The sequence below is a fragment of the Kitasatospora sp. NPDC101801 genome (assembly GCF_044766665.1).
Lineage (GTDB): Bacteria > Actinomycetota > Actinomycetes > Streptomycetales > Streptomycetaceae > Kitasatospora.
In genome coordinates, this window is the sequence record NZ_JBIWML010000026.1 from 1 (window position 1) to 55,839 (window position 55,839).

A 55,839-nucleotide genomic window follows, 5' to 3' on the forward strand; every position below is an offset into this window, starting at 1 on the left:
GGAGTTTCGTTGCGTTCGTGACGGGCCAACCCCCACCCCTCGCACCGCTGTGGCCTGCAGACTCACATGATCACCGGGACTTTGGAACACCCCTGCTCATGGCCGGCACCCGACCAGCCGGAATGACGGAAGGATGGACCGACGTGGCCCGTGCGCTTCGGTGAGGCCCCGATCGGCTTCATCCGGCAGTACTCGGGAATCGAGCTCGCACACGGTTCGATGCAGGACGTCCGAGCCGTCGTCGGCCGGGCGCCCTGGCCGGCAGACGTGTGCGCTCAGTTCGACCGCCTGCTCGCCGAACGTCCACTGTCCATCGTGCAGTACAGCCGGGCCACCAACGTCGACTTCGCTACCGAGGATGACCTGTACGCATATCTGCACAGGGTCTATGACCATCTGTTCCGGGGTGCCGACGAGGTGCCGATTCCACCGGAGAGACGCAGTCGGGTCGCTCCGGGGTGGCTGCTGCCCCGCCGGTGCGGGAGACAATCCGATCCATGACTGCCGCACGTGATCCCCAGAGTGTCGTGGAACGCCAGCTCGACGCCTACAACGCCCACGATCTCGACGCCTTCCTCGCCACCTATGCCCCGGAGGTGGTGGTCCATCGCCGCGACGGCTCGGTGAGGGAGGGCGCGGAGGCGCTGGGTGACACGTACCGCGACCAGTTCGCCGCGGGCCGGTGCCGGGCGGAGATCAGCGGGCGGCTGGTCGAGGGCGAGTGGGTGGTCGACCACGAGACCGCGTACGGCATCACCGAGGAGCCGATCCGCCTGCTGGTGGCGTACCGGGTACGTGACGGTCTCATCGACCAGGTCCGCTTTCTGGCCTGAGCCAGTGGGGTCGGGCGGCGCGGGCAGGTACGGCGCCGGAGTGGATGTCTGGACCATTGACATGTCCGGGTGGGCGGTCGCATCCTGAGAGCGCTCTCAGAGTGCGGCGTCACCACCGCCGCCGGGCTGTCGCCCCCTCCTTCCGGTCCCCACACCGGTCGTCCCGGCAGTCCGGTGGTACCCCACCACCTGGAGGAACGACCCCCATGGGCACGAGACGAGCACCCGCACGCCGCACGATCGGCGCGGTCGCCATGGCCGCCGCCGTGACGGCGGCGGCCGGTATCACCCTGGCGCTCCCCGCGCAGCAGGCCGGCGCGGCGGTCCCCACCACCATCCCGCTCACCTTCACCAACAACTCGGGGCGCACCGAGCCGGTCTACATCTACAACCTCGGCACCCTGCTGACCACCGGTCAGCAGGGCTGGGCCGACGCCAACGGCACGTTCCACGCCTGGCCGGGCGGGGCCAACCCGCCGGTGCCCGCGCCGGACGCGTCGATCGCCGGGCCCGGCAGTGGTGGGACCACCACCATCCGGATGCCGAAGTTCTCCGGCCGGATCTACTTCTCGTACGGGCAGAAGCTGGTCTTCAAGCTCACCACCGGGGGCCTGGTCCAGCCCGCCGTGCAGAACCCGAGCGACCCGAATCGCACCATCCTCTTCAACTGGTCGGAGTACACGCTCAACGACTCCGGGCTGTGGATCAACAGCACCCAGGTCGACATGTTCTCGGTGCCGTACGCGGTCGGGGTGAAGGCGCCGAACGGCACCGTCACGAGCACCGGTCACCTGAAGCCCGGTGGCTACCAGGGCTTCTACAACGCGCTCAAGGGTCAGCCGGGCGGCTGGGCGAACCTGATCCAGACCCGGTCCGACGGCACCGTGCTGCGGGCGCTCTCACCGGGGCACGGGATCGAGTCCGGTGCGCTGCCGGCCACCGCGATGAGCGACTACGTGAACCGGGTGTGGAGCAAGTACGCCACCTCCACGCTGACCGTGACGCCGTTCGCCGACCAGCCGGGGACCAAGTACTTCGGGCGGGTCTCCGGCAACACGATGAACTTCACCAACAGCGCGGGCGCGGTCGTCACCAGCTTCCAGAAGCCCGACTCCGACAGCATCTTCGGCTGCTACAAGCTGCTGGACGCCCCCAACGACCTGGTCCGGGGCCCGATTTCGCGCACCCTGTGCGCGGGGTACAACCGCTCCACCCTGCTCACCAACCCGAACCAGCCCGACACGAGCGCGGCCGGGTTCTACCAGGACGCTGTCACCAACCACTACGCGCGCAAGATCCACGCGCAGATGGCCGACGGCAACGCGTACGCCTTCGCCTTCGACGACGTGGGCCACCACGAGTCGCTGGTCCACGACGGCAGCCCGCAGCAGGCGTACATGACGCTCGACCCGCTGAGCTGACCCACCGTCACCGGTCCCGTCCGTCAGGTCGGGGCCGGTGACGCGGCGCAACGTGTATGCCTGCGCCTCGACGGGCGAGACCGGCGTCGACGTGCTCGTGGTGCGTCAGCCAGGCCGCTCGGAGAACATCACTGTGTGCCGTCGCGACAGGCGCGGCCAGGTCCTCCTCGGCACCGTCACCGCAGCCGCGCTCGTCATCCGGCTCCGCACCTGACCACGTGCCGTGACCTCAACTCACCGAGGCATCCGGTGCCAGCACCAAGCCGGCTGTTGCGAGGAAGTCCTCAAGGCTGATGAGACCGTCGTCGGTGCGGTCGTCCCATTCGATCAGGAGCCCGGAGCGGCCCTCGTTCCAAGACTCCCGACTGTCATCGAAGTCAGGGCCGGGGTGCCACTCGACGCTGCCCTCACCATGCCGGTACCGGAGATACAGGTACTGGCCGTCGGCAGTCCAGGCATCCCACTGTGATGGGCTGGCGTAGCACGTCTGCACAACCCGTGTCAGGATCCGGCCCTCATCTGTACTCATCCGACGATGGTTGCGCAGCACCAGGCGCCTGGCAATCAACTTCGGGCTGTTGGCACATGCGCCTTCAGCACCAGGGTCCGGGGGAGTGCCAGACCGAAGTGCCGCTCCAGCACCCCCAGGCGGTCCGGTGCACCTCGCGGTCCGCTCGCTGCTCGTCCGGCGGGCCATTGCCAGTCGGCAACTCCGCTACCGGAGCGGCGACTTCGGGGTATCCCGCTGAGGCACCGTCAGGGTGCGGAGGGGGCAGGGCGTGGCCGGGGGATGCGTCAGCAGTTCGCGCAGGACGGCCGCGTGGCTGTGGTCGAGGTCCTTGGCGGCGGTCAGCAGGACTACCGGGCCGGCGGCCAACCGCGTGTGCAGGGAGGCGAGTTCGGCCTGGGCCTCGGGGGCGGCGAGCTCGGTGAGGTAGCGGGTGCGGAAGGTGGGGAAGTCGCCGCCGCCGTGGTGCCAGCGGCGCAGTTCGGTGGACGGGGTGAGCGGCTTCGGCCGGCCGTCCAGTGCGGCGCGCTCCTTGCTCAGGCCGCGCGGCCGGCGGCCGGCGACCAGGATCCGGGCGCCGTCCTCGGGTCGGTGGGGGTTGTGGACCCGGCCGAGGTGGATGGCGGGTATGAGGGGAGCGTAGGCGCCGGTCCGGTCGGAGGGGCGGTGCCGCTCCGACCGTCGGGGCGTCAGACGGCGGCGCGCTCGGCGGCGTTGCGCTCGACGCAGAACTCGTTGCCCTCAATGTCGGCGAGGGTGACCCAGCCGGAGCCGTCGGGGCGGCGACGGTCGGCGACCAGGGTGGCGCCGATGGCGAGCAGGCGCTCGACCTCCTCGTCGCGGGTCCGGTCGCTGGGCTGGATGTCGAAGTGGAGGCGGTTCTTGGCCGCCTTGCCCTCGGGGACGGCGACGAACAGCAGGTCGATCCGGTCGCCCACGATGAGGGCCTCGGGGTCACCGGGCTTGTCGTCGTCGGCGAGCTTGGCGTTGAGGACCTCGGCCCAGAAGGAACCGAGCCGGTAGGTGTCGGCGCAGTCGATGGTCACGTGATGGATGAGAGATGCCATGGCGGACACTATGACGGTTGGTCAGATGATCGTCCATGGGATAGACCGCTGGTGGTGGGGCGGGCCGCGCGCGAGACTTACAGGTTTCCTACCGCGCGGGCGGCTAGGGTCGGTGACCATGGGATTCGGTGGGGTGTGGCGTCGGTGGCGGCCCGGGCGCAGGCGGCTGATCGCGGGGGCGGCGGCCGGTGTGGTGCTGGTGGTCGGCGGGGCGGCGGTGGCCGTCGGCGGTGACGGACCGACGGCGGTCCGGCAACAGGAGCAGCGGCTCTCGATGCCCGAGACACCCGGTTCGGCGGAGCAGGTCAGTATCGACACCTCGTTCTTCACCACGGGTGGCACCCCGCGCCCGGCGGTCCTGCTCGCGCACGGTTTCGGCGGCAGCAAGGACGGCGAACGGGACCAGGCCGAGCGGCTGGCCCGGCAGGGGTACGCGGTGCTGACCTGGTCGGCCCGGGGCTTCGGCGCCTCGACCGGGAAGATCGGGCTGGACGCGCCGGACCGGGAGATCGCCGACGTGCAGCGGCTGGTGGACTGGCTGGCCCAGCGCCCCGAGGTGCAGCTCGACGCACCTGGCGACCCGAGGGTGGGCATCACCGGCGCCTCGTACGGCGGCGGGGCCGCGCTGCTCGGTGCCGCGTACGACTCCCGGATCGACGCGGTGTCGAGCCAGATCACCTGGTGGAATCTGAACGAGGCACTGTTCCCGCAGGGAAGCAGCGAGCAGGGCCCGCAGTCGGCGGGGGCGGGTGGCACCGACGGGGTGTTCAAGAAGCTGTGGGCCGGGATCTTCTTCACCACCGGCTCGGCCGGCGGTCTGAAGGGAGGTCAGCCGAAGCAGCAGGACGGTCCGGTCGGCTGCGGCCGGTTCTCGGACGAGCTGTGCGCGATGTACGACCGGGTGGCCACCACCGGGCGGGCGGACGCCGAGTCGGTGGCGCTGCTGGACCGGTCCAGCCCTTCCTCGGTGGCGGCGCGGATCAAGGTGCCGACGCTGGTGGTGCAGGGGCAGCAGGACTCGCTCTTCCCGCTCGACCAGGGGGACAGGATCGCCAAGGCGGTGGCGGCCAACGGGGCACCCGTCGCGGTGGACTGGTTCGCCGGCGGCCACGACGGCGGCACCGAGGGCAGCGAGCGGGTGGAGGGCCGGGTCGCCGCCTGGTTCGACCACTACCTGAAGAGGCAGGACAACGACACCGGCCCGGCCTTCCGGGTCACCCGGACCGGCGGACTGGACTCGACCGGCTTCGAGGCGGTGCTGCGCGGCGCGAGCGCCGACAGCTACCCGGGCCTGGGCGGGACGGGGACCCGGACGGTGCAGCTGACCGGCGGTGAGCAGACCATCGCCAACCCGCCCGGCGGCGCCCCGCCGAACATCTCCGCCGTGCCCGGCATCGGCGCGCTGAGCCAGCTCTCCTCGGTGGGGGCGGGCCTGGCGATCGACTTCCCGGGCCAGTTCGCGAGCTTCGACTCCGCGCCGCTCGACTCGACGCTGCACCTCACCGGTGCGCCCACCGTCCAGGTCCAGGTCCAGGCCGACCGGCCGGACGCGGTGCTGTTCGCCAAGCTGTACGACCTCGGGCCCGACGGCAAGCAGACCCTGCCGCAGCAGCTGGCCGCCCCGCTGCGGGTCACCGGCGCGGCGGCCGGGAGGTCGGTGACCGTCCAACTGTCCGCGGTGGACCACGAGTTCGCGGTCGGACACCGGCTTCGGCTGGTGCTGGCGAGCAGCGACCTCGGGTACGCCTCGCCGGTCGAGCCGGCCACCTACCGGATCTCGGCGGCCGGACCGCTGACCGTACCGACGGTGGACGGGCTGCGTACCGAGGCGGCGCCGCTGCCCGCCCGGGTCTGGGTGCTGCCGCTGCTCGCGCTGGCGGTGGCCGCCCTGCTGCTGGTCAGGTTCCGGCGCACCAAGGTGGCCAAGTACGACCCGGCCCTGGCCGAAGTGCCGCTCCTGATCAGTGGGTTGAGCAAGCGCTACCACGGCTCCGCCGACCGGTACGCGGTCCGGGAGCTGGGCTTCCGGGTGGAGCGCGGGCAGGTGCTCGGCCTGCTCGGGCCGAACGGCGCGGGCAAGACCACCACGCTGCGGATGCTGATGGGGCTGATCCAGCCGGACGAGGGCGAGATCCGGCTGTTCGGCCACGCGGTGCGCCCCGGCGCACCGGTGCTCTCCAGGGTGGGCGCCTTCGTGGAGGGCGCGGGCTTCCTGCCGCACCTGACCGGCCGGGCCAACCTGCGGCTGTACTGGCAGGCCACCGGCCGCCCGGTCGAGGACGCGCACTTCGACGAGGCGCTGGCGATCGCGGACCTGGGCGAGGCGCTGGACCGTGCGGTGCGCACCTACTCGCAGGGCATGCGGCAGCGGCTGGCGATCGCCCAGGCGATGCTGGGCATGCCGGAGTTGCTGATCCTGGACGAGCCGACCAACGGTCTCGACCCGCCGCAGATCCGGGAGATGCGCGAGGTGATGATCCGGTACGCGGCCGCCGGGCGCACCGTGATCGTCTCCAGCCACCTGCTCTCCGAGGTCGAGCAGAGCTGTACCCACCTGGTGGTGATGGACCGGGGCCGGCTGGTCAGTGCCGGGCCGGTGGCCGAGATCATCGGCGGCGGCGAACTGCTGCTGGTGGCCACCCCGGCCACCGAGGTGGCGGAGAAGGTGGCCGAACTGCCGGGCGTGGGTGCGGCGGAGGCGGTCGAGCAGGGTCTGCTGGTACGACTGGACGGGATGACGGCGAGTGAACTGGTGGCGGAGCTCGTGAGGTTGGGCGTACCGGTGGAGGGTGTCGGACCGCACCGCCGACTGGAGGACGCGTTCCTGTCGCTGATCGGGGGTGCGGCATGAGCGCCGTGGTGGAGCACGCTCCCGGCTACCGGGCCCGTCGCACGCTGCCGCTGTGGGTGGAGGCGGTGCGCCAACTGCGCCGCCGCCGCACGCTGGTGATGGGCGGGGTGCTGGCGGCGCTGCCGTTCATCGTGCTGGCCGCGTTCCAGCTCGGCGGCAACACGCCGGGCCGGGACGGCCGGACCAGCTTCATCGAGCTGGCCACCGCCTCGGGGGTGAACTTCTCGGTCACCCTGCTGTTCATGGGCACCGGCTTCCTGCTGGTGATCCCCGTCGCGGTGTTCTGCGGCGACACGGTGGCCTCCGAGGCGGGCTGGTCCTCGCTGCGCTACCTGCTGGCCGCACCCGTGCCCCGGTCCCGGCTGCTGGCCCGGAAGTTGACGGTCGGGCTGGCCTTCTCGGCGGGCGCGGTCCTGCTGCTGCCGCTGGTCGGGCTGGTGGTCGGCACGGCCGCGTACGGCTGGGGCGACCTGCGGCTGCCGACCGGGGCGACCCTCCCGGCGGCCGAGGCGCTGCCCCGGCTGGGGATCGCGGTGGCGTACGTCTTCCTGGCCGAACTGGTCATCGCCGCGCTGGCGTTCTGGCTCTCCACGGTGACCGACGCACCGCTGGGCGCGGTCGGCGGGGCGGTCTTCCTGTCCATCATCACCGGTGTGCTGGACGCCGTGACGGCGCTCGGCGACCTGCGGCAGTGGCTGCCCGCGCACTGGCAGTACGCCTGGGCGGACGCGCTGCAGCCCAAGCTGGAGTGGGGCGGCATGCTCCAGGGCGTGACGCTCTCGGTCAGCTACGCGGTGGTGCTGGTGGCCCTGGCGTTCCGGGGCTTCGCCCGCAAGGACGTGGTCTCCTGACGGTGGGTCGGCGGTCCTGCAAGGTCTTTGCAAGGACATGGCAGGAAGATCGCGTCAGCTCGCCGGGTGGCCGGTGAGCTGACGCCCGCCGCTGATCCGTGGCGGGCCGGATTCCGCGAGCCGAAAGGCCCCCCGTGTACCGTCCCCGCAAGAAGAGTCTCGCCGCAGTTTCACTGCTGACCGCCGCCCTCGCCTTCGCGGGCACCGGCCTGTCCGTCCCGGCGGCCACCGCGGCCGCCTCCTGCCAGAGCTACAAGATCAGCACCAGCGGTGGACAGGTCTCCTACACCGAGTGCAACCACCTGGAGAGCACGCCGAGTTACACCACCGTTCAGGGCTCCGTGAAGGACGTGGACGCGGACGGGCAGTGCGCCTACGCGTACACCACGCTCCGGGGCGGCGGCACCGTGGACGAGGCGAAGGCCTGTCCGAAGGGGACCACGAAGAACTTCAGCTGGACCTACCGCGGCTACGCGCCGGTGGAGGTGCAGGTCTACCTGCGGGAGGCGTGAGCAGCCGGGCCGGTCACCCCCGCTCGACGGGGGTGACCGGCCCGTTCGGTCAGCGGGGTGACCAGACCCGTTCGACCTGCTGGGTGCCGGTGCGGGTGCGGTAGCCGCGGGTCCACTTGCTGGTGGCGTCGCGGCGGGTGCGGTCGGAGAGGACGTAGTAGTCCATCTGGACCTGCTCGGGGGTGACGTCCAGGACGCCGTACCCGTGTGAGTCCAGGTCGACCCACTTGACGTGCCGGTTGGCGCCCTGGATCGCGGCGGCGGCCAGCAGCGAGACGGTCTGCGGGGCCACCTTGAGGATGTCGTCGATGTTGTCCGAGGTCACCGAGGTGACCACGAACTCGGTCGCCGCGCTGCCCGAGGCCGGGTAGGTGGCGGCCTCGTTGGGTACGTCGGCGGCCCAGGCGGAGTGGATGTCGCCGGTCAGGAAGACGGTGTTGCGGATGCCGTGCGAGCTCAGGTGGCCGAGCAGTTCGCGGCGGTCGTGGGTGTAGCCGTCCCACTGGTCCGGGTTCACCGCCAGGCCCTCGGCGGGCAGGCCGAGCAGCTGGGCGAGCGGCCGGAGCAGGTAGCCGGGCAGCGAGAGGAAGGCCACCGGCGAGATCATCACCGAGTTGCCGACCAGCCGCCAGTTGGTGTCCGAGGCGGACAACCCGGCCTTCAACCAGTCGAGTTGGGCCCGGCCGGTGATGGTGCGGTCGGCCGAGTCGACCTCGCCGGTGGCCGCCTTGGCCTGCGCGCTGCGGAACGAGCGCAGGTCGAGCAGCGAGAGGTCGGCCAACGTGCCGTAGCGCAGCCGCCGGTAGGTGGTCCCGGCGATCGACGGCCGGACCGGCATCCACTCGAAGTACGCCTGCTTGGCGGCGGCCACCCGGTCCGCCCAGCTGCCCTCGGTGCCCGGCGTGTGGTTCTCCGCGCCGCCCGACCAGGCGTCGTTGGCCACCTCGTGGTCGTCCCAGATCGCGATCGTCGGCACGGTCGCGTGCAGTGCCTGGAGGTCCGGGTCGGTCTTGTACCGGCCGTGCCGGGTGCGGTAGTCGGCCAGGTCCAGGATCTCGTGCGCGGGCGCGTGCGGCCGCACCACGGTGCCCCGGGCGGCGAACTGGCCGGTGCCGTACTCGTAGATGTAGTCACCGAGGAAGAGGAACGCGTCCAGGTCGCCCCGGGCCGCCAGGTGCCGGTACGCGGAGAAGTAGCCGGCCTCCCAGTTGGCGCAGGACGCCACGCCGAGCCGCAGCCGGCCGAGCGCCGCGTCGGTGGCCGGGGTGGTGGCGGTGCGGCCGACCGGGGAGCCGACTGCGCCGGCGGTGAAGCGGTACCAGTAGCTGGTGGCCGGGCGGAGGCCCCGGACGTCCACCTTGACGGTGTGGTCGGTGGCCGCGGTGGCGGTCACCGTGCCGGAGACCACCACGGTGGCGAAGTCGCGGTCGCTCGCCACCTGCCAGGTCAGCCGGGTGTCGGCGCCGTTGCCGGAGCCGGGAGTGGCGTCCGGTGCCGGGGTGATCCGGGTCCAGATCACCACCCCGTCGGGGAGCGGGTCGCCCGAGGCGACCCCGTGCAGGAACTCCGGCGCGGCAGCGGCGGTGGCCGGTGCGGCGGCGGCGAACGGAAGGGCGGCGGCACCGGCGGTGAGTGCGGCGGCCTGGAGGACCCGGCGGCGACGCGGCCGGGCGAGGGACAGGGCATCGGTGGGCTCAGTCACGTCCAGCAAGGCTACTGAACGGTAAGTAGTTGTCCAGAGCGCGGACTGACTGTTCGTCGGCTCTTCACCCCGGTGTCGCGGGCGCGGCCGGTCCGGACCGGGCGGCTCCGGTGGGTGATGATGGTCGGGTACCTCGAACAGCTGACTCCGAAGGAACCAGACGTGGCTCAGATCGTCCTCTTCCACTCCGCGTACGGCCTGCGCCCGGCGGTGCACCAGGCCGCCGACCGGCTGCGTGCCGCCGGCCACCAGGTGCACACCCCGGACCTCTACGACGGCCGGGTCTTCGACGATGTCGAGGCCGGGATGGCGTACAAGGAGGAGATCGGCAGCGAGGAGCTGCTGCGCCGTGCGGTGACCGAGGTGGCCCCGCTGCTCACCGCCGCCGACACCCGGCTGGTCTACGCCGGCTTCTCGCTCGGCGGCGCGCTGGCGCAGAACCTCGCGCTGGCCGACGAGAAGGCGCTCGGGCTGCTGCTCCTGCACGGCACCTCGGACATCCGGGAGGACGCCGCCACCGAGATCCCGGTCCAGCTGCACGTGGCCGACCCCGACCCGTTCGAGTCGGAGGACTGGCTGAACGCCTGGTACCTGAACCTCAGCAAGGCGGGCGCCGACGTCGAGGTGCACCGCTACCGGGGCGCGGGCCACCTTTACACCGATCCCGAACTGCCCGACCACGACGCCGAAGCGGCCGAGCGGACCTGGGCGGTCGCGCTGGCCTTCCTGGCCGAGATCGCCGCGGGCTGACGGCGGAACCGACGTTGTACGCCGGGCACAGCCCCCGTACGAACTGGCGTGAGCATGGTGGCTTATAGTCTGACCGGCATTCCCGTCCTGGGGCGTCGTCGGGCTCCGGCCCGGCCGTTTCGGCACGCGGAGTGGGATCTCACCGGAGCGGGGCCGGCGAGGTCCCGTCGGTGTGCGTCGCCGTCGCCTGTCCCGAACCCGCCGCGTGGTGCGTCGATCAGTCGGGAGAAGCGATTACATGAGCCAATTCACCAGTCGTAGTGGTCAGGTGGCGGGCGTCGCGGTGGTGGGCGCGTTGCTGCTGAGCGGCTGCGGCTCGGAAGGTCCGCAGGGCGACAAGGTCTCGCTGCACGACCGGCTGCCCAAGGCGGTCCGGACCGCCGGGGTGATCCGGGTGGGCGGGTCCTTCACCGCCGCCCCGGTCATCTTCAAGAACGCGCAGGGCCAGCCGGACGGTCTGGACGTCGACCTCGCGGCCGCGATGGAGAAGGAACTCGGGGTCCGGTTGGAGTTCGAGGACGCCGGTCCGTTCGCCAACGTGCTGCCCGGGCTGTTCGAGAAGAAGTACGACATCGGGATGTCCGGCATCACCGACACCCGCGAGCGCCAGCTGGGCGTCGACAAGAACGACCAGCCGATCAACGAGGGCGTCGACTTCGTGGACTACTTCATGGCCGGTATCGGCATGGTGGTCAGCAAGGGGAACCCCAAGAAGGTCGCGGCCATCGACGACCTGTGCGGCCGGAGCGTCGCGGTGAAGAAGGGCACCACCCACAACGACCTGGTGGCCAGGCAGCAGAAGGCGTGCGAGCACACCGGCAAGCTGCTCAAGATGCTCGAGACGAGCGCCGACGCGGAGGCGCTGGAGCTCGTGCGCACCGGGACGGCCGAGGTCTACGTGACCGACTACCCGAAGGCGCAGCACAACGCCACCACCATCGGGGAGGGGAAGACGTACGACCTGGCGGGACCGCAGATCCAGTCCCGTCCGTTCGGGATAGCGGTCCGCAAGAGCGACCGCGAACTGCGGGACGTGCTGATGAAGGCGATGAACGCGTTGATCAGGAACGGTACGTACGACGAGCTGCTGGCGAAGCGTCAGCTGGGTGCGGGTGCGATCCAGAACTCGGTGGTGAACGGCAGCCAGTGAGTGCGGACGCCCGGCCGGAGGCGGCGGCCGGGCGCGCTGGACAAGTACGACGGAGAAGAGGCCGGGCAGAGGTCCGGCCGGAACAGTGGGGCGGCACCCCTGACGTGGCGGGGTGCCGAGCGGGAGCGGACGGCGGGTCAGGAACGCTCTCCGGCAGGCGCAGCCCTTGGCAGGGCGCTCGGTTGCACTACCCAGGGGCTCGGGGAACTGCGACGAGGTCTGGCGCTGGGGGCACTGCGAAAGTGCCTGGCCATTGACGCGACGATCACCTGTTTCGAGCCGGCGTCGCAGTTCCCCGAGCCCCTGACCGTAGCTGCCGAGCCATCTGCCGAAAGGCAGGTCAGCCGAGGCCCGGGATGCGGTCGTTGCGGAAGAGGTCGACGAAGATCTGGTGGTCCCGGCGGGCGCGGTCGCCGTAGGTGAGGGCGAAGGAGACCAGCATGTCGGCGAAGTCGGCGGTGTCGTCGCCGATCGCGGCGTCGATCGCGTGCTCGGTGGAGAACGGCACCAGGCCGTGCCCGCTGGAGGACTCGTCGGCGGCGGCGTGCATGCCCGCGGTGGCCCGGCCGAGGTGGGTGACCACGTCGCGGAGGTCGGCCGGTTCGGTGAGGTCGGTCCAGTCCAGGTCGGCGGTGTAGGGGGAGACCTCGGCGACCAGCATGCCGTGGCCGCGCAGGGTGGCCCAGCCGAGCCAGGGGTCGCTGTGGGCCTGCAGGGCGCGCTGGGAGATCACCGTGCGGTGGCCCTCGTGGGTGAACCAGTCGCGGATCTCCGGGTCGGTGACGTGCCGGGAGACGGCCGGGGTCTGACCCTGCTTCAGGTAGATCACCACGTCGTTCTCCAAGGCGTCGGTGTGGCCCTCCAGGAGCACGTTGTAGGAGGGCAGGCCGGCGCTGCCGATGCCGATGCCCCGGCGGCCGACCACGTCCTTGACCCGGAGGGCGTCGGGGCGGGTGCGGGTGGCCGGGGGGAGGGTGGCCAGGTACTGCTCGAAGGCGGTCAGCACCTCGGCCCGGGTGGCGTCGTCCAGCGGGATCGCGCCACCGCCGGAGCGGAACCGGCGCTCGTACCCCTCGACCACGGTCTCCCGCTCCAGGAGTGCCACCCGGGTCTGCAGCCGGGCCTGCCGGAGGGTCTCCAGCAGCGGGCCCTCGGCGGTGTCCAGGGTGTACGCCTCGGCCGGTGCGCCGGCCGCGAGGGCGGCGATCCGGGACCGGTAGGCGGTGGCGAAGGCCCGGACCAGCTCGGCGATGGTGTGGTCGGAGAGCGCCTTGGCGTAGCCGAGCAGGGCCAGGCTGGCGGCCAGCCGCTGGACGTCCCAGGTGAAGGCGCCGACGTACGCCTCGTCGAAGTCGTTGACGTTGAAGACCAGTCGGCCCTCGGCGTTCAGGTAGGTGCCGAAGTTCTCCGCGTGCAGGTCGCCGTGGATCCAGACCCGGCTGGTCCGCTCGTCCAGGTACGGCGCGCCGAAGGACTCGAACGGGGCGGTGGTCAGGTCGGCGTAGTACAGCCCGGCGGTGCCCCGGTAGAAGGCGAACGCCGAGGCGGCCATCTTGCGGAACTTCACCTTGAACGCGGCCGGGTCCTCGGCCAGCAGTCGGCCGAAGGCGTGGTCGAAGACCCGCAGGATGGTCTCGGCCCGCTCGGGCTCGCGCTCGGCCGCGTTCTGCTGCTGCATGGTGATCGTCCTCTGTGCTGGTGCGTCGGTCCTGGAACGGATGACGCCACAGTATTCGGACGGGTTCCCGGGCCGGGGCTCAGGCGTGGGTGAGTGCGCTGCTGTGGGCCGCCAGCGCGTGCCGGAGCAGTTCGGTGCGCCCGGCCCGGTCGGTGGCGCCGAGCAGCGCGGCCAGCACCGCGATCCGGGACTGCCCGGCCCGCAGCGTGCCGGTCGGTACGGCGCCGGCGGCGACCAGGTCGACCGCGCCGCCGTGGGTGTAGATCTCGGTGACCGGACCGGACTGCACCCGGGTGGTCAGCGCGACCAGCACGCCCTGCGCGGTGGCGTCGGCGACCGCGTCGACGAACTCCGGGGTGGCGTTGCCCGCGCCGGTGGCGACCAGTACGACGCCCTGCGCCTCGGCGGCCACGGCGGCCCGGAACAGCACCGGGTCGGCGTCCGAGTGGTGCATCACCATGTCCACCCGGGGCGGCGCGGTGGTGACGGCGGGGAGTGCGAGCGGGGTCGGGCGCTCGGGCTGACGGATGATCAGGGCGCGGCCGAAGCCGACGTCGCCGAGCCGGTCGCCGGAGGGGTCGGTGAAGGCGTTCGGGGCCACGGTCTGGGTCTTCACGGTGCCCCGGGCGGCGTGCACCTCGCCGTCGAAGACGACCAGCACGCCCAGGCCGCGGGCGGTGGCGGCGGTCAGCAGGGCGTCGTGCAGGTTGCCGGGCCCGTCGCCGTCGGCGGCGTCCAGCGGGAGCTGCGCGCCGGTCAGCACCACCGGGCGCTGGTCGGTGTGGTGCAGGTCGAGCAGGAAGGCCGACTCCTCCAGGGTGTCGGTGCCGTGGGTCACCACGATGCCGTCCACCCCGGGGTCGCCGAGCACCCGGTGCACGGTGTGCAGCAGTTCCAGCTGGTGCAGGCTGGTCAGCCGGGGGCTGTTCACGCTGAACAGGTCGACCACCTCGACCGTGACGCCCGCCGGGACGGCGGCGGTCGCCATCACTTCGCTGCCGTCGGCGTCGGCGGCGAAGCCGGAGCCCTGCCACCGGCTGGCTATGGTCCCGCCGGTGCTGATCACGACGATGCGTGCCATGGGTGCCTCCAGAAGGGGAACAGCCCGACACCGACTGTTTGCCGGGGCCGGGCTGTCTGTTGGTCTCCGCGGGTGGCGGAACGCTCACCAGCAAGAATACCGGCACCGGTGCGCAATGCGATCGCGAATTCTTGCCAGCCCGATCGAAAGTGCGCAAGATGAGCGCGTGATGGATCAGATTGACAGGGATATCTTGCGCGAGCTCCAGCGCGACGGCCGACTGAGCAACCAGGAGCTGGCCCAGCGGGTCGGGCTGACGCCCTCGCCGTGCATGCGCCGGGTCCGCCAGCTGGAGCAGGACGGCGTGATCCGGGGCTACCGCGCGGTGATCGACCCGGCCGCCGTCGGCCGCAGCTTCGAGGTGCTGGTCTCGGTCGAGGTCCGCCGCGAGCGGGAGGCGGTGGAGGCGTTCGAGGCCGCGCTCCAGGAGATCCCGGACGTGATCGAGGCGTACCGGCTGTTCGGCAGCCCCGGCTGCCTGCTGCGGATCGCGGTCGAGGACCTGAAGGCGTACGAGCGGCTCTGGATCGAGCGGTTGACCACGCTGACCGGGGTCACCGAGGTCAACTCGCAGATCATCATGAAGCGGGTGAAGGAGCCGAGCGGCCTGCCGGTCGGCGGCTGACGGGGCGTCCGGTCAGCCGCGTACGTGCAGCCCGAAACCCGTCCGGCCGGCGGGCTCCAGGCCCTCCTTGAGGTGCAGCGAGGGGATCTCGTAGTCGCCGAAGTTCTGCCGCCGGAACGCGATCGGCTCGGTCGACTCCAGGGTGAGCAGGCGCTCCTGCCACGCCTTGGCGACGTCCGGGTAGTCCTCGGGGGTCAGCCGGTCGGCGCTGTACAGCAGGAACGGCGGCAGCACCTCGACGCCCGGGTGGTAGAGGACGCCGTGCTGGAACGGGAACAGCAGGTCGTCGATCGGGCCGTTGATCCCGCGCGCGGAGTAGTGCGACTCCGGGCCGCCGAGGGTCACCGAGAGCAGGGCCCGCCGGCCCGCGAGGGTGCCCTCGCCGAAGCGCTCGCCGTACTTGGTGGCGCTGTGCTCGCCGACGCCGTAGGCGAAGCGGTGGGTGAACACCCGGTCCACCCAGCCCTTGAGGATCGCGGGCATGGTGTACCACCAGAGCGGGAACTGGAAGACGATCGTGTCGGCCCAGAGCAGCTTCTCCTGCTCGGCGCGGACGTCCGGACTGAGCGTGCCGGCCTCGAAGGCCCGGCCGGAGTCCAGGGCGACCCGCAGCGGGCTGGAGGCGTCGGGGCCGTAGTCGGCGGCGTCCACGGTCGCCTTCCAGTCCATCGCGTACAGGTCGCTCACCCGGACCTCGTGCCCGGCGGCCGTCAGGGTGGAGACCGCCAGGTCCTTCAGCGAGCTGTTGAGCGACTTCGGGTCCGGGTGGGCGTGGACGATGAGGGTCTTCACGGGGTGCTCCTTCGGATCGGGTGCTCTCGATCCTGGGCGCTGCGGCGGCCGGTGTTCAGGGGCGCCGCTTCCGTCGGACCGGGGTTCCTGGTACTGGCAGGGCCACCCTCGGGGAGCGCCGGCGGGGCCATACTCGACGCATGGACGATCTTGCGGGCTTCCTGCGGACCCGGCGTTCCCGGGTCGACCCGGCCGCCGTCGGCATCCCCACCGACAGCCGCCGCCGGGTGGCGGGGCTGCGCCGTGAGGAGGTCGCCCACCTCTCCGGGGTCAGCGTCGACTACTACGTCCGCCTGGAGCAGGGCCGCGCGACCCAGCCCTCCGGGCAGGTCCTCGACGCGCTCGCCCGGGTGCTCGGCCTCGACGGGACCGAACGCGACCACCTCTGCCGGCTCGCCGGGAAGCGCCGCCGCCGGGCGAAGGTCCCGGGCGGCCGGGTCCGGCCGGAGCTGCTGCGGGTGCTCGGCCTGGTCGCCGACGCACCCGCGCTGATCATGGACCACCGGCTGGACGTGCTCGCCGGCAACCGTCTCGCCGGGCTGCTCTACGGCCGGTCGACACCGGGCCTGAACATCGCCCGGAACCTCTTCCTGGAGGAGACCGAGCACGGCCTCTACGCGGACTGGGAGCACTGCACCCTCGACGTGGTCGGCCACCTGCGGCTGGCCGCGGGCAAGTACCCCGAGGACCCCCGACTCACCTCCCTCATCGGCGAGTTGGCGATGGGCAGCGAACGCTTCCGCCGCCTCTGGGCCCGCGCCGACGTGCGCACCCGCACCCACGGGCGGAAGGCCTACCGGCACCCCCTGGTCGGCCCGCTGGAACTCCACCAGGAGAACTTCGCCCTGCCGGACGAGTCGGGCATGGAACTGATCGTCCTGTCCGCCGCCCCCGGCACCCCCACCGAGGACGGCCTCCGCCTGCTCGCCACCCTGGGCCCGGACACCGCCGAGCTCCGTCCCCCCGCCGACGCCCGGGTCGGCGAGTAGCCAGGACGGATCAGGCGTTGCTCCAGGCGGACGGGCCCAGCAGGGTCTTGACCTCGGAGGCGAAGGCGCCGTTGTCGGGGCTGACCAGGAAGCCGAGTTCGTAGAGGACGTTCTTGTCGCGGCCGGTGGTGAGCAGGCGGACCGGGACGTCGCCGGGGTGGGAGCGCAGGGTGGTCTTGAACTCGGCGATCATCTCGGGGTTGACCCGGCCGGTCGGGACGGTGATCAGGATCGGGGGCTTGCCGCCGTGTTCGGCGGAGGAGATGTCCAGGCTGGTGATCTCCTGGCCGAAGATGCTGAGCGAGCCGTCGCGTTCGTTCAGCCGGCCGCGGACCGAGATCACGTTGTCCTCGACCATCTGGTCGGACATCAGGTTGTAGGAGGCCGGGAAGAACAGCACCTCGACCGAGCCGTCCCGGTCGGCCAGGGTGATGATCGCCCAGGCGTTGCCCGCCTTGTTGATCCGGCGGTCGACCGCGGTGACCAGGCCGGCCAGCCGGACCTCGCCCTCGGTGCGGCCGGAGCCGAGCAGTTCGGCGATCGAGACGTCGCGGTTGCGGGAGAGGATGTGCTCGGCGCCGTCCAGCGGGTGGCTGGAGACGTACAGGCCGAGCATCTCCCGCTCCAGGCTGAGGAGTTGCTTGCGCGGCCACTCGCGGTCGGAGAGCTCGAAGTCCAGCCCGATGGTCGGCACGTCCTCGCCGTTGTCCATCGCGCCGAACAGGTCGTCCTGGCCGATCGCCTGCTGCTTCTTGACGCCGGTGACGGCGTCGATCGCGTTCTCGTGCACGGTGGTGAGCGAGAGCCGGGTGTGGCCGAGCGAGTCGAAGGCGCCGGCCTTGATCAGCGAGTCGACGGTGCGCTTGTTGCAGACCACCAGCTCGACCTTGTCCAGGAAGTCGGCGAAGGAGGCGTACTTCCCCTTCTCCTTCTGGGTCTTGACCAGCGAGTCGATCACGTTGGTGCCGACGTTGCGGACGGCCTTGAGGCCGAACCGGACGTCGGTGCCGACGGCGGTGAAGTCCTCCACCGACTCGTTGACGTCGGGGGAGAGGATCTTGATGCCCATCGACCGGCACTCGGCCAGGTAGACGGCCATCTTGTCCTTGTCGTCCGCGACCGAGGTCAGCAGGGCGGCCATGTACTCGGCGGGGTAGTTCGCCTTCAGGTAGGCGGTCTGGTAGGAGACCAGGCCGTACGCGGCCGAGTGCGATTTGTTGAACGCGTAGCCGGCGAACGGCACCAGCACGTCCCAGACGGCCTGGATCGCCTCGTCCGAGTAGCCGCGCTCCTTGCAGCCCGCGTGGAAGGGGACGAACTCCTTCTCCAGGACCTCCTTCTTCTTCTTGCCCATCGCGCGGCGGAGCAGGTCGGCCTGTCCGAGGCTGTAGCCGGCCAGCACCTGGGCGGCTCGCTGCACCTGCTCCTGATAGACGATCAGGCCGTAGGTGGGGCCGAGCACCTCGGCGAGCGGGGCCTCCAGCTCGGGGTGGATCGGGATGATCTCCTGCTGGGCGTTCTTCCGCAGCGCGTAGTTGGTGTGCGAGTTCATGCCCATCGGGCCCGGCCGGTACAGCGCCGAGACGGCGGAGATGTCGGCGAACTCGGTCGGCTTCATCAGCTTCAGCAGCGCCCGCATGGGCCCGCCGTCGAGCTGGAACACGCCCAGGGTGTCGCCCCGGGCCAGCAGTTGGTAGGTGGTCGGGTCGTCCAGCGGGATCTTCTCGATGTCGACGTCGATGCCGCGGTTGGACTTCACGATCTTGATGCAGTGGTCGATGATGCCCAGGTTGCGCAGACCCAGGAAGTCCATCTTGATCAGACCCATGGCTTCGCACGACGGGTAGTCGAAGCCGGTGATGATCACGCCGTCCTTGTCCCGCTTGTGCAGCGGGATCAGTTCCAGCAGCGGGGTCGAGGAGAGGATCACGGCCGCCGCGTGCACACCGGTGCCGCGGATCAGGCCCTCGATGCCGAGGCCGGTGTCGATGATCTTCTTGACGTCCGGCTCGTTCGCGTAGAGCGAGCGGATCTCGGTGCCTTCGTTGTAGCGCGGGTGCTTCTCGTTGAACAGGTCGGCCAGCGGCACGCCCTTGCCCATCACGTCCGGCGGCATCGCCTTGGTGATCCGGTCGCCCATCGCGAACGGGTAGCCGAGGATGCGGTTGGCGTCCTTGACGGCCGCCTTGGCCTTGATGGTGCCGAAGGTGTTCACCTGGGCGGTGTACGCCTCGCCGTACTTGTCGGTGACGTACCGCACCATCTGGTCGCGCTGGCGGTCGTCGAAGTCGATGTCGACGTCCGGGGGGTTGATGCGCTCGGGGTTCAGGAACCGCTCGAACAGCAGATCGTGCTCCAGCGGGTCCAGCTCGGTGATCCGGGTCAGGTACGAGACCATCGAGCCGGCCGCCGAACCACGGCCCGGGCCGACCGGGATGCCGTTGTCGCGGGCGTACTGGCAGATGTCGGCGACCACGAGGAAGTACGCGTCGAAGCCCATCGGGGAGATGACGCCCATCTCCAGCTCGATCCGGTCCAGCACCTCCTGGCTCGGGTTGTCGCCGTACCGGTGCTGGAGGCCGGCCTTGATCTTCTGCCGCAGGAACGACGCCTGGGTCTCGCCCTCCGGCACGTCGAACTGCGGCATCCGGTCGACGTAGTTGAAGACCTCGTCGTACGGCTCGATCCGGTCGGCGATCTCCAGCGTGTTGCGGCACGCTTCCGGCAGCTCGGCGAAGAGCGCGCGCATCTCCTCCGGGGTCTTGATGTAGTAGCCGCTGCCGTTGAACTTGAAGCGGTTCGGGTCGTCCTTGTTCTTGCCCACGCCGACGCAGAGCAGGCTGTCGTGCGCGTCGGCCTGATCGGCCGTCACGTAGTGCGAGTCGTTGGTGGCCAGCAGCGGGATGTCCAGCTGCTTGGCGATCCGCAGCAGACCGTCCCGGACGTCCCGCTCGATGGACAGGTCGTGGTCCATCAGCTCCAGGAAGTAGTTCTCCCGGCCGAAGATCTGCTGGTAGGCGTCGGCGGCCTTGACCGCCTCCTCGTACTGGCCCAGCCGCAGCCGGGTCTGCACCTCGCCGGACGGGCAGCCGGTGGTCGCGATGATCCCGGTGGCGTTCGCGGCGATCAGGTCGCGGTCCATCCGGGGCTTCATGTAGTAGCCCTCCATCGACGCGAGCGAGGAGAGCTTGAAGAGGTTGCGCAGCCCGGTGGCGTTCTGCGCCCACATGGTCATGTGGGTGTACCGGCCCCCGCCCGAGACGTCCTTGCCGCCCTCGCCGTCCGCGCTCACCTGACGCTGGCCGCCGGGCGCCCAGAACACCGGCTTCTTCTCGAACCGCGAGCCGGGCGCGACGTACGCCTCGATGCCGATGATCGGCTTGACGCTGCCGATCTTCTTCGAGGTCTGGAAGAACTCGTACGCGCCGAACATGTTGCCGTGGTCGCTCATCGCGATCGCGGGCATGCCCTGCCGCTCCGCTTCCGCGAACAGCTTGCCGTTCTTCGCTGCTCCGTCCAGCATCGAGAACTCGGTGTGGACATGCAGGTGAACAAAGCTGTCGGCCACGGTGGGACGGCTCCTCAGGCTCGAAGGAAGGCTCCACCCTAGCCGCTGATCGGACATCCAATCAGCACCTCAGGTCACTCGGGAGTGCCGTTTGCAGAGCTGTGACGAAGGCCGCCACGGCCGGGTGGCGGGCCGCTCCGGCGCGATAGGCGATCCGGGTCCGGCGGGCCATCGGCAGGCGGGTGAGCGCCACGCCAGAGGGTGCCCCGGCCACTCCCAGCTGGGGGACGAGAGCCACTCCCTGGCCCGCCGCGACGAGCGCCAGAACCGTGCCGAAATCGTCGATCTGGTGCCGGATCCGGGGGGTGTACCCCGTCGCCTGGCAGGCCCGGACGGCCATCGCGTGGCAGAGCGTGCCGTGCGGTGCGACGATCCACGGCGAATCCCGGTGGTCGGCGATCGTCCCGGCCGACGGAGCCGCCAGGTACATCGCCTCGGTGAACAGCGACTCGGTGGCCAGCCCCGGCTGCGGGTCGGTCGGCACGAAGTCGTACTCGTGCACCAGTGCCACGTCCAGCTCGCCGGAGCGCAGCATCGCCGAGACCTCCGCCGGGTCCACCTCGGTGACCATCGGCTCCAGCCCGGGGTGCTCCCGGGCGAGCGCGGCGAGGGCGGCCGGGATGATCGCCCGGGCCGCCGAGGGATAGGTGCCGATCCGCAGTGGGCCCGCCAACCCGCTCCTGGCGTCCGCCAGTTCGGCCCCGGCCAGCTCCAGCCGCTCCAGCACCGCCTCGGCGTGCCGGACCAGGTTACGCCCGGCCGGGGTGAGCGCGACCCGGCGGCCGGTCCGCTCCAGCAGCGGTACGCCGGCCTCCCGCTCCAGCACCGAGAGCTGCTGGGAGACGGCGGACGGGCTGAAGGCGAGCGATTCGGCGACGGCGGCGATGGTGCCGCGGTGGGCGAGTTCACGGAGCAGCCGCAGGCGGCGGACGTCGAGCATCGGCTCAGCTTACGAGATCCGTCGGAGATGTGAACTGGACCTGCACGGTGAAGGGCGGCAGGCTCGACGGCATGGAACTGCACGGAATCCACGTCCCGCTGGTCACCCCCTTCGCCGCCGACGGCACCCTCGCCGTGGCCGCCCTGGAGCAGCTGGCCCGGCAGGCGCTGGCCGACGGCGCGGCCGGGCTGGTCGCGCTCGGCACCACCGCCGAGGTGGCCACCCTGGACGAGGCCGAGCGGCGCACCGTGATCGAGGTGTGCGCCAAGGCCACCGCCGAGTACGGCGCCGTCCTCACCGTCGGCACCGGGGGCAACGACACCCGGCGCACCGTCGAGGCGCTGGCCGCACTGGCCGGGGTCGCGGACGCCGCGCTGGTCACCGTGCCCGCCTTCACCCGGCCGGGCGAGGCCGGCGCGCTGGCGCATTTCGAACAGTTGTCCGCCGGGAGCCCGGTGCCGCTGATCGTCTATCACATCCCGTACCGGACCGGTCAGGCCCTGGGCGCCGCCGCGCTGCGCCGGATCGGCGCCCTGCCGAACGTCGCCGGGGTCAAGTACGCGGCCGGCGGGATCGACCAGGAGACCGTCGCGCTGCTGGCCGACCTGCCACCGCAGTTCGCGGTGCTGGCCGGGGACGACCCCTTCCTCGCCCCGCTGCTCGCGCTCGGCGCGACCGGCGGCATCCTGGCCTCGGCCCACCTGGCCACCGACCGCTTCGTCGAGCTGGCGACCGGCCGGGGGTCGCGCCAGCTGGGCCACCGGCTCGCCCGGCTCTCGATCGCCTGCTTCGCCGAGCCCAACCCGACCGTGATCAAGGGCGTGCTGCACGCCCAGGGCCGGATCCCCACCCCGGACGTCCGGCTGCCGCTGCTGCCCGCCGGGCCGGCGTCGGTGGCCGCCGCGCTCACGGTGCTGGCGGAACTGACGGGCTGACAGCACCGCGCGGGCCGGTCGGATTCTTCCCTCCCGACCGGCCCGGCACCGGCGAATCGGGGGCGTCCGGTGGTGGCGGCCGCCGGATTTCCGCCCGGCGCCGCCGACGGCCGGTGCACCGCCCGTTCACCCACTGGAACGCCGTACCGCCCGACCCGCCCGACCAGGCATGATGGGCGGAGTGTGCGGATTCTGATCGAGCACAACACAGGAGGAGAAACCCGATGAAGATCGGCATCGTGGGCGCCACCGGCCAGGTCGGTGGAGTGGTGCGCAGCATTCTGGCGGAGCGTGAGTTCCCCGTGACGGAGCTGCGGCTGTTCGCCTCGGCGCGGTCGGCGGGCAGGACGCTGCCCTGGGGGGACGGCGAGGTCACGGTCGAGGACGCGGAGACCGCCGACTACGCCGGCCTGGACATCGTGATCTTCTCCGCCGGTGGCTCGACCTCCAAGGCGCTGGCCCCCAAGGCCGCCGCCGCCGGTGCGGTCGTGATCGACAACTCCTCGGCCTGGCGCCGCGACCCCGAGGTCCCGCTGGTGGTCTCCGAGGTCAACCCGGACGCGATCGCGAACCGCCCCAAGGGCATCATCGCCAACCCGAACTGCACCACCATGGCCGCCATGCCGGTGCTGCGCCCGCTGCACGACGAGGCCGGGCTGACCGCGCTGGTCGCCACCACCTACCAGGCCGTCAGCGGCTCCGGCCTGGCCGGCGTCGCCGAGCTGCACCGGCAGGCGTGCGAGATCGCCGAGCAGGCGGACCAGCTCGCCTTCGACGGCGAGGCCGTGCAGGCCACCGACCCGGGCGTGTACCAGCGGCCGATCGCCTTCAACGTGGTCCCGCTCGCGGGCAACCTGGTGGACGACGGCTCGTTCGAGACCGACGAGGAGCAGAAGCTCCGCAACGAGTCCCGCAAGATCCTGGAGATCCCCGACCTGAAGGTCTCCGGCACCTGCGTGCGGGTCCCGGTGTTCTCCGGTCACTCGCTCCAGGTGAACGCCCGCTTCGCCAACCCGATCAGCGTCGAGCGCGCGTACGAGCTGCTCGCCAAGGCCCCGGGCGTGGAGCTGTCCGAGATCCCGACCCCGCTCCAGGCGGCGGGCAAGGACCCGTCCTTCGTCGGCCGGATCCGGGCGGACGAGACGGTGGAGAACGGCCTCGCGCTGTTCCTCTCCAACGACAACCTGCGCAAGGGCGCCGCGCTGAACGCGGTGCAGATCGCCGAGCTGGTCGCGGCCGAGCTGGCCGAGCACCGGGGCTGACGCCCCGTCCGGCCCGGCCGGTGCGTCCCGGGACCTCCGGCCGCGCCGGGCGGGCCCGGCGGAACGGTTCACCAGCCGATCGGGGGGTAGAGAGTGCCCACCGGCGGTGCTCGCCCCGACCGCCGGACGTCGGCGGCCGTGCGGGCCCCCACATCGTTTCCCCGCGCGGTGCGGCCCTCCGGAGGGAAGTGGTGTGGAGTGGACCGGTGCGTCGTCCTGGTGGACGCGGGGTACTTGCTCGGTGCGGCGGCCAACCTGCTGGCGGGGGACCCCGTCCGGGCCCGGCTGACGGTGGATCACGCCGCGTTGGCCACCGCACTGGCGGAGCGGGCCGAGGCGGAGACCGGGCTGCCGCTGCTGCGGATCTACTGGTTCGACGCCGCCCCCGACCGGCGCTCGCTGCCCGAACACCGCCGCCTGCGCACCCTGCCCCGGGTCACCGTCCGGCTCGGCGCGCTCACCCGGGCCGAGGGGCGCTGGGTGCAGAAGGGCGTGGACGCCGCGATGCACGCCGAGCTCACCGAGCTGGCCCACAACCGGGCCTGCGCCGACCTGGTGCTGCTCAGCGGCGACGGCGACCTGCTGCCCGGCATGGTGTGCGCGAAGGAGCACGGCGTGGTGGTGCACCTCTGGGCGGTCCAGCCGGTGGACGGTGACTTCAACCAGTCCGAGGACCTGGTCGCCGAGGCGGACGAGCGGCGGGAGCTGGACCGCGCCTTCGTCGAACGCTGGGCCCAGCTCCGGGAGACCGGCCCGGCCCCCGTACCGGCCCCGGTGCGCGCGCCGGAACTCCGGGTCGTCCCCACCCCCAGGGACCTGGCCACCCGGCCCGCCCCCACCGTGCCGCCCGCCCTGGTGCTGCGCTGGTCCTCGGCCCGGCTCACCCCCGCGCCGCCCACGCTGGCCGAGCTCACCAGCCCCGAACAGCGCTGGTCCGACCGCGAGGAGGACAGCGCCGCCGTCCCCGGCGACGCCCAGCAGGTCGGCGCGGTGTTCGCCCGCCGCTGGCTGTCCCGGCTGCCCCGGAGCACCGAACTGCTCCCGCTCTGGACCGACCACCCGCGCATCCCGCACCGCCTGGACGCCGAACTGCTGCGCTACGCCGCCCGGTTCGGCCTGCTCACGGCGAAGGACGACCAGATCGACGAGCAGGACAGGTACGCCATCCGGGCGGGCTTCTGGCAGGCCTTCGCCGACCGGGTGCCCCGCCCCGACCTGGCGGTCGCCCAGGAGTAGGGCCGGCCGGGGCAGCCGAAACAACCCCCTTGTCCGGTTCCTCCGGGCCAGCGCGTAGAGTCTTCGACCGTGAGCGACACCGACCGGCGGGCAGCACGGCCCACGCCGCAGGGCGACCTCGGCGGTCCGGGCCCCCAGCCTGCCGGGCAGTGCTGCACCGTACGAGACCTGGCCAAGACCTACCGCAGCAAGGACGGCGAGATCCGGGCCAACGACGGCATCGCGCTGGACATCCGACGCGGCGAGGTCTTCGGCCTGCTCGGACCCAACGGCGCGGGCAAGTCCACCCTGGTCCGCCAGCTCACCGGGCTGCTCCGGCCGGACCGGGGCTCGATCGACATCCTCGGCCACGACATCGTCCGGCACCCCGAGCGGGCCGCCCGGCTGCTCGGCTACCTGGGCCAGGAGTCGACCGCGCTGGACGAGCTCACCGTCGCGCTGGCGGCCGAGACCACCGGACGGCTACGCGGCCTGACCCGGGCCGGGGCCCGGAGCGCGAGCGCCGACGTGCTCACCGAACTCGGCCTGACCGCGATCGCCGGCCGCCCGCTCGCCAAGCTCTCCGGCGGGCAGCGCCGGCTGGCCTGCTTCGCCGCCGTGCTGGTGGGGGAGCGGCCGCTGCTGGTCCTGGACGAACCCACCAGCGGGATGGACCCGGTGGCCCGCCGGGCGGTCTGGTCCGCGCTGGACCGGCGCCGGGCCGAGCACGGCACCACCGTGCTGCTGGTCACCCACAACGTGATCGAGGCGGAGACCGTGCTCGACCGGGTCGCGGTGGTGGACGAGGGCCGGATCATCGCCTGCGACACCCCCGGCGGCCTCAAGGCCCTGGTCGACGGCGACGTCCGGCTCGACCTGGTCTGGCGCACCGAGGCCCCGCTCGACGTCCCGGCGGTGGCCCGGCTGGCCGAACGGGCGGTCCGCTCCGGCCGCCGCTGGACCGTCCGCACCACCCCCGACGAGGCCCGCGAACTGGTCGCCGCCGTCACCACCGGACCGGCCTTCGCGGCCCTGGACGACTTCACCCTGGCCACCCCGAGCCTGGAGGACGCGTACCTCAAGCTCGGCGGCCGGCACGAGGGGCTGGCGAAGTGAGCCCCTGTCGGTTCTGTTCCTGGACCACTCCTCTCGGAAGGCCGCCCCGGTGACCGTGCTCGACGCGCCCTGGGCGCTCACCGCTCCGGCCGAGGACACCGCCGCGCCGCTCGCCCCGGCCGCCCGGCTGCTGCCCTCGCTGGCCGCCGTCTACCGGGCGCAGCTGGCCCGGGCCAAGGTGGCCCGGATCCCGCTGCTGTTCGTGGCGACCTTCCAGTCGCTCGGCATTCTGCTGATGATGCGCGGCGTGGTGGACCCGGGGGACGTCCCGGCCGCCCGTTCGGTGGTGGCCGGCTCCAGTGTGCTGGTGGTCGCCTTCGTGGCCCTCAACCTGCTGGCCCAGTACTTCGGCCGGCTGCGCGCCACCGGCGGCCTGGACCACTACGCGACGCTGCCGGTCCGCCCGGCCGCGGTGGTGCTCGGCGCCGCCGCCGCGTACGCCTCCTTCACCGTGCCCGGAGCGCTGGTCACCGCCGGGGTCGGGGCCTGGATGTTCGCGCTCCCGTTCGGCCACCTCTGGGTGCTGCTCGCGGTCGTCCCGCTCGCGGGCGCGGCGCTGGCCGGCCTCGGCGCGGCCTGCGGACTGCTGGCGCCCCGTCAGGAGATCGCCACCCTGCTCGGCCAGCTCGGCATGTCGGCCGCGCTGCTGCTCGGCGTGCTGCCGGTGGCCCAGCTGCCCGGCTTCGTCCGGCTGCTGCGCGACCTGCTGCCCTCGACCTACGGGGTCGAGGCCTTCGCCGAGAGCTTCGCCACCGCGCCGGACTGGGCCGCGGTCCTCGGTGACCTGGCGGTCTGCGGCGCGGTCGGCCTGGTCTCGCTGACCGTCGCGACCTGGGCCTACCGCCGGGCCGCCACCCGCTGAGACCCCCGGTGTTCGACCTCGAACGCGCCAGTCGTGAAACGATGGCCCGGTGACCGTACCGAACACTCCTGCGGATTCCGCCGCCGAGCCGCCCCGGGACTCCGTCCCGGCGTACCCCGCGCAGCCGGACCCGTACCTGCCGCCGCCGATGCCCGCCCGCGAACGGCGCCCGCTCGGGCCCGAGCTGCGGATCGGCGCACTCACCACCCTGGCCGGGGTGGCGGTCGGGGCGCCGGCCGGCCTGCTCTGGCTCTGGCTGGCACCCCGGGTGATGCTGGTGGCCGGCAGTGACGCGATCCGGTACGTCGACCCCGAGGGCGAGCAGCGGGCCGGCGCGGACGGCACCTTCGCCCTGATCGCGCTGGCCGCAGGTGTCCTCTGCGCGCTGGCCGCCTTCCTGCTCACCCGCCGCCGGGGCGGCGGCATCGCCGTCGCGGCCGGCCTGGCGCTCGGCGGGCTGGCCGGTTCCGCCCTGGCCTGGCAGCTCGGCACCCGGCTCGGCCCCGATTCGGACGTGATCGCCAACGCCAAGAAGGCCGGCCAGGGCGTCGAGTTCAGCGCCGCCCTCGAACTGGGCGCCCACGGCGCCCTGCTCGTCTGGCCGATGGCCGCCATGGTCACCCTCCTCGCCCTCTCCGCCGCCTTCGGCAAACGCGAACAGGACCCCCCGCCCTACTGGGCCGGCCCCCAATGGCAGCAGCCACAGGCCTAGGCACCGACGCCGACCTTTCGGCACGTGGTGCACCAGCAGGGGCTCGGGACTGTGCTGATGGGCGGCTCCGCCGCGCGGGCGAAGCCGGCCTTTTACAGGTGGCTCGGCATCTACGGTCAGGGGCTCGGGGAACTGCGACGCCGGCCCTTGCAAGGTGATCGTTGCGTAGGTGGTCAGGGACTTTCGCAGTGACCCGAACGCCAGATCTCCTCGCAGTTCCCCGAGCCCCTGGGTAGTTGACCGCTGAGCGCCTGCCTGGAGCGCAGCCCCGAGCCCCTGACCGTGGATACCCCGGGGCGGCGGTCAGCGACCGATCGGTGCGACCGCTGCGGAGGTCAGGGCGACCAGGGCGGCCGGGGCCAGTTCGACCTCCAGGCCGCGGCGGCCGGCCGAGACGTACACCGTCGGATGCGCGAGCGCCGTCTCGTCGACGACGGTCCGTAGCGGTCGCCGCTGCCCGAGTGGGGAGATGCCGCCTAGGACGTAGCCGCTGCTGCGTTCGGCCGCCGCCGGGTCGGCCATCGTCGCCCGTTTGCCGCCGACCGCTTGGGCCAGTGCCTTGAGGTCGAGCTGCCCGGAGACCGGGACCACGCCGACCGTCAGCTTTCCGTCCACCTCGGCGACCAGGGTCTTGAACACCCGCTCCGCCGGGACGCCGAGCAGCTCGGCCGCCTCCCCGCCGTACGAGGCGGCGGCGGGATCGTGCTGGTACGCGTGCACGGTGAAGGCCACCCCGGCCGTCTCCAGGGCCACCGTCGCGGGGGTGCCGCCACCGCGCTGCTGCTTCTTGGCCATCGGGCCGAGCCTCCGTCAGTTCGGGCTGAAGGACTGCCGGGTCAGCTCCACCCCGGGCAGCGAGGGGAGCCAGGCGAGCACCGCGCTCTCCCGCCGGAGCAGCTCCAGCTCGGTGGTCAGCCGCTGCGCGGTGTCGGGGCAGGCCAGCAGCGACTGCTTCACCGGGGTGGGCAGGATCGCGGCGGCGGCGACCAGGTAGGACAGCACCTGCGGATCGTCCGGCAGCTCGTGCTGCCCGGTCAGGCTCACCTCGCGGGCCCCGGCCAGCCGCTTCTGGTACGCCCGGAAGGCCCGTTCGACCCCGGCGGCCAGCGCGCCCGCGCCCTCGCCGGTCTGCTCCTCGATCGGCTCGGCCTCGCCGACCAGGTAGGGCCCCGTCACGTCGACCGAGCGCAGCCGGAACCGGGTGGTCCCGGTCACCAGCAGCTCGTACTGCCCGTCCGGCTGCTCCTGCACCGAGGCCACGTCGGCCACGCACCCGATGTGGTGCAGCGCCTCCAGCGGATCGCCGGTCACCGTCCCGAGTCCGTCCAGCGGGCCGGCCGGCTCCTCGTTCTCCCGGACCGGCGCGACCTCCCGTCCGTCCTTGATCGCCAGCACCCCGAACCGGCGGGGCCGGTCCTCCGGCTGGGCCATCAGGTCGCCCACCAGCCGCCGGTACCTCTCCTCGAAGACGTGCAGCGGCAGCACCAGGCCCGGATACAGGACCGTGTTGAGGGGGAAGATCGGGAGCCGTTCAGTCACGGCGCACAGCGTAGTTCAGCAACGGCCACCGCTGTTCCGATTACCCGTCAGCCGGAACGCCCGGGCGGCGGAGCCCCGGCTCAGCCGCGCTGGAGCATCCGGGTCGCGCCCGCCACCACCGTGGTGGCGAGCACCCAGCCGGAGAGCACCAGGCCCGCCACCACGAACTGGCCGGTGCGGTCCGGGTTCCAGCCGTCCGGGCCCAGGTTCACCACCGGGAGGACCTTGCTCAGGGCGTACAGCGGCGCGTTCCAGGTGGGCCGCTCGTCCGCCTTCAGCGGGGCCGGCTCGTGCTCGGAGAAGTACAGCGCGCCGATCGCCCAGGCCAGCACCAGCCAGAGCGCGGCCCGCCCGGGGCGGTAGCCGTACCCGACGGCGGCGTCCTGGACCAGGCCCCAGAGCCGGCCGGGCAGCGGCAGCGTGGAGCGCCGGCGCTGGTGCTTGGCGTACAGCACCTCGCGGGCGTCCTCGTCCCGGCCGTCCCGGCGGAGCGCCGTGGCCAGCTGCTCGTACGGCTCCGGCTGGTACTCGCCGAGGGCGCTCTCCAACCAGGCGATCCGCTGGCGGACGCTGAACGGCCGGTCGGGCCGGAGCGACTCGTAGGTGAAGCCGGTCATCCGGACGTGGCCGTCCATCGGCCAGCTGGCCGGGTTGTCCACCAGATTGCCGATCCTGGCCCGGGAGAGCGAGACCTTGCCGGTGGGCGGGGTGTGGCAGGTGAAGCGGAGCTCGGGGGTCTGGATCCGGCGCAGCGAGAGCTCCTGGCCCTCCGCCAGGTGGAACTCGGCGTGGGTGATCAGCAGCGCGTTCTCGAACCGCCCGTCCACCAGCCGGACCCCGCCGTACGCCCGCAGCGGGGTGCTGGGGGAGCCGGGCGGGATCGGGGCGCCGTAGCCGTCGCCGTAGATGGTGTGCGAGCCGGCCCAGCCGCCGTCCAGCGAGCCGCCCAGGTACATGGTGTTGCCGACCGAGATGTGCGCCAGGTTGAGGCAGTACCGGTCCGGGGCGGCGGCCTTCAGCCGGGCGCCGCGGAGCGAGAACCGGCCGCCGATCCGGCCGGTGCGCAGGCTCAGCTCGCCGTGCACGTCGATCCGTTCGGCCTCGCAGTCCTGCTGCACCGTCAGCCCGTCGGCGGCCAGCGCCCGGCCGTACCGGTCGCCGCCGATGGTGGCCTGGTTGAGCAGCAGGTCGGTGCCGATCTTGGCGTCGGTGAGCCGCATCCCGAACGGCAGCACGCACCGGGCCAGGTGCAGGTCACCGTCGGTGGCCAGCCTGGACGCCTCCAGCCGGGGTATCCAGCAGCGGATCATCCGGACGGTGCCGGCCTGCGCCTCGGACATCAGGATCTTCTTCTCGAACCGGCAGTCGTGCAGCTCGATGTAGTGGTCGATCCTGGCCCCGGCCAGCAGTAGCGCGCCGGTCACGTAGGCGCCGCTGAGCTTGAGCGCGGCGACCTTGCCCGGCGCCGGGTCGGGGCCGTTGAGCAGCAGGGTGGCCAGCACCTCGGCCCGGACGAACCGCTCGGCGGGCCAGTCGTGCGGGCCGCTCACCTGGTCCACGCTGCTGTCCCAGCTGCGCAGGTCGTACACCTCGCCCTGGCGGAACGCCTCCCAGAGCCCCTGCTCGACCGGCGTCCAGCCGTCCGGCGGCTGCTGCACCGCTGCCTCCCCCAAGATCTTGAACTGTCTCGCCTTTCGTATCACGGACTGAAATGCGGGGCCTCGGGTTCCGGCCACTCCCTACACTGGGCGATGTGATCTCTCGAATTGACCTGCGCGGTTCCTCCGTGGACCTTCGCGACGTGCTGCCCCGTGCCGAGTTCGACGTGGAAGCCGCCCTGGAGAAGGTGCGGCCGATCTGCGAGGACGTACGCCATCGCGGGGTCGCGGCGCTGATCGAGATCACCGAGCGGTTCGACGGCGTGACGCTGGAGAGCACCCGGGTCCCGGAGCAGGCGATCACCGCCGCGCTGGAGACCCTCGACCCGAAGGTGCGCGCCGCGCTGGAGGAGTCGATTCGCCGCGCCCGGCTGGTCCACCGCGAGCAGCGCCGTACCGACCACATCACCCAGGTGGTGCCCGGCGGCACGGTGGCCGAGCGCTGGGTGCCGGTCGACCGGGTCGGCCTCTACGTGCCGGGCGGCCTGGCGGTCTACCCGTCCTCCGTGGTGATGAACGTGGTGCCCGCGCAGGAGGCCGGCGTGCCCGGCATCGCGGTCACCTCGCCGCCGCAGAGGGACTTCGGCGGAAGCGTGCACCCGACCATCCTGGCGGCCTGCGCCCTGCTCGGCGTCACCGAGGTGTACGCCGTGGGCGGGGCCCAGGCGGTCGCGATGTTCGCGTACGGCACCGAGGAGTGCGCCCCGGTCAACCTGGTGACCGGCCCGGGCAACATCTACGTGGCCGCCGCCAAGCGCCTGCTCAAGGGCCGGATCGGGATCGACGCCGAGGCCGGTCCGACCGAGATCGCGGTGCTCGCCGACGACACGGCGTCCGCCCGTGAGGTGGCCGCCGACCTGATCAGCCAGGCCGAGCACGACCCGATGGCCGCCTCGGTGCTGGTCACCGACTCGGTCGCGCTGGCCGAGGCGGTCGAGGCCGAGCTGGTCGAGCAGGTCGCCCGGACCAAGCACCGCGAGCGGGTCACCGAGGCGCTGACCGGCAAGCAGTCCGGCATCGTGCTGGTGGACGACGTCGAGCAGGGCCTCGCGGTGGTGAACGCCTACGCCGCCGAGCACCTGGAGATCCAGACCAGGGACGCCCGCGCGGTCGCCGCCAAGGTCCGCAACGCGGGCGCGATCTTCATCGGCGCGTACGCCCCGGTCTCGCTCGGGGACTACGCGGCCGGCTCCAACCACGTACTGCCGACCGGAGGTTGTGCCTGCCACTCGTCCGGTCTGTCGGTGCAGTCCTTCCTGCGCGGCATCCACGTGGTGGAGTACACCCGCGAGGCGCTGGCCGACGTGGCCGCGCACGTGGTCAACCTGGCGAACGCCGAGGACCTGCCCGGTCACGGCGACGCGGTCAAGGCACGGTTCGAGTGGACGGTTCCGGGCGCATGACGACCATCGACGATCTGCCGATCCGGGACGAGCTGCGCGGCCAGTCCCCGTACGGCGCCCCGCAGTTGGACGTGCCCGTCCAGCTGAACACGAACGAGAACCCGTACCCGCTGCCCGAGCCGCTGGTGGCCCGGATCGCCGAACGGGTGGCCGAGGCGGCCCGCAACCTCAACCGCTACCCCGACCGGGACGCGGTCGAGCTGCGCACCGAGCTCGCGGCCTACCTGACCAGGACCACGGGGCACCCGGTGACGCAGGATCAGGTCTGGGCCGCCAACGGCTCCAACGAGATCCTCCAGCAGCTGCTGCAGACCTTCGGCGGCCCCGGCCGCAGCGCGCTCGGCTTCGAGCCCTCGTACTCGATGCACGCGCTGATCTCCCGGGGCACCGGCACGAACTGGATCTCCGGTCCGCGCAACGAGGACTTCACCGTCGACCTGGAGGCGGCCAGGGCGGTGATCGCCGAGCAGAGGCCGAACGTGGTCTTCGTCTGCTCGCCGAACAACCCGACCGGCACCGCCGTCGCGGCCGAGGTGGTGCTCGCGCTGTACGAGGCCGCGCAGGCCGCCGGGCCGAGCCTGGTGATCGTGGACGAGGCGTACGTCGAGTTCTCGCACCGCGACTCGCTGCTGCCGATGCTGGCGGGCCGCCCCAACCTGGTGGTCAGCCGCACCATGTCCAAGGCGTTCGGCGCCGCCGGGCTGCGGCTCGGCTACCTGGCGGCCGACGCCGCCGTGGTGGACGCGGTGCAGCTGGTCCGGCTGCCGTACCACCTGTCGGCGGTCACCCAGGCGACCGCGCTGGCCTGCCTGGAGTACACCGACACGCTGCTCGGCTACGTCGAGCGGCTCAAGGCCGAGCGGGACCGGCTGGTCGACGCGCTGCGCGGGCTCGGCCTCGAAGTCACCGACTCCGACTCCAACTTCGTCCAGTTCGGCCGCTTCGCCGACACCCACGCGGTGTGGCAGGCGATCCTCGACCAGGGCGTCCTGGTCCGGGACAACGGCGTACCCGGGTGGCTGCGCGTCACGGCCGGCACCCCCGCCGAGAACGACGCCTTCCTGGACGCCGTCCGTCTTGTCAGCAAGGAGCTTTGACCCTCATGTCCCGCATCGGCCGCGTTGAGCGCACCACCAAGGAGACCTCGGTCCTGGTCGAGATCGACCTCGACGGCACCGGCAAGACCGACATCTCCACGGGCGTCGGGTTCTACGACCACATGCTCGACCAGCTGGGCCGCCACGGTCTCTTCGACCTCACCGTCAAGACCGAGGGCGACCTGCACATCGACACCCACCACACCATCGAGGACACCGCCCTCGCGCTCGGTGCCGCCTTCCGGCAGGCGCTCGGCGACAAGGTCGGCATCTACCGCTTCGGCAACTGCACGGTGCCGCTGGACGAGTCGCTCGCCCAGGTCACCGTCGACCTCTCCGGCCGCCCGTACCTGGTGCACACCGAGCCGGAGAACATGGCGCCGATGATCGGCAGCTACGACACCACGATGACCCGGCACATCCTGGAGTCCTTCGTGGCCCAGGCCGCCGTCGCCCTGCACGTGCACGTACCGTACGGTCGAAACGCCCACCACATCGTGGAGTGCCAGTTCAAGGCGCTGGCCCGGGCACTCCGTTATGCCGCCGAGCGCGACCCGCGCGCGGCCGGCATCCTTCCCTCGACCAAGGGTGCACTGTGAGCAACACCGCCACGCTGCTGATCATCGCCGGGCTCTTCCTGTCCGGCGGCGTGTTCTCGTTCTGGAAGCAGAAGCAGTCCAAGAGTGTGATCGCGGTGCTCGCGATCGGTGCCGTGCTCTGCCTCGCCTCCGGCCTGATGCGCCTCTGAAGAAGGAACTCCCCTGATGGCCAAGAACGTTGTCGTCCTCGACTACGGCTCGGGCAACCTCCGCTCGGCCCAGCGCGCGGTCGAGCGCACCGGTGCGAACGTCACCGTCACCTCCGACTTCCAGACCGCGCTGGACGCCGACGGCCTGCTGGTGCCCGGCGTCGGCGCCTTCGAGGCCTGCATGCGCGGTCTCAGGGCGGTGCGCGGCGAGCAGATCATCGGCCGCCGACTGGCCGGTGGCCGCCCGGTGCTGGGGATCTGCGTCGGGATGCAGATCCTGTTCGAGAAGGGCGTCGAGCACGGCGTCGAGACGGCCGGCTGCGACGAGTGGCCCGGCACGGTCGAGCCGCTGGACGCGCCGATCGTCCCGCACATGGGCTGGAACACCGTGGACGTCCCCGAGGGCAGCCGGCTGTTCGCCGGGCTCGACCCGGAGACCCGGTTCTACTTCGTGCACTCCTACGGGGTGCGGCGCTGGGAGCTCGAGGTCACCAACCAGAACATCCGGGCGCCCCTGGTCAGTTGGGCCACCCACGGGCAGCCGTTCGTCGCCGCGGTGGAGAACGGCCCGCTCTGGGCCACCCAGTTCCACCCGGAGAAGTCCGGCGACGCGGGTGCCGCGCTGCTGACCAACTGGGTCCAGACCCTCTGACAACTCCCCTCCGTACCAGGAAAGTTGCACGATGAGCCGCCTCGAACTCCTGCCCGCCGTCGACATCCGCAACGGCCAGGCCGTCCGCCTGGTCAAGGGCGCATCCGGCACCGAGACCTCCTTCGGCACGCCGCTGGCGGCCGCCCTGGCCTGGCAGAGCGCGGGCGCCGAGTGGCTGCATCTGGTGGACCTGGACGCCGCGTTCGGCACCGGTGACAACCGCGAGATCATCCGCGAGCTGAGCGAGCAGATGACCCTCAAGGTCGAGCTCTCCGGCGGCATCAGGGACGACGCCTCGCTGGCCGCCGCGCTGGCCACCGGCTGCCGCCGGGTCAACCTGGGCACCGCCGCGCTGGAGCAGCCGGAGTGGGTCGCCAAGGTGATCGCCGAGCACGGCGACAAGATCGCGGTCGGCCTGGACGTGGTCGGCACCACCCTGCGCGGTCGCGGCTGGACCAGCGAGGGCGGCGACCTCTACGAGGTGCTGGCCCGCCTGGACGCCGAGGGCTGCGCCCGCTACGTGGTCACCGACGTCAACCGGGACGGCACCCTGACCGGCCCCAACCTGGAACTGCTGCGCAACGTCTGCGCCGCCACCGACCGGCCCGTGGTCGCCTCCGGCGGCGTCTCCTCGCTGGACGACCTGCGCGCGATCGCCACCCTGACCGGTGAGGGTGTCGAGGGCGCGATCGTGGGCAAGGCACTCTACGAGAGCAAGTTCACCCTCGAAGAGGCCCTGGAGGCCGTGTCGTGACGGACCGTCGGATCGTACGTGGCAGGATCGCCGGATTCTCCCCCTGGGAGGACGACTTCGGCTACTCACGCGCCGTGGCGGCCGGGGACCACGTCCACGTGGCCGGCACCACCGCATGGGTGGACGGGCGGATCGAGCACGAGGGCGACCCGTACCACCAGACCCTCGCCGCCTTCGGCGTCGGCCTGCAGGCCCTGGCCGCGTACGGTCTGACGGCGGACGACGTGTTCCGCACCAGGATGTACATCACCCACGTCCGGGACGCCGACGAGGTCGGCCGCGCCCACAAGGCCCTGTTCGGCGATTCCCGGCCCGCCGCCACCATGGTCGTGGTGGAGGGCCTGATCGACTCCCGGATGATGGTCGAGATCGAGCTCGACGCCTATCGCGCCGGGCTCGCCGGAAGCTTGGAAGGTTTGTCGCAATGACCCTCGCCGTACGCGTGATCCCCTGCCTGGACGTGGACAACGGACGGGTGGTCAAGGGCGTCAACTTCCAGAACCTGCGGGACGCGGGCGACCCGGTCGAGATGGCCAAGCTCTACGACGCCGAGGGCGCCGACGAGTTGACCTTCCTCGACATCACCGCCTCCTCCGGCGACCGGGAGACCACCTACGACGTGGTGCGCCGCACCGCCGAGCAGGTCTTCATCCCGCTCACCGTCGGCGGCGGCATCCGGGCGGTCGAGGACGTCGACAAGCTGCTCCGGGCCGGCGCCGACAAGGTCGGCGTCAACACCGCCGCGATCGCCCGCCCCGAGCTGATCCGGGAGATCGCCCGGCGGTTCGGCCGCCAGGTGCTGGTCCTCTCGGTCGACGCCCGCCGCTGCCCGCCCGGCACCGAGACCGCCTCCGGCTTCGAGGTCACCACCCACGGCGGTCGCCGCGGCACGGGCCTGGACGCGGTCGAATGGTCGGGCCGGGCGGCCGAGTTGGGCGCGGGCGAGATCCTGCTCAACTCGATGGACGCGGACGGCACCAAGGACGGCTACGACCTCGACCTGATCCGCGCCGTCCGCAAGACCGTCGCCGTCCCGGTGATCGCCTCCGGCGGCGCGGGCCGTCTCGCCGACTTCGCCCCCGCGGTCGACGCCGGCGCCGACGCAGTCCTGGCCGCGAGCGTCTTCCACTTCGGCGACCTCCGCATCGGCCAGGTCAAGGAAGCCCTCCGCACCACGGGCCACCCTGTCCGCTGACCCCTCGCCGGGGCTCGGGGCCCTGCTGAGGTGCGGCTCCGCCGCGCGGGCGCACGTGGTGCACCACCAGGGGCTCGGGCGCCTGGAAAAAGTAGAGCGCCTGCCTACAGCGTCCGGTCCGCCCGGTCACTCGAAGGGCAGTACCACCCGGAGTGCCTCGACCGCTTCCTGCGGCCCGTCCGCCGTGACCTCCGCCCGTTCGCCCCGGCCGAACGCGAACAGCACCAACTCGCCCGGCTCACCGGTCACTTCGACGGTCGGCCCGGTCCGCCGGGTGACCGTCACCGCCCGGCCGTCCGGCCGCCGCAGCACCAACCGGGCCGGGGACTTCCGGCCGGCCTCCAGTCGGGCCAGCATCGGCAGCCGCCGCCAGAGCGCCTCGGTCAGCTCGGGCCCGAGCGGCTCCGGTCGCCAGTCGTCCCCGGCCCGCCGGACGTCCTCCGCGTGCACGAAGTACTCGACCACGTTGGCCGCCTCGTCCGCGCCGGGCAGCGAGAACGGCGAGAAGGCGGACGGCCCGGTCCGGAACAGCCGCAGCAACTCCTCGTACGGGCGCGCCCGGTAGCCCTCCTGGACCCGGGCGGTCCACCCGGCCAGCGGGGCGATCCTGATCCCGGCCGCCGCGTCCATCCGCCGCTCGCGCAGCACCAGGTGGGCGGCCAGGTCACGGGTGGTCCACCCGGTGCAGAGGGTGGGCGCCTCCGGCCCGGCCGCGCGCAGGAGTCCGGTCAACCGCTGGCGTTCCGCCCGGGCGAAGTTCGACATGCGGCCAGCCTACTCGGCCCGGCCCGGCCGCGAACTAGTGCCGGGCCCGGCAGGGTTCGCCCCGTCGCGCCGCTCGGCACGCACTCTGGCCGTACCGGTCGAAGGCCCGAGCAGGTCCGCTACGCGTGGCCTTCGTCCGGCCCGCCGAGAGCACGCACCGAACCACGCGGCGGGGCAGCCCGGCACTAGCTCGGCCCGAGCCCCTTCAGATGCCCCGTCAGCCGCCGTCCGCCCGGCCGGTCGGTGACCGCCATGACGCAGGTCGCGTCCCGGAACCCGGCCTGGTAGTGCACCAGTCGGGGTCCGAGGTAGCGCCCGAAGTACGGGCCGCCGCCGCCCTGCCTGGTCTCCCACTCCACCAGGTGCGGTTCGCAGGCGGCCGTGATCGCCTGCTGGATCGCGGGCTCCGCGGTCAGCCCCTCGGGCAGCACGATGTCGGCGACCACCTCGCCGTCGTGCACCTGGTCGCAGGGCCGGGTCTCCGCCGGGGCGGCCGTCTTGCTCAGCGGCTGGTAGTCCAGGCACGTCCCGGGCGGGAAGAACAGGTACGGCAGCACCTTGCTCGGCGAGGGCGAGGGCGACGCCGAGGGAGAGGGCGCCGCCGAAGTCGGCGGCGGCGGTGCCGGGGTCACCCGGTCCGGCCCGGGCCAGAGCAGTACCACCGCGCCCGCCGCCAGCAGAAGCAGGACCACCGCCGTGGCCACCACGCGTCGCCGTCTCATCCCCGACCCCCTCGTTCCGACCGGGCCCATTCTGGCCGTCCGGGCCCGTCCCGTCAGCCACTCCGCGAAGCCGGTCCCGGGCCGGGTATACGCTGGCCGTGGCACGGCCCTGAGCGGGTACTGGGGTCTTTGGTTATGCGAGTTGGGATCGTCGGGCACGAGGGGCTCTCGGATCTGAGCGAGATGCTGGTCCGGGGCGAGCTGTGGCGACTGGTCACCACGTTCGGCAGCTACGACCTGGTCGGGGTGACCTGCCTCGCCACGGGCCCCGAGACCTGGTTCGCCCAGTCGGTGCTGGAGCACGGCGGCAAGGTCGAGGTGGTCGTGTCGGCGACGGCCGGCCGGGCCGGGGCGTTCGCCGGCGAGGACCGGCAGAGCAGGCAGCGGCTGATGAACCGGGCGAACGCGGTGCACCGGCTGGCCCCGGTCGAGGTGGGCGGACTGGGCGACGACACCTGCCGGGCCCTGGTCGGGATGGTGGACGAGCTGATCGCGGTCTGGGACGGCCGCCCCGGGGGCCACGCCGCCGAGGTGGTGCGGGCGGCCCAGCGGGCCGGGCTCTACGTACAGGTGGTCTGGCCGCAGGGGTGCGAGAGCCCGGTGGGATGACCCGGCCGGTACCGGGGGAGCGGGGTTGAGCTGCCACAATGGGCGCCATGTCGACCAATCCCGCCGTCCCCGGCAGCACCGCGCTCGCCCCGGACATCGCCGCCCGGCTCAAGCGCACCGAGGACGGCCTGCTGCCGGCCGTCGCCCAGCAGTACGACACCGGCGAGGTGCTGATGCTCGGCTGGATGGACGACGAGGCGCTGCACCGCACCCTGACCACCGGCCGCTGCACGTACTGGAGCCGCAGCCGCCGAGAGTACTGGGTGAAGGGCGACACCTCAGGACACTTCCAGCACGTCAAGCAGGTGGCGCTGGACTGTGACGGCGACACCCTGCTGGTCAAGGTCGACCAGGTCGGCGCGGCCTGCCACACCGGCGACCGGACCTGCTTCGACGCCGACGTGCTCCCGCTCGCTCGCTAACCTGTCCCTGCCCGCCCCAACTGACGAACGGTGCCAAGCCAGATGGACCTTGAGGACTTCCGCAAGCTCGCCGTAGACACCCGGGTCATCCCGGTCACCCGCCGGCTCCTCGCGGACGGCCTCACCCCCATCGGGCTGTACCGCAGCCTGGCCGACGAGCGACCGGGCACCTTCCTGCTGGAGTCGGCCGAGCAGGGCAACTGGTCCCGGTACTCCTTCGTCGGCGTGCACAGCGTCGCCACCCTGACCGCCGACCCGGACGGCAACGCCCGCTGGCACGGCGCCCCGCCGGTCGGCATCCCCACCACCGGCGACCCGCTGGAGGTGCTGCGCGCCGCGCTGGACGCCCTGCACACGCCCCGGCGCACCGACGACGGGCTGCCGCCGCTCACCGGCGGCCTGGTCGGCTACCTCGGGTACGACGTGGTCCGCCGGCTGGAGAAGCTGCCGAACCTCACCCCGGACGACCTGAAGCTCCCCGAGCTGACCATGCTGCTGGCCACCGACCTGGCCGTGCTCGACCACGCCGACGGCACCGTGCTGCTGATCGCCAACGCGGTCAACCACAACGACCTGGCCAGCGGCGTGGACGAGGCGTACGCCGACGCCGTCGCCCGGCTGGACCGGATGCAGGCCGACCTGGCCAGACCGGTCGACCCGGGCCTGGCGACCTTCACCCCCACGGCGGTTGACGCCCACTCACCCTTCGGCGGCGCCCCGTACCGGGCGGCGGTCGAGGAGGTGAAGGAGCGGATCCGGGCCGGCGAGGCGTTCCAGGTGGTGCCCTCGCAGCGGTTCGAAGCACCCTGCCGGGCCAGTGCGTTGGACGTCTACCGGGTCCTGCGCACCACCAACCCCAGCCCGTACATGTACCTGTTCCGGTTCCCCGGCCCGGACGGCACCGCCGAGGGCGGCTTCGACGTGGTCGGCTCCAGCCCCGAGGCGCTGGTCAAGGTGACGGAGGGTCAGGCGATGCTGCACCCGATCGCCGGCACCCGGCACCGGGGCGCCACCCCGCACGAGGACGCCGAGCTGGCCGCCGAGCTGCTCGCCGACCCCAAGGAGCGGGCCGAGCACCTGATGCTGGTCGACCTCGGCCGCAACGACCTCGGCCGGGTCTGCGAGCCCGGCAGCGTCGAGGTGGTCGACTTCATGTCGGTCGAGCGCTACAGCCACGTGATGCACATCGTCTCCACCGTCACCGGCCAGGTGGCGGCGGGCCGTTCGGCCTTCGACGTGCTGACCGCCTGCTTCCCGGCCGGCACCCTCTCGGGCGCCCCCAAGCCCCGCGCGATGCGGATCATCGAGGAGCTCGAACCCACCCGCCGCGGCCTCTACGGCGGCTGCGTCGGCTACCTGGACTTCGCCGGCGACTCCGACACCGCGATCGCCATCCGCACCGCCCTGCTCCGCGACGGCACCGCCTACGTCCAGGCCGGCGCGGGCGTGGTCGCCGACTCCGACCCGCACTCCGAGGACACCGAGTGCCGGAACAAGGCCGCCGCCGTCCTCCGCGCCGTCGCCACCGCCAACACGCTGCGCAGCGAGCGCCAGACCCCGGCGCGGGCCCGGTCGTGCGGTCAGGGATAGTGGACGGGTGACCTCGCTTCCCTCGCCCCGTACCGCCGAGCCCGCCGCCGAGACCGGGCCGGCGAAGAAGAACAGCCGCCGGAGCCTCGGCGTGATGCTGCTGCTGACCGTGCTCGGGGCGGTGCTGGTGCTGACCGCCGCGAGCCGGGTGTGGGCGACCGGGACGGCCGGGGGGCTGGCGGTCGAGGTGACCGGGAGCGCGGTGTCGGGGCTGCCGGGCGGCCTGGCGCTGGTCGGGCTGGCGTCGGCGGTGGCGGTCTTCGCGGTGCGGGGGGTCGGCAAGCTGGTGGTCGGCGGGCTGGTGACGCTGGCCGGGCTCGGGGCCGCCCTGGCGGCGGTGCTCGGGGCGACCGACGCCGGTGCGCTGCACGGCGAGGCGGCCAGGAAGCTCGCGCTGGTGAGCGCCCAGGCGGATCAGGTGAGCCACTCGGTCTGGCCCTGGGTGGCCGCGCTGGGCGGTCTGCTGCTGGCCGTCGCCGGGCTGCTCACGGTGCGGTCCGGCCGGGACTGGCCCGCGATGGGCAGCCGGTACGACGCCCCGGTGCGCAGGGCCGCGCCGCAGGCGAAGAGCGGCGGGACCCCGGCCGAGCTGTGGCAGGCACTGGACCGCGGTGAGGACCCGAGCTGAAACGGAGGCCCCCGCTTGGGGTCGGACGTCAGCGCCCGGCACAATGGACAGGTAAACCCGACGGGCGTTCGCAGCCCGGCCGGGCCCCGGAGAACCAAGGAGCACCATCAGATGTCGGCAGCAGCGCACGGCAACACCCCCGCCGCCTGGACCGGCTCGACCATCGCCTTCATCGGCTTCACGGTCAGCGGCGTCGCCATGATCATTCCCGCGATCTGGCTCTTCTTCGTGGGCCTGGGTGTCGTGGTCCTCGGTGGCATCGTCGGTAAGGCGATGGCCATGGCGGGCATGGGCAAGCAGCCCAGCCCGCACTTCTACACCCCCGAGGAGACGGCCGCCCGCCAGGCGGTCACGGCCGGGGTCTGACTCTTCGCCGGACGGCAGGGAGCGGCCGGCGCGCGCAGCGCCGGCCGCTCCCTGCCGCATGACACGCGCGCCTGCCTGAGGGGTGGGCCCCGGCGGCCGGGGCAGAATCGGCGGTGTGAACGCCGCACCGCAGCCCAGCGCCTCGCCCGTACCGCCCTCCCCGCTGCGCCGCCTGGCCCGCCCGCTGGCCGCCCTGGTGGCGGTCGGCCTGCCGACCCTGTACGTGGCGGCGGTGGACCCGAACACGCCCGGCCACTATCCGACCTGCCCGGTGCTCTCGGCCACCGGTTGGTGGTGTCCCGGCTGCGGCGGCCTGCGGGCCGTGCACGCGCTGTCCCACGGCTACCTGACCGCGGCGGTGCACGACAACCTGCTGGTGGTGGTGCTGGCCGTGGTCGGGGCGGTGCTCTGGGTGGGCTGGCTGTGGGCCGCCCTGACCGGGGCGAAGGCCCCCCGGATCGGCTTCGGCGCGGCCCGCACCGTCCTGCTGCTGCTGGTCCTCGGGCTGTTCATGGTGCTGCGCAACCTCCCGGCCGGAGCCGGGCTGGCACCCCCCGTGGTGTAGCTCCCCGGCGTGTACGCCGGTCCGCTCCGCGAGACGCGCGCCGGGCGGATGCGGTTCGCGCCCCCTGCGCCCGATACCATCGAGAGGCCGACGGGGGCAGATCAGCACCGGACCTGCACAGGTCCGGTCCGGTTCGTACCCGCGGTGTTTCACCCGACTAGCCGGGCGACCGCCCGGCAGAACGATGGGGGCGCCCGCGTGAGTGTGCTCGACGAGATCATCGACGGGGTCCGCGAGGACCTCGCCGAGCGACAGGCCCGGGTCTCCCTGGACCAGCTCAAGGAGCTGGCCGCCAAGGCTCCCGACGCCAAGGACGGCGTTGCCGCGCTGCGTGGCGACGGCATCCGGGTGATCTGCGAGGTCAAGCGCTCCAGCCCGTCCAAGGGAGCCCTGGCGGCGATCGCCGACCCGGCGGCCCTGGCGCTCGACTACGCGGCCGGCGGTGCCGCCGCGATCAGTGTGCTGACCGAACAGCGCCGCTTCGGCGGTTCGCTGGCCGACCTGGACGCCGTCCGGGCCGCGGTCGACACCCCGGTGCTCCGCAAGGACTTCATCGTCACCGCCTACCAGCTCTGGGAGGCCCGCGCCCACGGCGCCGACCTCGCGCTGCTGATCGTGGCGGCCCTGGACCAGCCCGCGCTCGTCTCGCTGATCGAGCGGGCCGAGTCGATCGGGCTCACGCCACTGGTCGAGGTGCACGACGAGGAGGAGATCGCCCGAGCGGTGGACGCCGGAGCGAGGATCATCGGCGTCAACGCCCGCAACCTGAAGACCCTCGAGGTCGACCGGAACACCTTCGGCAACGTGGTGGACGCCATCCCGGCGCACGTCGTCCGGGTCGCCGAGTCCGGGGTGCGCGGCCCGCACGACCTGATCGCGTACGCCAACCTGGGTGCGGACGCCGTCCTGGTGGGCGAGTCGCTGGTGACCGGCAAGGACCCGAAGGCGGCCGTGGCCGACCTGGTGGCCGCCGGTGCCCACCCGGCGCTGCGCAACAACGGACGGGGCTGACCGACCGATGAGTGCCCGTCTCGCTCCCGGCTGCCGCCCGCGCGGCTGCCGCGCGCCCGCGCGCCGGGTGCTGGGGCGGCGGGTGCGGTACGTGATCGGCTGCGAGCCCGGGCAGGTGCAGGGCCGCCGATGGCGCAGGACGAACGGCTGAGCACAGCCGTGCCACGTTCCTGACGGTCATTCACCAATCACGAGGACTACAGCCATGTCCGAAAAGGACTACCTGCCCGGCGTTCAGGTCCCCGACGCGCGGGGCTACTTCGGCGCGTACGGCGGCCGCTTCATCCCGGAGGCGCTGGTCGCCGCCGTCGAGCAGGTCGCCGAGGAGTACGAGAAGGCCAAGGCCGACCCGGCCTTCGCGGCCGAGCTCGACGCGCTGCTCAAGGACTACACCGGGCGGCCGAGCCCGCTCACCGATGTGCACCGGTTCTCCGCCGAGGCGGGCGGGGCGCGGATCCTGCTCAAGCGCGAGGACCTGAACCACACCGGCTCGCACAAGATCAACAACGTGCTGGGCCAGGCGCTGCTGACCCGCCGGATGGGCAAGACCCGGATCATCGCCGAGACCGGGGCCGGCCAGCACGGCGTGGCCACCGCCACCGCCTGCGCGCTGTTCGGCTTCGACTGCACCATCTACATGGGCGAGGTCGACACCGAGCGCCAGGCGCTCAACGTGGCCCGGATGCGGATGCTGGGCGCCGAGGTGATCCCGGTGACCTCCGGCAGCCGCACGCTCAAGGACGCCATCAACGAGGCGTTCCGGGACTGGGTCGCCAACGTCGACTCCACCCACTACCTGTTCGGCACGGTGGCCGGCCCGCACCCGTTCCCGGCGATGGTCCGCGACTTCCACCGGGTGATCGGCATCGAGGCCCGCGAGCAGGTGCTGGAGCGCACCGGCAAGCTCCCGGACGCGGTGGTCGCCTGTGTCGGCGGCGGCTCCAACGCGATGGGCATCTTCCACGAGTTCATCCCGGACGCGGGCGTCCGGCTGATCGGCTGCGAGGCGGCCGGCGAAGGCGTGGACACCCCCAGGCACGCGGCCACCCTGACCAAGGGCGACCCCGGCGTGCTGCACGGCTCGCGCACGTACGTGCTCCAGGACGAGGACGGCCAGACCATCGAGTCGCACTCGATCTCGGCCGGTCTGGACTACCCCGGCGTCGGCCCCGAGCACGCCTGGCTGAAGGACACCGGCCGGGCCGAGTACCGCCCGGTGACGGACGACCAGGCGATGCAGGCGCTGCGGCTGCTGTCCCGCACCGAGGGCATCATCCCGGCGATCGAGAGCGCGCACGCGCTGGCCGGCGCGCTGGTGCTCGGCCGCGAGCTGGGCCCGGAGGCCACCATCCTGGTGTCGCTCTCCGGCCGTGGCGACAAGGACATGCACACCGCCGCCCAGTACTTCGGCCTGTACGACCAGAACAACGGGGGTAAGTGACCATGGCTTCGAAGCTGAGCGCGGTGCTGGCCGCCGCGAAGAGCGAGCACCGGGCGGCCCTGATCGGCTACCTGCCGGCCGGCTTCCCGACCGTCGACGGCGGCATCGCCGCGGTCAAGGCGCTGATCGAGGGCGGCTGCGACGTGGTCGAGGTCGGCCTGCCGCACTCCGACCCGGTGCTGGACGGTCCGACCATCCAGACCGCCGACGACATCGCGCTGCGCGGCGGGGTCCGGATCACCGACGTGCTGCGGACGGTGGCCGAGGCGACCGCCGCGCACCCCGGCACGGCGGTGCTGGTGATGACGTACTGGAACCCGGTCGAGCGCTTCGGCGTGGCCCGGTTCGCCGCGGAGCTGGCGGCGGCCGGGGGCGCGGGCGTGATCCTGCCCGACCTGCCGGTCGAGGAGTCCGACGAGTGGCGCAAGGCGGCGGGCGAGCACGGTCTCGACACCGTCTTCGTGGTCGCCCCGAGCAGCAAGGACCCGCGCCTCGCGGAGGTCACGGCGGCCGGTTCCGGCTTCGTCTACGCGGCCGCCGTGATGGGCGTGACCGGCACCCGGGCGGCCGTCGGCAACCTCGCCGAGGACCTGGTCGCCCGCACCCGGGCCACCACCGACCTGCCGGTCTGCGTCGGGCTCGGCGTCTCCAACGCCGACCAGGCGGCCCAGGTGGCCGGCTTCGCGGACGGGGTGATCGTCGGCTCCGCGTTCGTCCAGCGGATCCTGGACGCGGCCGACGAAGCCGCCGGGCTCGCCGCCGTACGCGGGCTCGCCGCCGAACTGGCCGAGGGCGTCCGCCGCAGGTAGGCAGGCACTCCAGGTTCTACGGTCCAGGCGGCTCGGGGCGCTGCCGGTGTGCGGCTGGGCCGCGTGGGCGAGGAGGTCCGGCGCTCGGGTCACTGCGAAAGCGCCTGACCGCCCCTGTACGGATCACCTTTTCCGGGGCCGGCGTCGCAGTTCCTCGAGCCCCTGACCGTAGCTGCCGGAGCACCTGCAAAAATTCGGCGTCGCCCGCGCGGCGGAGCCGCACATCAGCACAGCCTCGAGCCCCTGACCGTAGTTGCCGAAGCACCTGCAAAAATTCGGCGTCGCCCGCGCGGCGGAGCCGCACATCAGCACAGCCCCGAGCCCCTGGCGGGTGCCGGCTGCGCGTCTGCCCGGGCCCGGGCCCGCCGTCCGGGTGAAGTGTGGGGGGTTGACGCATCGGGGGCGGTTGGGTGGCGTTGAGTGGAGGGACGAGTTCGTGTGCTGTACGACTCGTTCCCCGACTGAAGGAGTCCGCCAAGTGCCCTGTCTTCAGCGAGCCGTCCTGCTGCGGGCCGCCGCCGCCGCCCTGGTGCTCGGTGCGACGCTGGGTGCGGAGGCGGTGGTCGGTCCGGTGCTGGCCCAGCGCGGGGTGGAGCGGGCCGAGCGGGACGCGTACGTGTGCAGCCAGGCGGCCAGGTTGGATTCGGTGGTGCGGGCCGGGCGGTCGCAGCACGACGGGCGGCCGTCGCTCAGCCGGGTGGCGGACGCGGTGCACTGCGGTCCGCCGCGCTGACGTCCGATCAGGGCGGGCGCCAGATCGGACATCTGTCCTCATTTCATCACTCATTCGGCTTAATGCGCGAATGTGGAGTAACCGCCATTCATCCCCTACGGTTCATCAGGAAGCGTGAGGAGCACCACGCCAGGGACGTACCGAGGGGGAGGACCCGATGGCCAGTCAGCAGACCGCCGCCGCGCCGGAGCGCGGGGCGCTGCGCCGCGCGGTCGACGGCGCGCCGGGGGAGTGGTTCGGGCTGGCGGCCCGGATCGGCCTGGCCGTGGTCTGGGCCTGGGCCGGGCTGGCCAAGGTGGCCGATCCGGCGGAGGCGGCGCAGGCCGTGCGGGCGTACGAGATCCTGCCCGAGTCGCTGGTCAAGCCGGTCGGGTACGGCTTGCCGTTCCTCGAACTGGCCCTCGCCCTGCTGCTGTTGATCGGTCTCGGGACGCGGATCGTCGCGGGGATCTCGGCCCTGCTGCTGCTCACCTTCATCGGCGGCATCAGCTCCGCCTGGGCCCGTGGCATCTCGATCGACTGCGGCTGCTTCGGCGGCGGCGGCGCGGTCGACTCCTCGCAGACCGAGTACCTGCAGGAGATCCTGCGCGACAGCGGCTTCCTGCTGCTGGCCGCGTGGTTGGTGTACCGGCCCCGGACCAAGCTCTCGGCCGATGCCTGGCTGAGCGCTTGACGGACCGACAGCCGCCACCGAACCCACCGGCCCCCACCTTGGACGTACCGAGCTATGAGTGAGAAGAACCGAGAAGGCAAGCGCACCGCCCGCGAGCGGATGCTGGAGGAGCGGGCCGCCGACGAGGCCCGTTCGAAGCGGAAGAAGAAGCTGGTCATCGGCGGGGTGGTGCTCGCGGTGATCGCGGCGGGCGTGATCACCGGCGTGGTGGTGCAGAACCAGCGCTCCAAGCCGGACACCCCGGTCGCGCACCCGGCCGGCACCATCGGCGACAAGAACCTGGTGATCCCGGACGGCCCGGCCAACGCACCCTCGGTGCTGACCGTCTACGAGGACCCGCGCTGCCCGGCCTGTGGCACTTTCGAGCGTGAATTCGCCACCACGGTCAACCAGTTGGAGAACCAGGGCAAGCTCTACGGGAACTACCACATCGTCTCGTTCATCGACCGCTCGCTCGGCGGCAAGGGTTCCAAGTACGGCGCCAACGCGCTGGCCTGCGCCCAGGACGCGGGCAAGTTCCGCGAGTACCACGACGTGCTGTACAAGAACCAGCCGGACGAGACCACCGACTCCTTCGGCAACAAGAGCACCCTGATCGACCTGGCCAAGCAGGTGCCCGGGCTGGACGGCTCGGGCTTCGAGAGCTGCGTCAACGACAACAAGTACGCGGGCTGGGTGTCCGCGGTGCAGCAGGACTTCGACAAGTCCGGCTACAAGTCGACGCCGACCGTGCTGCTCAACGGCACGCCGATCTACCCGAAGAACGGCGAGGAGCAGATCTCCCCGGAGAACCTGGCGAAGTGGGTGGACGCGGCCAACGCGGGCAAGCCGCTGGGCACCGTCACCGGCGCCACCCCGGCACCCTGACGCCGAACGTTCGAAAGCTGTGACCCCGCGCGGTGCCGGAGTGTCGGGCGGGGTCCGGTAGCGTCGACCCTGCCATGGATCTCGCATACATTCCGAGCCCGTCGCGGGGGGTCCTCCATCTGGGGCCCGTCCCGCTTCGCGCCTACGCCTTCTGCATCATCATCGGTGTCGTCGTGGCCGTCTGGCTCGGCAGCAAGCGCTGGGTCGCCCGGGGCGGTGCCAAGCACACCGTGGGTGACATCGCCGTCTGGGCGGTGCCGTTCGGCCTGGTCGGCGGCCGTCTCTACCACGTGATCACCGATCACCAGCTGTACTTCGGTGACGGGAAGAACCCGTGGAACGCCTTCAAGATCTGGGAGGGCGGCCTCGGCATCTGGGGCGCGATCGCGCTCGGCGCGGTCGGTGCCTGGATCGGCGCCCGCCGCCGGGGCGTCCCGCTGCCGGCCTACGCCGACGCGATCGCCCCCGGCATCGCGCTGGCCCAGGCCTGCGGCCGCTGGGGCAACTGGTTCAACCAGGAGCTGTACGGCCGGGCCACCGACCTGCCCTGGGGTCTGGAGATCCACAAGGTGGAGCCGGACGGCTCGGTGGTGGACGGGGTCTTCCACCCGACCTTCCTGTACGAGTCGCTCTGGTGCGTCGGCGTCGCGCTGCTGGTGATCTGGGCGGACAAGCGGTTCACCCTCGGCCACGGCCGGGCCTTCGCGGTCTACGTCGCCGCCTACAGCGTCGGCCGGTTCTGGATCGAGGACCTGCGGATCGACGAGGCGCACCACGTGCTCGGCCTGCGGCTGAACGAGTGGACCGCGGTCGTGACCTTCCTCGGTGCCATCGCCTACCTGGTGATCGTCGGGAGGAAGCGCCCCGGCCGGGAGGCCCCGGACTCGATCGACCCGGCCGCGCACGTCGGCGAACTGACGCTGTCCGGGCCGGAGTCCGTCTCCACCGGAACCGAGCGGCCGGAGGACCCGGCCACGCCGACCGACCCGGAGCCGGGAAAACCTTCCTGAGCTGCTGACTCCCGATTCCTCGGCCGCCCTGCACCGTCCCGGTGCGGGCGGCCGAAGTGCTGTTCGGACAGCCTTACTTTGCTGGAAACGATCGTTTCATCGGACTACCTTTCAGGACGTCAGGAGATTTCGCAGCACGCCGTACTGGGGGCCCACGCAGTGACCGTGACCATCGCCGAACCGATCGCCGAGGACAACCCGATGCCTCGCGTCCCCGCCGAGGGACACCACCGGGACGTCAACGGCGGCTGGCTCCGGCCGGCGGTGTTCGGCGCGATGGACGGGCTGGTCTCCAACTTCGCGCTGATGACCGGCGTGGTCGGCGGCGCGGCCAGTACCAGCACGGTGATCATCACCGGCCTGGCGGGCCTTGCGGCGGGTGCCTGCTCGATGGCGGCCGGTGAGTACACCTCGGTGGCCTCCCAGCGCGAGCTGGTGGAGGCCGAGATCGAGGTCGAGCGGCTGGAGCTGCGCCGCAACCCGCAGGGCGAGCTGGCCGAGCTGTCGGAGCTGTACATCTCCCGGGGCGTCGAGCCCGAGCTGGCCCGTGAGGTGGCCCGGCAGCTCACCGCCGACCCGGAGCAGGCGCTGGAGGTGCACGCCCGGGAGGAGCTCGGGGTGGACCCGCACGACCTGCCGTCCCCGACGGTGGCCGCGGTGTCCTCGTTCGGGTGCTTCGCGCTCGGCGCGCTGCTCCCGCTGCTGCCGTACCTGCTCGGCGCCACCTCGCTGCTGCCGGCACTGCTGCTCGCGCTGGCCGGGCTGTTCCTGTGCGGTGCGGTGGTGGCCCGGGTGACCGCCCGCAGCTGGTGGTACAGCGGCCTGCGGCAGCTGCTGCTGGGTTCGGCCGCCGCCGCGGTCACCTATCTGCTCGGCGCGCTGATCGGCGGCCAGGTCGGCTGACCGGGTCACCGACCTGACACTGTATGAATATGACCTTCCCCACATGGATCACCAGCCGGACCTGTACTGATCCCGGCTGATTCAGGGCGAGGCCGCAGAATCTCATGCCGCGCTCGGTGATCGGAGAAGGATTCGCAGGGGGGACCTTCTCAGGATGTGGACGGGGCATTACGCCCCTGTTTCGCTCCCGACGGCAGGGGGCACACTGGTGGGAGCATGCGGACGAGCGTTCGCCTCCCGCCAGCTCTGTTACTAGCCGGTAATAGCCCGTGACCTGGGCACCTTGTCCGCCATCTGGACGTGACATTCCACTTTTCGGGATGTCCGGCATCATGTAACCTGCACGAAATCGCAAGAGGGCCAACGTCGTCCCTACTGCAACAAGCACCTTGCCAGAGACGACGACGGGAGAGCCGATGCTGTCTGCATCCATGCACTCCGCCAACGAGCCCGAGCAGGCCGCAGCCCGGCCCTACGCGCTCGTTCCGGATGCGCGACCCACTGCTCAGGGCCTGTACGACCCGCGTAACGAGCACGACGCCTGCGGCGTCGGTTTCGTCGCCACGCTGACCGGCATCGCCGACCACACCATCGTTGACCAGGCCCTCACGGTGCTGCGCAACCTGGAGCACCGGGGCGCCACCGGCGCCGAGCCGGACTCCGGTGACGGCGCGGGCATCCTGACCCAGGTCCCGGACGCGTTCCTGCGCTCCAAGGTCTCCTTCGAGCTCCCGGCGGCCGGCTCCTACGCCGTCGGCATCGCCTTCCTGCCGGACGAGGACGCGGCCGCCGCCGCGGCCGCCGCGCAGATCGAGGCGATCGCCGCCGAGGAGGACCTCACCGTCCTGGGCTGGCGCGACGTGCCGGTCACCCCGGACCTGCTGGGCGCCACCGCCCGCTCGGTGATGCCCCGGTTCCGGCAGATCTTCGTGGCCGGCGGCGGGCAGACCGGCATCACGCTGGACCGGGTCGCCTTCGTCCTGCGCAAGCGTGCCGAGCGGGAGGCCGGGGTGTACTTCCCCTCGCTCTCCGCCCGCACCATCGTCTACAAGGGCATGCTGACCACCGGCCAGCTGGAGCCGTTCTTCCCCGACCTCTCGGACCGGCTGTACGCCTCCGCGATCGGTCTGGTGCACTCCCGGTTCTCCACCAACACCTTCCCGAGCTGGCCGCTCGCCCACCCGTACCGCTTCGTCGCGCACAACGGCGAGATCAACACGGTCAAGGGCAACCGGAACTGGATGACGGCGCGCGAGTCCCAGCTCGCCACCGACCTGATCCCCGGCGACCTGAGCCGGATCTTCCCGATCTGTACCCCGGACCACTCGGACTCGGCCTCGTTCGACGAGGTGCTGGAGCTGCTCCACCTGGGCGGCCGTTCGCTGCCGCACTCGGTGCTGATGATGATCCCGGAGGCGTGGGAGAACCACGCCACCATGGACCCGGCCCGCCGGGCGTTCTACCAGTACCACTCCAACCTGATGGAGCCCTGGGACGGCCCGGCCTGTGTGACCTTCACCGACGGCACCCAGATCGGCGCGGTGCTCGACCGCAACGGCCTGCGGCCGGCCCGGTACTGGGTCACCGAGGACGGTCTGGTGGTGCTCTCCTCCGAGGTCGGCGTGCTCGACATCGACCAGGAGAAGGTGGTCAAGAAGGGCCGCCTGCAGCCCGGCAAGATGTTCCTGATCGACACCGCCGAGGGGCGGATCGTCGAGGACGAGGAGCTCAAGGCCCAGCTGGCCGAGGAGCACCCGTACCAGGAGTGGGTCGCGGCGGGTCAGATCGAGCTCGGCAAGCTGCCCGAGCGCGAGCACATCCACCACACCCACGCCTCGGTGACGCGCCGTCAGCAGACCTTCGGCTACACCGAGGAGGAGCTGCGGGTCATCCTGGCCCCGATGGCGAAGTCCGGTGGTGAGGCGCTCGGTTCGATGGGCACCGACAGCCCGATCGCCGCGCTCTCCGAGAAGCCCCGGCTGCTCTTCGACTACTTCATCCAGCTGTTCGCCCAGGTCACCAACCCGCCGCTGGACGCGATCCGGGAGGAGCTGGTCACCTCCCTGCTCAGCAACCTCGGCCCGGAGGGCAACCTGCTGGTCGCCGAGGCGGCGCACTGCCGGTCGGTCGGCCTGAGCTTCCCGGTGATCGACAACGACGAGCTCGCCAAGCTGATCCACATCAACGCGGACGGCGACCAGCAGGGCCTGAAGGCCGTCACGCTGTCGGGCCTGTACAAGGTCTCCGGCGGCGGCGAGGCGCTGGCCGCCCGGCTGGCGGCGATCGCGGCCGAGGCCGACGCGGCGATCGCCGACGGCGCCCGGATCATCGTGCTGTCGGACCGTCACTCGGACGCCGAGCACGCGCCGATCCCGTCGCTGCTGCTCACCTCCGCCGTGCACCACCACCTGATCCGGACCAAGCAGCGCACCCGGATGTCGCTGATCGTCGAGGCCGGTGACGTCCGCGAGGTGCACCACGTCGCGCTGCTGATCGGCTACGGCGCCGGAGCGGTCAACCCGTACCTGGCGATGGAGTCGGTCGAGGACCTGGTCGAGCAGGGCACCTTCCTGACCGGGATCGAGGCCGAGAAGGCCATCAAGAACCTGATCAAGGCGCTCGGCAAGGGCGTGTTGAAGGTGATGTCCAAGATGGGCATCTCCACCGTGGCCTCGTACCGCGGCGCCCAGGTATTCGAGGTCATCGGCCTCGACCAGCAGACCGTGGACACCTACTTCTCCGGCACCACCACCAAGCTCGGCGGCATCGGCCTGCCGGAGATCGCCAAGGAGGTGGCCGCGCGCCACGCCAAGGCGTACCCGGCCTCCGGCATCTCCGCCGCGCACCGCGCGCTGGACATCGGCGGCGAGTACCAGTGGCGCCGCGAGGGCGAGCCGCACCTGTTCGACCCGGACACGGTGTTCCGCCTGCAGCACTCCACCCGGTCGCGCCGCTACGACATCTTCAAGCAGTACACCGAGCGGGTGAACGAGCAGTCCGAGCGGCTGATGACGCTGCGCGGCCTGTTCAAGTTCAACGGCCTCGGCCGGGCGCCGATCTCCATCGACGAGGTCGAGCCGGTCTCCGAGATCGTCAAGCGGTTCTCCACCGGCGCCATGTCGTACGGCTCCATCTCGATGGAGGCGCACGAGACGCTGGCCATCGCGATGAACCAGCTCGGCGGCAAGTCCAACACCGGTGAGGGCGGTGAGGACCCGGAGCGCCTGTACGACCCGGCCCGCCGCTCGGCGATCAAGCAGGTCGCCTCCGGCCGGTTCGGCGTCACCTCCGAGTACCTGGTGAACGCGGACGACATCCAGATCAAGATGGCCCAGGGCGCCAAGCCCGGTGAGGGCGGTCAGCTGCCCGGCCACAAGGTCTACCCGTGGGTCGCCAGGACCCGGCACTCCACCCCGGGTGTCGGCCTGATCTCGCCGCCGCCGCACCACGACATCTACTCGATCGAGGACCTGGCGCAGCTGATCCACGACCTGAAGAACGCCAACCCGGCGGCCCGCATCCACGTGAAGCTGGTCTCCGAGGTCGGCGTGGGCACGGTCGCGGCGGGCGTCTCCAAGGCGCACGCGGACGTGGTGCTGGTCTCCGGCCACGACGGCGGCACCGGCGCCTCGCCGCTGACCAGCCTCAAGCACGCGGGCGGCCCCTGGGAGCTCGGCCTCGCCGAGACCCAGCAGACCCTGCTGCTGAACGGTCTGCGGGACCGGATCGTGGTCCAGACGGACGGTCAGCTCAAGACCGGCCGCGACGTGGTCATCGCCGCCCTGCTGGGCGCCGAGGAGTTCGGCTTCGCGACCGCGCCGCTGGTGGTCTCCGGCTGCATCATGATGCGGGTCTGCCACCTGGACACCTGCCCGGTCGGCGTCGCCACCCAGAACCCGGTGCTGCGCGAGCGCTTCTCCGGCAAGCCCGAGTTCGTGGTGAACTTCTTCGAGTTCATCGCGGAGGAGGTCCGGGAGATCCTGGCCGAGCTGGGCTTCCGCACCATCGAGGAGGCGGTCGGCCACGCCGAGCACATCGACGCCGCCGAGGCGATCACGCACTGGAAGGCGGCCGGTCTCGACCTGGCCCCGCTGTTCCACGTGCCGGAGCTGCCCGAGGGCGCCGCGCTGCACAACACCACCACGCAGGACCACGCGCTGGACAAGGCGCTCGACAACCAGCTGATCGAGCTGGCCGAGGACGCCCTGGTGCGCGGCGACGCGGTCCGGATCCAGCTCCCGATCCGCAACGTCAACCGGACGGTCGGCACCATGCTCGGCCACGAGGTGACGAAGCGTTACCGGGGCGAGGGCCTGCCCGAGGGCACCATCGACGTCACCTTCAACGGTTCGGCGGGCCAGTCCTTCGGCGCCTTCGTGCCGCGCGGCATCACGCTGCGCCTGGAGGGTGACGCCAACGACTACGTCGGCAAGGGCCTGTCGGGCGGTGTGGTGATCGTCCGCCCGGCGCGCAACGCGGCCGCCATCGGCGCCGACGCGCAGAACCACGTGATCGCGGGCAACACCATCGGGTACGGCGCCACCTCGGGCCGGATCCACCTGCGCGGCAAGGCCGGCGAGCGCTTCGCCGTCCGCAACTCCGGTGCCACCCTGGTGGTCGAGGGCGTGGGCGACCACGGCCTGGAGTACATGACCGGTGGACGGGTCGTCATCCTCGGCGAGACCGGCCGCAACCTGGCGGCGGGCATGTCCGGCGGTATCGCGTACGTGCTGGACCTGCGTCCGGCGAACGTGAACGACGGCATGGTGGCCATCGAGGCCCCGACCAACGCCGACCGCGACTGGCTGCGCGAGACCGTGCAGCAGCACTACGAGGAGACCGGCTCCACCGTGGCCGCCGAGCTCCTGGCTGACTGGGCCGGCGGGGTCTCCCGCTTCTCCAAGATCATGCCGACCGACTACAAGGCTGTGCTCGCCGCCAAGGATGCCGCTGAGCGCGCCGGTCTCGACGAGACCGCGATCACTCGCAAGATGATGGAGGCGGCACATGGCTGACCCCAAGGGCTTCCTGACCACGCCCAAGCAGCTGGCGGAGCGCCGCCCGGTGGACGTCCGGCTCCGTGACTGGAACGAGGTCTACGTCGAGCGCAGCCTCCTGCCGATCATCACCAAGCAGGCCGGCCGGTGCATGGACTGCGGCATCCCGTTCTGTCACAACGGCTGCCCGCTCGGGAACCTGATCCCGGAGTGGAACGACCTCGCCTTCCGGGACGACTGGACCGGCGCGATCGAGCGGCTGCACGCGACCAACAACTTCCCGGAGTTCACCGGGCGGCTGTGCCCGGCTCCCTGCGAGTCGGCGTGTGTCCTGGGCATCAACCAGGACGCGGTGACCATCAAGAACGTCGAGGTCACCATCATCGACAAGGCGTGGGACAACGGCGGGGTCACCGCCCAGATCCCCGAGCGCCTGTCCGGCAAGACCGTCGCGGTCGTGGGTTCCGGCCCGGCCGGCCTCGCGGTGGCCCAGCAGCTCACCCGGGCCGGGCACACCGTGGTGGTGTACGAGCGTGCGGACCGGATCGGCGGCCTGCTCCGGTACGGCATCCCCGAGTTCAAGATGGAGAAGCGCCACATCAACCGCCGCATCGAGCAGATGCGCGCGGAGGGCACCCGGTTCCGTACCGGCGTGCACGTGGGCGAGGACATCACCGGGCAGCAGCTGCGGGAGCGTTTCGACGCCGTCGTGGTCGCCGCCGGTGCCACCACCGCGCGTGATCTCCCGGTCCCCGGGCGGGAGTTCAAGGGCATCCACCAGGCGATGGAGTACCTCCCGCTGGCCAACAAGGTGCAGGAGGGCGACTTCGTCGAGCCGCCGATCAGCGCCAAGGGCAAGCACGTCGTGGTGATCGGCGGCGGTGACACCGGCGCCGACTGCCTGGGCACCGCGCTCCGCCAGGGGGCCGCCTCGGTCACCCAGCTGGAGATCATGCCGCGCCCGAGCGACGAGCGTCCCGGCAACCAGCCCTGGCCGACCATGCCGATGACCTACAAGGTCACCTCCGCGCACGAGGAGGGCGGTGAGCGGGTGTACGCCGTGAACACCACCCACTTCACCGGCGACGAGGACGGCAACGTCCAGGAACTGCACCTGGTCGAGGTCGAGTTCAAGGACGGCCGGTTCCAGCCGGTGGCGGGCACCGAGCGGGCCATCCCGGCCCAGCTGGTCACCCTGGCGATGGGCTTCACCGGTACCGACGTCAGGAACGGTCTGGTCGAGCAGCTGGGCGTCGAGCTGG

The 55,839-nt window shown here is 72.0% G+C and carries 56 protein-coding genes (1 of these 56 only partly in view); 42 read left to right on the forward strand and 14 right to left on the reverse strand.

Annotated elements, in window-relative coordinates; genetic code table 11:
• Nucleotides 1-150: 150 nt before the first annotated feature.
• From ACIRPK_RS24685 to ACIRPK_RS24700, 4 genes are all read left to right on the forward strand, one after another.
• Nucleotides 151-501 (forward strand): hypothetical protein, encoded by a 351-nt coding sequence (locus ACIRPK_RS24685; RefSeq protein ID WP_403041714.1) that lies wholly within the window; start codon nt 151-153, stop codon nt 499-501.
• The gene (locus ACIRPK_RS24690; RefSeq protein ID WP_403041717.1) at nt 498-833 is read left to right on the forward strand and encodes a nuclear transport factor 2 family protein; all 336 of its coding nucleotides are present in this window, start codon (nt 498-500) and stop codon (nt 831-833) included. The genes ACIRPK_RS24685 and ACIRPK_RS24690 overlap by 4 nt, the downstream gene beginning before the upstream one ends.
• A gap of 206 nt (nt 834-1,039) precedes the next feature.
• Nucleotides 1,040-2,254: a glycoside hydrolase family 64 protein gene (locus ACIRPK_RS24695; RefSeq protein WP_403041719.1), complete on the forward strand. Its 1,215-nt coding sequence runs from the start codon at nt 1,040-1,042 to the stop codon at nt 2,252-2,254.
• A gap of 37 nt (nt 2,255-2,291) precedes the next feature.
• Nucleotides 2,292-2,468, forward strand: coding sequence for a hypothetical protein (locus tag ACIRPK_RS24700; RefSeq protein ID WP_403041722.1), 177 nt, complete (start codon nt 2,292-2,294; stop codon nt 2,466-2,468).
• A 15-nt stretch (nt 2,469-2,483) separates the two neighbouring features.
• Here the strand turns inward: ACIRPK_RS24700 and ACIRPK_RS24705 are convergent, their stop codons facing one another.
• The 3 genes from ACIRPK_RS24705 to ACIRPK_RS24715 all read right to left on the reverse strand — a co-directional run bounded on the left by ACIRPK_RS24705 (nt 2,484) and on the right by ACIRPK_RS24715 (nt 3,829).
• A complete protein-coding gene (locus ACIRPK_RS24705) occupies nt 2,484-2,783 on the reverse strand; it encodes a hypothetical protein (protein WP_403041724.1) in 300 nt (99 codons plus the stop codon).
• Between the two features lie 186 nt (nt 2,784-2,969).
• Nucleotides 2,970-3,491 carry a DUF488 domain-containing protein gene (locus ACIRPK_RS24710; protein WP_403041896.1) on the reverse strand — a complete coding sequence of 174 codons (522 nt, stop codon included), beginning with the start codon at nt 3,489-3,491 and terminating at the stop codon, nt 2,970-2,972.
• Nucleotides 3,452-3,829 carry a VOC family protein gene (locus ACIRPK_RS24715; protein ID WP_403041727.1) on the reverse strand — a complete coding sequence of 126 codons (378 nt, stop codon included), beginning with the start codon at nt 3,827-3,829 and terminating at the stop codon, nt 3,452-3,454. Before ACIRPK_RS24715 ends, ACIRPK_RS24710 begins: the two co-directional genes overlap by 40 nt.
• A 118-nt stretch (nt 3,830-3,947) precedes the next feature.
• On the opposite strand from ACIRPK_RS24715, the gene ACIRPK_RS24720 reads away from it, so the two are divergent.
• The 3 genes from ACIRPK_RS24720 to ACIRPK_RS24730 all read left to right on the forward strand — a co-directional run bounded on the left by ACIRPK_RS24720 (nt 3,948) and on the right by ACIRPK_RS24730 (nt 8,043).
• Nucleotides 3,948-6,680, forward strand: coding sequence for an alpha/beta fold hydrolase (locus ACIRPK_RS24720; protein ID WP_403041728.1), 2,733 nt, complete (start codon nt 3,948-3,950; stop codon nt 6,678-6,680).
• Nucleotides 6,677-7,531, forward strand: coding sequence for an ABC transporter permease (locus ACIRPK_RS24725; protein WP_403041730.1), 855 nt, complete (start codon nt 6,677-6,679; stop codon nt 7,529-7,531). Before ACIRPK_RS24720 ends, ACIRPK_RS24725 begins: the two co-directional genes overlap by 4 nt.
• Nucleotides 7,532-7,665: 134 nt before the next feature.
• Nucleotides 7,666-8,043, forward strand: coding sequence for a hypothetical protein (locus tag ACIRPK_RS24730; protein ID WP_403041733.1), 378 nt, complete (start codon nt 7,666-7,668; stop codon nt 8,041-8,043).
• A gap of 49 nt (nt 8,044-8,092) precedes the next feature.
• Here the strand turns inward: ACIRPK_RS24730 and ACIRPK_RS24735 are convergent, their stop codons facing one another.
• Nucleotides 8,093-9,745, reverse strand: coding sequence for an alkaline phosphatase D family protein (locus tag ACIRPK_RS24735; protein WP_403041735.1), 1,653 nt, complete (start codon nt 9,743-9,745; stop codon nt 8,093-8,095).
• A gap of 120 nt (nt 9,746-9,865) precedes the next feature.
• Between ACIRPK_RS24735 and ACIRPK_RS24740 the strand changes: the two genes are divergently transcribed.
• Nucleotides 9,866-10,495: a dienelactone hydrolase family protein gene (locus tag ACIRPK_RS24740; protein ID WP_403041898.1), complete on the forward strand. Its 630-nt coding sequence runs from the start codon at nt 9,866-9,868 to the stop codon at nt 10,493-10,495.
• A 238-nt stretch (nt 10,496-10,733) separates the two neighbouring features.
• Entirely contained in the window at nt 10,734-11,645 is a 912-nt protein-coding gene (locus tag ACIRPK_RS24745; RefSeq protein ID WP_403041737.1) for a transporter substrate-binding domain-containing protein, read from the forward strand.
• Between the two features lie 340 nt (nt 11,646-11,985).
• Here the strand turns inward: ACIRPK_RS24745 and ACIRPK_RS24750 are convergent, their stop codons facing one another.
• Together ACIRPK_RS24750 and ACIRPK_RS24755 are read right to left on the reverse strand one after the other, a co-directional pair.
• Nucleotides 11,986-13,323 carry a DUF2252 domain-containing protein gene (locus ACIRPK_RS24750; RefSeq protein WP_403041739.1) on the reverse strand — a complete coding sequence of 446 codons (1,338 nt, stop codon included), beginning with the start codon at nt 13,321-13,323 and terminating at the stop codon, nt 11,986-11,988.
• Nucleotides 13,324-13,402: 79 nt separating this feature from the next.
• Nucleotides 13,403-14,404, reverse strand: a complete 1,002-nt coding sequence (locus ACIRPK_RS24755) for an asparaginase (RefSeq protein ID WP_403041742.1) — start codon at nt 14,402-14,404, stop codon at nt 13,403-13,405.
• Between the two features lie 169 nt (nt 14,405-14,573).
• Between ACIRPK_RS24755 and ACIRPK_RS24760 the strand changes: the two genes are divergently transcribed.
• A complete protein-coding gene (locus ACIRPK_RS24760) occupies nt 14,574-15,029 on the forward strand; it encodes an Lrp/AsnC family transcriptional regulator (RefSeq protein ID WP_403041744.1) in 456 nt (151 codons plus the stop codon).
• A 12-nt stretch (nt 15,030-15,041) separates the two neighbouring features.
• Here the strand turns inward: ACIRPK_RS24760 and ACIRPK_RS24765 are convergent, their stop codons facing one another.
• Entirely contained in the window at nt 15,042-15,821 is a 780-nt protein-coding gene (locus tag ACIRPK_RS24765; RefSeq protein ID WP_403041746.1) for an NAD(P)H-dependent oxidoreductase, read from the reverse strand.
• A 140-nt stretch (nt 15,822-15,961) separates the two neighbouring features.
• On the opposite strand from ACIRPK_RS24765, the gene ACIRPK_RS24770 reads away from it, so the two are divergent.
• Complete coding sequence (locus ACIRPK_RS24770) at nt 15,962-16,810, forward strand: helix-turn-helix transcriptional regulator (protein WP_403041751.1); 849 nt, start codon at nt 15,962-15,964, stop codon at nt 16,808-16,810.
• A gap of 10 nt (nt 16,811-16,820) precedes the next feature.
• Here ACIRPK_RS24770 and dnaE read toward each other — a convergent pair whose 3' ends face one another.
• Nucleotides 16,821-20,378 (reverse strand): DNA polymerase III subunit alpha, encoded by a 3,558-nt coding sequence (gene dnaE, locus ACIRPK_RS24775; protein WP_403041753.1) that lies wholly within the window; start codon nt 20,376-20,378, stop codon nt 16,821-16,823.
• A gap of 61 nt (nt 20,379-20,439) precedes the next feature.
• The gene (locus ACIRPK_RS24780; protein WP_403041755.1) at nt 20,440-21,318 is read right to left on the reverse strand and encodes a LysR family transcriptional regulator; all 879 of its coding nucleotides are present in this window, start codon (nt 21,316-21,318) and stop codon (nt 20,440-20,442) included.
• Between the two features lie 71 nt (nt 21,319-21,389).
• Here ACIRPK_RS24780 and ACIRPK_RS24785 point away from each other — a divergent pair, with 71 nt between their 5' ends.
• The 6 genes from ACIRPK_RS24785 to ACIRPK_RS24810 all read left to right on the forward strand — a co-directional run bounded on the left by ACIRPK_RS24785 (nt 21,390) and on the right by ACIRPK_RS24810 (nt 27,420).
• Nucleotides 21,390-22,253 carry a dihydrodipicolinate synthase family protein gene (locus ACIRPK_RS24785; RefSeq protein WP_403041757.1) on the forward strand — a complete coding sequence of 288 codons (864 nt, stop codon included), beginning with the start codon at nt 21,390-21,392 and terminating at the stop codon, nt 22,251-22,253.
• 224 nt (nt 22,254-22,477) lie between these two features.
• Nucleotides 22,478-23,515, forward strand: coding sequence for an aspartate-semialdehyde dehydrogenase (locus ACIRPK_RS24790; protein WP_403041760.1), 1,038 nt, complete (start codon nt 22,478-22,480; stop codon nt 23,513-23,515).
• 198 nt (nt 23,516-23,713) lie between these two features.
• Entirely contained in the window at nt 23,714-24,751 is a 1,038-nt protein-coding gene (locus ACIRPK_RS24795; protein ID WP_403041763.1) for an NYN domain-containing protein, read from the forward strand.
• A gap of 168 nt (nt 24,752-24,919) precedes the next feature.
• Complete coding sequence (locus tag ACIRPK_RS24800) at nt 24,920-25,846, forward strand: ABC transporter ATP-binding protein (protein ID WP_403041900.1); 927 nt, start codon at nt 24,920-24,922, stop codon at nt 25,844-25,846.
• A gap of 49 nt (nt 25,847-25,895) precedes the next feature.
• Complete coding sequence (locus ACIRPK_RS24805; RefSeq protein WP_403041766.1) at nt 25,896-26,708, forward strand: ABC transporter permease; 813 nt, start codon at nt 25,896-25,898, stop codon at nt 26,706-26,708.
• 49 nt (nt 26,709-26,757) lie between these two features.
• A complete protein-coding gene (locus ACIRPK_RS24810; protein ID WP_403041767.1) occupies nt 26,758-27,420 on the forward strand; it encodes a hypothetical protein in 663 nt (220 codons plus the stop codon).
• Nucleotides 27,421-27,723: 303 nt separating this feature from the next.
• On the opposite strand, the gene ybaK is transcribed toward ACIRPK_RS24810, so the two are convergent.
• The 3 genes from ybaK to ACIRPK_RS24825 form a co-directional block, all read right to left on the reverse strand.
• Nucleotides 27,724-28,215, reverse strand: a complete 492-nt coding sequence (gene ybaK / locus ACIRPK_RS24815; RefSeq protein WP_403041769.1) for a Cys-tRNA(Pro) deacylase — start codon at nt 28,213-28,215, stop codon at nt 27,724-27,726.
• Between the two features lie 15 nt (nt 28,216-28,230).
• A complete protein-coding gene (locus tag ACIRPK_RS24820; protein ID WP_403041771.1) occupies nt 28,231-28,959 on the reverse strand; it encodes an LON peptidase substrate-binding domain-containing protein in 729 nt (242 codons plus the stop codon).
• Between the two features lie 80 nt (nt 28,960-29,039).
• Nucleotides 29,040-30,617 carry an oxidoreductase gene (locus tag ACIRPK_RS24825; protein ID WP_403041773.1) on the reverse strand — a complete coding sequence of 526 codons (1,578 nt, stop codon included), beginning with the start codon at nt 30,615-30,617 and terminating at the stop codon, nt 29,040-29,042.
• 95 nt (nt 30,618-30,712) lie between these two features.
• Between ACIRPK_RS24825 and hisD the strand changes: the two genes are divergently transcribed.
• Genes hisD through hisF form a run of 8 tightly spaced genes read left to right on the forward strand, consistent with a single transcriptional unit; the run spans nt 30,713 to nt 36,466 of the window.
• Nucleotides 30,713-32,020 carry a histidinol dehydrogenase gene (gene hisD / locus ACIRPK_RS24830; RefSeq protein WP_403041776.1) on the forward strand — a complete coding sequence of 436 codons (1,308 nt, stop codon included), beginning with the start codon at nt 30,713-30,715 and terminating at the stop codon, nt 32,018-32,020.
• Nucleotides 32,017-33,117: a histidinol-phosphate transaminase gene (locus ACIRPK_RS24835; RefSeq protein ID WP_403041778.1), complete on the forward strand. Its 1,101-nt coding sequence runs from the start codon at nt 32,017-32,019 to the stop codon at nt 33,115-33,117. The genes hisD and ACIRPK_RS24835 overlap by 4 nt, the downstream gene beginning before the upstream one ends.
• Before the next feature lie 5 nt (nt 33,118-33,122).
• A complete protein-coding gene (gene hisB / locus ACIRPK_RS24840; protein ID WP_184920902.1) occupies nt 33,123-33,716 on the forward strand; it encodes an imidazoleglycerol-phosphate dehydratase HisB in 594 nt (197 codons plus the stop codon).
• The gene (locus tag ACIRPK_RS24845) at nt 33,713-33,865 is read left to right on the forward strand and encodes a hypothetical protein (RefSeq protein ID WP_403041781.1); all 153 of its coding nucleotides are present in this window, start codon (nt 33,713-33,715) and stop codon (nt 33,863-33,865) included. Before hisB ends, ACIRPK_RS24845 begins: the two co-directional genes overlap by 4 nt.
• Nucleotides 33,866-33,881: 16 nt before the next feature.
• Nucleotides 33,882-34,517: an imidazole glycerol phosphate synthase subunit HisH gene (gene hisH / locus ACIRPK_RS24850; protein WP_403041783.1), complete on the forward strand. Its 636-nt coding sequence runs from the start codon at nt 33,882-33,884 to the stop codon at nt 34,515-34,517.
• Between the two features lie 31 nt (nt 34,518-34,548).
• Complete coding sequence (gene priA / locus ACIRPK_RS24855; protein WP_403041786.1) at nt 34,549-35,271, forward strand: bifunctional 1-(5-phosphoribosyl)-5-((5-phosphoribosylamino)methylideneamino)imidazole-4-carboxamide isomerase/phosphoribosylanthranilate isomerase PriA; 723 nt, start codon at nt 34,549-34,551, stop codon at nt 35,269-35,271.
• Nucleotides 35,268-35,699, forward strand: a complete 432-nt coding sequence (locus ACIRPK_RS24860; RefSeq protein ID WP_403041789.1) for a RidA family protein — start codon at nt 35,268-35,270, stop codon at nt 35,697-35,699. The genes priA and ACIRPK_RS24860 overlap by 4 nt, the downstream gene beginning before the upstream one ends.
• Entirely contained in the window at nt 35,696-36,466 is a 771-nt protein-coding gene (hisF, locus tag ACIRPK_RS24865) for an imidazole glycerol phosphate synthase subunit HisF (RefSeq protein WP_403041790.1), read from the forward strand. The genes ACIRPK_RS24860 and hisF overlap by 4 nt, the downstream gene beginning before the upstream one ends.
• 126 nt (nt 36,467-36,592) lie before the next feature.
• Here hisF and ACIRPK_RS24870 read toward each other — a convergent pair whose 3' ends face one another.
• Complete coding sequence (locus ACIRPK_RS24870; RefSeq protein ID WP_403041792.1) at nt 36,593-37,231, reverse strand: TIGR03085 family metal-binding protein; 639 nt, start codon at nt 37,229-37,231, stop codon at nt 36,593-36,595.
• 185 nt (nt 37,232-37,416) lie between these two features.
• Nucleotides 37,417-37,953: a hypothetical protein gene (locus ACIRPK_RS24875; RefSeq protein WP_403041795.1), complete on the reverse strand. Its 537-nt coding sequence runs from the start codon at nt 37,951-37,953 to the stop codon at nt 37,417-37,419.
• A 135-nt stretch (nt 37,954-38,088) separates the two neighbouring features.
• Between ACIRPK_RS24875 and ACIRPK_RS24880 the strand changes: the two genes are divergently transcribed.
• From ACIRPK_RS24880 to ACIRPK_RS24960, 17 genes are all read left to right on the forward strand, one after another.
• Entirely contained in the window at nt 38,089-38,562 is a 474-nt protein-coding gene (locus ACIRPK_RS24880) for a hypothetical protein (RefSeq protein ID WP_403041797.1), read from the forward strand.
• Nucleotides 38,563-38,600: 38 nt separating this feature from the next.
• Nucleotides 38,601-38,984 carry a phosphoribosyl-AMP cyclohydrolase gene (gene hisI, locus ACIRPK_RS24885; protein WP_403041800.1) on the forward strand — a complete coding sequence of 128 codons (384 nt, stop codon included), beginning with the start codon at nt 38,601-38,603 and terminating at the stop codon, nt 38,982-38,984.
• 42 nt (nt 38,985-39,026) lie between these two features.
• Nucleotides 39,027-40,574: an anthranilate synthase component I gene (locus ACIRPK_RS24890; protein ID WP_403041802.1), complete on the forward strand. Its 1,548-nt coding sequence runs from the start codon at nt 39,027-39,029 to the stop codon at nt 40,572-40,574.
• 7 nt (nt 40,575-40,581) lie between these two features.
• Complete coding sequence (locus ACIRPK_RS24895; protein WP_403041803.1) at nt 40,582-41,202, forward strand: TIGR02234 family membrane protein; 621 nt, start codon at nt 40,582-40,584, stop codon at nt 41,200-41,202.
• A gap of 111 nt (nt 41,203-41,313) precedes the next feature.
• Nucleotides 41,314-41,568 (forward strand): HGxxPAAW family protein, encoded by a 255-nt coding sequence (locus tag ACIRPK_RS24900; protein WP_403041805.1) that lies wholly within the window; start codon nt 41,314-41,316, stop codon nt 41,566-41,568.
• A gap of 115 nt (nt 41,569-41,683) precedes the next feature.
• Nucleotides 41,684-42,133 carry a DUF2752 domain-containing protein gene (locus ACIRPK_RS24905; protein WP_403041808.1) on the forward strand — a complete coding sequence of 150 codons (450 nt, stop codon included), beginning with the start codon at nt 41,684-41,686 and terminating at the stop codon, nt 42,131-42,133.
• Nucleotides 42,134-42,331: 198 nt separating this feature from the next.
• Nucleotides 42,332-43,144: an indole-3-glycerol phosphate synthase TrpC gene (gene trpC, locus ACIRPK_RS24910; RefSeq protein ID WP_403041809.1), complete on the forward strand. Its 813-nt coding sequence runs from the start codon at nt 42,332-42,334 to the stop codon at nt 43,142-43,144.
• Nucleotides 43,145-43,151: 7 nt separating this feature from the next.
• Complete coding sequence (trpM, locus tag ACIRPK_RS24915) at nt 43,152-43,295, forward strand: tryptophan biosynthesis modulator TrpM (protein WP_403041812.1); 144 nt, start codon at nt 43,152-43,154, stop codon at nt 43,293-43,295.
• 54 nt (nt 43,296-43,349) lie between these two features.
• Nucleotides 43,350-44,585: a tryptophan synthase subunit beta gene (gene trpB, locus ACIRPK_RS24920; protein WP_403041814.1), complete on the forward strand. Its 1,236-nt coding sequence runs from the start codon at nt 43,350-43,352 to the stop codon at nt 44,583-44,585.
• 2 nt (nt 44,586-44,587) lie between these two features.
• Nucleotides 44,588-45,394: a tryptophan synthase subunit alpha gene (gene trpA / locus ACIRPK_RS24925; RefSeq protein WP_403041817.1), complete on the forward strand. Its 807-nt coding sequence runs from the start codon at nt 44,588-44,590 to the stop codon at nt 45,392-45,394.
• A gap of 478 nt (nt 45,395-45,872) precedes the next feature.
• Nucleotides 45,873-46,127: a hypothetical protein gene (locus ACIRPK_RS24930; protein WP_403041819.1), complete on the forward strand. Its 255-nt coding sequence runs from the start codon at nt 45,873-45,875 to the stop codon at nt 46,125-46,127.
• A 157-nt stretch (nt 46,128-46,284) separates the two neighbouring features.
• Nucleotides 46,285-46,800 carry a MauE/DoxX family redox-associated membrane protein gene (locus tag ACIRPK_RS24935; protein ID WP_403041821.1) on the forward strand — a complete coding sequence of 172 codons (516 nt, stop codon included), beginning with the start codon at nt 46,285-46,287 and terminating at the stop codon, nt 46,798-46,800.
• Nucleotides 46,801-46,854: 54 nt separating this feature from the next.
• On the forward strand, nt 46,855-47,667 hold the full coding sequence (locus ACIRPK_RS24940) for a DsbA family protein (RefSeq protein WP_403041824.1): 813 nt from the start codon (nt 46,855-46,857) through the stop codon (nt 47,665-47,667).
• Nucleotides 47,668-47,741: 74 nt separating this feature from the next.
• Nucleotides 47,742-48,677, forward strand: a complete 936-nt coding sequence (lgt, locus tag ACIRPK_RS24945) for a prolipoprotein diacylglyceryl transferase (RefSeq protein WP_403041827.1) — start codon at nt 47,742-47,744, stop codon at nt 48,675-48,677.
• Nucleotides 48,678-48,878: 201 nt separating this feature from the next.
• A complete protein-coding gene (locus tag ACIRPK_RS24950; protein WP_403041902.1) occupies nt 48,879-49,580 on the forward strand; it encodes a VIT1/CCC1 transporter family protein in 702 nt (233 codons plus the stop codon).
• Between the two features lie 431 nt (nt 49,581-50,011).
• Complete coding sequence (gene gltB / locus ACIRPK_RS24955; protein WP_403041904.1) at nt 50,012-54,595, forward strand: glutamate synthase large subunit; 4,584 nt, start codon at nt 50,012-50,014, stop codon at nt 54,593-54,595.
• Nucleotides 54,588-55,839 carry the 5' portion of a glutamate synthase subunit beta gene (locus ACIRPK_RS24960; RefSeq protein WP_403041830.1) on the forward strand. The gene runs 209 nt beyond the window's last position, so the window shows 1,252 of its 1,461 coding nt (coding positions 1-1,252); it begins with the start codon at nt 54,588-54,590; its stop codon lies beyond the right edge, outside the window. Before gltB ends, ACIRPK_RS24960 begins: the two co-directional genes overlap by 8 nt.

Coding starts and splice junctions, on each gene's coding strand:
- ACIRPK_RS24695 (WP_403041719.1), top strand. CDS start 1,040: ATGGGCACGAGACGAGCACCCGCACGCCGCACGATCGGCGCGGTCGCC.
- ACIRPK_RS24725 (WP_403041730.1), top strand. CDS start 6,677: ATGAGCGCCGTGGTGGAGCACGCTCCCGGCTACCGGGCCCGTCGCACG.
- ACIRPK_RS24950 (WP_403041902.1), top strand. CDS start 48,879: ATGCCTCGCGTCCCCGCCGAGGGACACCACCGGGACGTCAACGGCGGC.
- ACIRPK_RS24770 (WP_403041751.1), top strand. CDS start 15,962: ATGGACGATCTTGCGGGCTTCCTGCGGACCCGGCGTTCCCGGGTCGAC.
- hisB (WP_184920902.1), top strand. CDS start 33,123: ATGTCCCGCATCGGCCGCGTTGAGCGCACCACCAAGGAGACCTCGGTC.
- ACIRPK_RS24745 (WP_403041737.1), top strand. CDS start 10,734: ATGAGCCAATTCACCAGTCGTAGTGGTCAGGTGGCGGGCGTCGCGGTG.
- ybaK (WP_403041769.1), bottom strand. CDS start 28,215: ATGGCCAAGAAGCAGCAGCGCGGTGGCGGCACCCCCGCGACGGTGGCC.
- lgt (WP_403041827.1), top strand. CDS start 47,742: ATGGATCTCGCATACATTCCGAGCCCGTCGCGGGGGGTCCTCCATCTG.
- trpM (WP_403041812.1), top strand. CDS start 43,152: ATGAGTGCCCGTCTCGCTCCCGGCTGCCGCCCGCGCGGCTGCCGCGCG.
- ACIRPK_RS24755 (WP_403041742.1), bottom strand. CDS start 14,404: ATGGCACGCATCGTCGTGATCAGCACCGGCGGGACCATAGCCAGCCGG.
- priA (WP_403041786.1), top strand. CDS start 34,549: ATGAGCCGCCTCGAACTCCTGCCCGCCGTCGACATCCGCAACGGCCAG.
- ACIRPK_RS24940 (WP_403041824.1), top strand. CDS start 46,855: ATGAGTGAGAAGAACCGAGAAGGCAAGCGCACCGCCCGCGAGCGGATG.
- ACIRPK_RS24935 (WP_403041821.1), top strand. CDS start 46,285: ATGGCCAGTCAGCAGACCGCCGCCGCGCCGGAGCGCGGGGCGCTGCGC.
- hisF (WP_403041790.1), top strand. CDS start 35,696: ATGACCCTCGCCGTACGCGTGATCCCCTGCCTGGACGTGGACAACGGA.
- ACIRPK_RS24880 (WP_403041797.1), top strand. CDS start 38,089: ATGCGAGTTGGGATCGTCGGGCACGAGGGGCTCTCGGATCTGAGCGAG.
- hisI (WP_403041800.1), top strand. CDS start 38,601: ATGGGCGCCATGTCGACCAATCCCGCCGTCCCCGGCAGCACCGCGCTC.
- ACIRPK_RS24720 (WP_403041728.1), top strand. CDS start 3,948: ATGGGATTCGGTGGGGTGTGGCGTCGGTGGCGGCCCGGGCGCAGGCGG.
- ACIRPK_RS24785 (WP_403041757.1), top strand. CDS start 21,390: ATGGAACTGCACGGAATCCACGTCCCGCTGGTCACCCCCTTCGCCGCC.
- ACIRPK_RS24890 (WP_403041802.1), top strand. CDS start 39,027: ATGGACCTTGAGGACTTCCGCAAGCTCGCCGTAGACACCCGGGTCATC.
- trpA (WP_403041817.1), top strand. CDS start 44,588: ATGGCTTCGAAGCTGAGCGCGGTGCTGGCCGCCGCGAAGAGCGAGCAC.
- ACIRPK_RS24760 (WP_403041744.1), top strand. CDS start 14,574: ATGGATCAGATTGACAGGGATATCTTGCGCGAGCTCCAGCGCGACGGC.
- ACIRPK_RS24690 (WP_403041717.1), top strand. CDS start 498: ATGACTGCCGCACGTGATCCCCAGAGTGTCGTGGAACGCCAGCTCGAC.
- gltB (WP_403041904.1), top strand. CDS start 50,012: ATGCACTCCGCCAACGAGCCCGAGCAGGCCGCAGCCCGGCCCTACGCG.
- trpB (WP_403041814.1), top strand. CDS start 43,350: ATGTCCGAAAAGGACTACCTGCCCGGCGTTCAGGTCCCCGACGCGCGG.
- ACIRPK_RS24780 (WP_403041755.1), bottom strand. CDS start 21,318: ATGCTCGACGTCCGCCGCCTGCGGCTGCTCCGTGAACTCGCCCACCGC.
- ACIRPK_RS24715 (WP_403041727.1), bottom strand. CDS start 3,829: ATGGCATCTCTCATCCATCACGTGACCATCGACTGCGCCGACACCTAC.
- ACIRPK_RS24790 (WP_403041760.1), top strand. CDS start 22,478: ATGAAGATCGGCATCGTGGGCGCCACCGGCCAGGTCGGTGGAGTGGTG.
- hisH (WP_403041783.1), top strand. CDS start 33,882: ATGGCCAAGAACGTTGTCGTCCTCGACTACGGCTCGGGCAACCTCCGC.
- ACIRPK_RS24870 (WP_403041792.1), bottom strand. CDS start 37,231: ATGTCGAACTTCGCCCGGGCGGAACGCCAGCGGTTGACCGGACTCCTG.
- ACIRPK_RS24705 (WP_403041724.1), bottom strand. CDS start 2,783: ATGAGTACAGATGAGGGCCGGATCCTGACACGGGTTGTGCAGACGTGC.
- ACIRPK_RS24750 (WP_403041739.1), bottom strand. CDS start 13,323: ATGCAGCAGCAGAACGCGGCCGAGCGCGAGCCCGAGCGGGCCGAGACC.
- ACIRPK_RS24740 (WP_403041898.1), top strand. CDS start 9,866: ATGGTCGGGTACCTCGAACAGCTGACTCCGAAGGAACCAGACGTGGCT.
- ACIRPK_RS24900 (WP_403041805.1), top strand. CDS start 41,314: ATGTCGGCAGCAGCGCACGGCAACACCCCCGCCGCCTGGACCGGCTCG.
- ACIRPK_RS24875 (WP_403041795.1), bottom strand. CDS start 37,953: ATGAGACGGCGACGCGTGGTGGCCACGGCGGTGGTCCTGCTTCTGCTG.
- ACIRPK_RS24835 (WP_403041778.1), top strand. CDS start 32,017: ATGACGACCATCGACGATCTGCCGATCCGGGACGAGCTGCGCGGCCAG.